Origin of the sequence: Bacillus sp. AY2-1 (genome assembly GCF_008368965.1) — a bacterium.
Classification (GTDB): Bacteria; Bacillota; Bacilli; order Bacillales; family Bacillaceae_G; genus Bacillus_A; species Bacillus_A thuringiensis_S.
In genome coordinates this window covers 1-41,216 of record NZ_QPEL01000008.1, presented here as the reverse complement: position 1 = coordinate 41,216, position 41,216 = coordinate 1, and the positions used below count along the sequence as shown (strand labels likewise).

The following is a 41,216-nucleotide window of genomic DNA, read 5'->3' as shown; positions in this document are numbered from 1 at the left end:
TCCTGTCTTCCCGATATTCCAAAAAACATGGGGCCTTAGCTCAGCTGGGAGAGCGCCTGCCTTGCACGCAGGAGGTCAGCGGTTCGATCCCGCTAGGCTCCACTTTATTTAATATATGTCTCGGAGGTATACCCAAGTTCGGCTGAAGGGATCGGTCTTGAAAACCGACAGGCGGTGAGAATCGCGCGGGGGTTCGAATCCCTCTACCTCCTCCATTTTCTTTTAAATGGTTTAGACCTACAAGGTACACTAAAGGTTTATATCTCGGAGGTATACCCAAGTTCGGCTGAAGGGATCGGTCTTGAAAACCGACAGGCGGCGAGAGTCGCGCGGGGGTTCGAATCCCTCTACCTCCTCCATTTTTTAAATTTAATATTGTCGCGGGGTGGAGCAGTACGGTAGCTCGTCGGGCTCATAACCCGAAGGTCGCAGGTTCAAATCCTGTCCCCGCAACCAAATGGTCCCGTGGTGTAGTGGTTAACATGCCTGCCTGTCACGCAGGAGATCGCCGGTTCGACCCCGGTCGGGACCGCCATTTATGTTGGCTCGGTAGCTCAGTCGGTAGAGCAGAGGACTGAAAATCCTCGTGTCGGCGGTTCGATTCCGTCCCGAGCCACCATTTTTTTTATGCCGGCTTAGCTCAATTGGTAGAGCAACTGACTTGTAATCAGTAGGTTGGGGGTTCAAGTCCTCTAGCCGGCATCATTTAGGGGCATAGTTTAAAGGTAGAACTGAGGTCTCCAAAACCTCCAGTGTGGGTTCGATTCCTACTGCCCCTGTAAGTATATGGGCCTATAGCTCAGCTGGTTAGAGCGCACGCCTGATAAGCGTGAGGTCGATGGTTCGAGTCCATTTAGGCCCATCATATATTATTCCGCAGTAGCTCAGTGGTAGAGCTATCGGCTGTTAACCGATCGGTCGTAGGTTCGAGTCCTACCTGCGGAGCCATGGCCCGTTGGTCAAGTGGTTAAGACACCGCCCTTTCACGGCGGTAACACGGGTTCGAATCCCGTACGGGTCATACAAAAAAGAGTCAGCATTATGCTGGCTCTTTTTTATTTTGTTAATCCTTTTTATAATGTTACTTTCCAGAAATAAATAAAGGAATTTTGGAAAAGCTATGGTATGTATAAAAAGGAGGAAATAAATAATGACACAAGTTAGAGACTTAATGAGTACCCATATTGTACATTGTACACCGCTAGACAATGTATATGAGGCAGCTGTAAAAATGAAGGAAGAATCGGTTGGATTAATTCCTGTTGTTGAAAATGAGCAAGTTGTTGGGCTTGTTACTGATCGAGATTTAGTTGTTCGAGGGATTGCTGAAAAACATCCTGGATCTAATAAAATTACAAATGTAATGACAACAAATATTATCTCAGTTTCTCCAAATGATTCTATTGAAAAAGCTACAGAGCTAATGGCACAGTATCAAATTAGACGGTTACCAGTAGTTGATAGTGGTCAGCTTATTGGCATGTTAGCACTAGGAGATTTAGCTATAAGGGAATCAGCAGATGATCAAGCTGGATTTGCCTTGAGCGAAATCTCAGAGCGTACAGAGTAAATTGAAACTTTAATTAACCGAGAGTTTAATGGTCACTCATAAAGAGCTAAATTATATATAAAGTTCAGATGCATTATTCTAGCATATATGGATTAAACTAATATGTTAGCGTGATGTATCTGAGACATTATATAATAAGGATACGGTTAATAATTTCGACATTTTTTTAAAATTTGTTATTCTTAATTTTTAATAAGAGAAAAGATGATATACTGATAGATATAAGTATTATGATAGATTTTGAATATAACAATATTAATTTTTAGTGGTGCGATAATAAATTAATATTTCCTACATAGATGAAAAGGGAAGGGGAATTATATGAAGGCTGTACAGGGCGATCCAAATTGGAATTTGGTTACAGATACATATATAGAACCAAATAATTTCGCTGAATTATTTTCTTTGCTTGTACCTTGTCACCCAAAAGGTGAGGGGAAAGAACGAACTATATTAGTATGGAAAGAGAAAGAATTTTATAAAGAAGAAAATTTAGCGGCATTTATCGTATATGGCATGAATAAAGCAAAGAAATTACCGCAGTTTCATAAAGATGAAATTCCAACTTTAGTGCGTATTCTTCGCTTATGCCAAGAGATTGGTTGGTATGAAGAGGCAAATGATTTTATGATAGCGCAAGGATTAGCTGAGTTTGTTCATACTTCATTGGAATATGAAACATGGGATCTTTTGACGCAATCAGTTGCTTTAAATTATTTAATTATTAAATATCGTATAGGTGAATTGACAGATAGGGATATTGAAATTTGGGATAGAGTTAAATTTAATGAGAAGTGTATAACCGATTGTAAACATTTATTATCTCATAAAGAAGTATTGGAATTTACATTCTTTTATATGTGCAAGAGAGCGAAATCATTATCAAAAGAGCAATTAAATAGTGATATGATGAGTTTAGCAATGTATTGTAATACTTTTGTATATGATTTGTATACACATGATTTATTACGGAAATATCGTAAGTGTACAGATTTCCTATCATATTATGGACCTAGTCAGGCAGTTTTAGCATGTCAAAGAGCTGTATTATCTCAAATTTCCGATCGCTTAGACCCATTAAAGACAACGCATGTAGATGATTATTTATATGTGATGAAAGAAATGATGGAGCATATGACGATAGGAGTAATGGATCGATATGGTCATTTTATTGGAAAGCTACTATCTTATGTGCCATTTTTCGAAATGATACAAGTTCCACAGCATGCATATTATTGTGAAGAATTACTGTATATTTGTAAGGGCATTGAATATAAAGAAGAAACACTACGCAATTATATATTTATACAATTACATGATTGTTTACCATCATTCTTTAGGCTATTTCTTAAAAATAAGCGTTATGCAACGATTCATGATATTCTTTTCTATTGGTGCGATGACGAACAACGAATGAGCTTAGAGAAAAAATATAATCTGAGCTTTATTTATGAAAAATATGCTTGTGGATAAACAATATTTTCGATATGAAAAATTAATATAAATTAAAAAGGATCTCCAGTTTATGTGAGATCCTTTTTTGTTAGTAAAACAAGGAGAAAATGATTAAGACAAGAAACAACATTCCATATAGGAGAAGTTGTGCAGTATAACTTCCTTGTATACCAAAAAAAGTATTGGCTTTCTTATACAAATTCAATATGTATTTTATTGGAGTATCTTTGAAAGATTGGTACACAGTGTCTCCTCTTTCTAAGCTTCGTGTTCTTGTTCTTGTTTTTGTTTATAAGGGACATTAATATATCTAGCTACAAATAATAAAACAGCCATAAAGAATACTGGAAATACAGTAGATAAATAAAAGCCATTACTAATTATATTTGTTATGAGAGCACTCAAAAGAAAAATAGCATTATAAATATGGGCAATTTTTTGTTTTAGTTGCACTTGAAATGATTCCATCATAATTTCTAATGCAACAAAAGCAATAATAATAGATAAAAATACAATGTTTGTATTGTAAATGATTAAACAACAGATTAAACCTAAAAAGGCTACGTATTCAATTATAAGAGGTATATTGCGTGGCATACAATTTACCTAACTAAATATGGCAGTGGATTTACTGCATTTGTTTTTTCAAAATTCCATTCTCCATTATGTAATTCAAAATGAAGATGTTGCCCGTATGAATGACCTGTGTTTCCCATATGACCTATTAATTGTCCAGTTTGTACTTGATCACCAGCTTGTACAGTGCGATCCTTCATATGAGCATAAACAGTTGTATATAATTTCCCATTGATTTGATGCGCAATGAAAACAACATTGCCATAGCTAGCTGAATAATAAGATTTCACAACTTTACCTGCAGCAGCAGCTTGGATAGAGACGTTTCCTGGAGCGGCAATATCTATACCATAATGCATTTGTTCCCAGCGTATATCAAAGGTTGAGCTAATTCTTCCTTGAGCAGGGAATTTGAAAGCAGCTGGAATTGATGAAGGTTGATCTGTTTTAGCTTGTGGTTGATTTTGTACTACATAGTGTTTTGCTACATACCCGTATCCTGTGCCAAAACGAATTTTATACCAAGTTCCTACAGTTTCTACTACTTGTACTTGTGTACCGTTTTGTAATGAACCGAGTAGAGCGCTACTTGTACTAGCGTTGCTACGTACATTTAGATTAGGTGTTGCAACAGTATATTTTGTATTATTTTGAACGGTGATTCCTTTTACTAAGGGTTGTGAACCATTAGAGATGAATGCTTTTTGTACGTAACCTGTTTGGCCATTATGCGATATTTTATACCATTCGCCTTGATCTTCTTGAACGGTAATAAACTTGCCATTTGGTAATACATCTAAAATGGAAGATTCTAAATTAGGTTCAGAGCGAACGTTTAATGCATTAGCATTAACGATGTATTGATCATTAGAATGAAGTTTGTTTTTTAGTAAAATAGCATCTTTTTGTACATAACCTACTTTATTATGAACAGATACTTTATACCACTCATTAGTTGTTTCAAGGATGTTCACTTTTGTATTAAAGCGAATTGTATCAATTGATGTGCTTTTTACGTTATCTTCTGTATGTAATGCTACTTGATCGACTTTGACATACCCAGTTTTAATATTAGATAATTGTTCAGCGTTTGCTTTTTGTACATTTGTTTCACCCATAGAAGGAAGTAAAGAAGCAATCGCTACAGTAGTTGCTGTTAAAGCAGTAGCTTTCATATTCATGGAATAGAGACCTCCTCTAGTTGTATAGTTGTAATTTTATTATAGTATAAAGATATAATATAGTGGGTGTATTCACATAAATGTAATATGAAATCAATATAAAAATAAATTTTTTGAGGATAATGATTCCTTCTTATGCAATTAATTGGGGTTTTATTTTCTAAAATAGAATGTATGTATTGTATAACTTTGATATTCTGTTAATAATTAAGAAAATTAAAAAAGTTGATGATGTCTTATTAGGGTGTTATACTGACAGTGATAATTTTATAGTTTGCTAGGAGAGCTGGTGTTGCCAGCTGAGAGTAGGCCGTAAGCCTTTGATCCTTTTTATTACCTGATCTAGATTATGCTAGCGTAGGGAAGCAATTCGGACACTAACAATGAGTCCCCGTTTCTTTGCGTATAGAAACGGGGCTTTTTTATTTAAAAATTTCATATTGAAACCACTAGGGGTGCTTGATTTGCTGAGAGAGGAATAATCCTTAACCCTTACAACACCTGATCTAGGTAATACTAGCGAAGGGAAGTGGAACATCGAATAAATGTATAACTTTATTTGCTGTAACCACTTCTTATATATAGAAGTGGTTTTTTATTTAGATACATATATTGAAAGGGGATAGAGAAATGAAATTTTGCGATAGATTATTAGAAACTGTGCAACCGGTTTGGGAGATGAGTCATAATCATCCGTTTGTAGTGGGTATGGGAGATGGCACGTTAGAAAAAGATAAATTCCAGTATTATATTATTCAAGACTATTTATATCTGCTAGATTATGCAAAGTTATATGCGATTGGTGTTGTAAAAGCAACGAATCCACAAGTAATGGGAAAGTTCGCTGAACAAATTGATGGAATATTAAATGGCGAAATGACAATCCATAAACAATATGCAAAAAGACTTGGAATTTCTATAGAGGAGATAGAGTCTGCGAAACCATCTGCTAAAAATTTAGCTTATACAAATTACATGATGTCTGTATCTCAAAATGGCACACTTGCGGAATTAATAGCAGCGCTTCTTCCATGTATGTGGAGCTATTGGGAAATTGGAAAGCGTTTAAATGATATTCCTGGAGCAAGAGATCATGAGTTTTTTGGTGAGTGGATTCAAGGATATAGTTCGGAAGAATACGGTAATCTGTGTATTTGGTTAATAGATTTATTAAATGAAATGGCAGTTGGAAAGTCTGAGACAGAACTAGAAAGATTAGAGGAGATTTTCTTATATTCCAGTCGATTTGAATATTTATTCTGGGATATGTCCTATCGTAAGGAGATGTGGGGATTTGAGGAGCAAGAACATACTACAGTTTCATAATGTTTCTTTTCATTATGATGAGAAACCAATCATCCATGAATTAAATGCTTCTATACATGAGAAAGAGTTTGTCAGTATTATCGGACCGAGTGGATGTGGGAAAAGTACTTTATTTCGCCTTATTACAGGTCTAGAAAAGGTAAGTACTGGACAGATAGAACTGACAGAAACAAAGCACCATCCTGTAGGATATATGCCGCAAAAAGATATGCTTTTGCCGTGGAGAACAATTATTGAGAATGCTGCCCTGCCGCTAGAGTGCCAAGGTGTACAGAAGAAAGAAGCACAAGTAAAGGCAAAGGAACTGTTACATAAATTTGGTTTGCAAGGGTATGAGAAAAAATATCCGAAAGATTTATCTGGTGGTATGAGACAACGTGTATCTTTTATTCGAACTTTATTAACAGGCGGGGAAATATTGCTGTTAGATGAACCATTTAGTGCATTGGATGCTTTAACGAAGACCTCTTTGCAAGAATGGTTGTTTGAACAATGGCAAGAGTGGGAAAAAACAATTTTATTCATTACTCATGATGTTGAAGAAGCGTTATTTCTTTCAAACCGAGTTTTAGTAGTGGAACAGCAGCCGATAACGACTTTGACTGAGCGGACTGTACCGCTTGATCATAACAGAACACGAAAAGATTTATATAAACCGGAAGTATTAGCGCTGAAAGATGAGCTTCTTAGTATGTTACAAAGGCAGGTACTTGTGTGATGAACCGATTGAAAGAATTAGTTCCTGCTATTACACTTTTTAGTACTTTACTAGCTGTGTGGGAAATAGGAGCAAGAATTGTAGATGAGATGTACATTTTACCGTCACCTTCTGCGATTGTAATGAAGATATGGAAACTAAAAGACATATTATTTACAGTTCATTTACCTGCAACGTTATACGTCGTTTTAATAGGTGTTGTTATCTCTATCGTATTAGGTGTAGGGCTAGCGATGTTAATGAATGTGAGTACATGGATGGAGAGAGCATTTTATCCATTATTAGTTGCTTCACAAACGATTCCGATTACTGCGCTTGCTCCGCTATTTGTTTTATGGTTTGGATACACAATTTGGAGTAAGGTTGTTGTCACAGTTTTAATTACGTTTTTCCCAATTGCGGTCAATACGTATGATGGACTACGCAGTACGAAAAAAGAATGGGAGGAGCTATTAGTTACGTATGGGGCAACGAAAAAAGATGTTTTTCTTAAATTAAAGTTGCCATCTGCTCTTCCTTATTTTTTCTCAGCTTTAAAAATTGCAGTTCCGCTTAGTGTTATCGGAGCAGCAATTGGAGAATGGCTCGGTGCACAAGCTGGGCTTGGATATTTCAGTAAGAGAATGATGACGCAGTTAGATGGAGCTGGCGTATTTGCACCTATTGTATTGTTATCATTATTAGCTATTTTCTTCGTCATACTTATCTCAGTATTAGAAAAGAAATTTATTAGTTGGAGGAAGTATTCATGAAATTTTTAAAAAGCATCTTTGTGTTGACATTATTAGTTGCAATGATTGCTGGATGTTCTAGTAACTCAGCGTCAGATAAGGGTAAAAAGGAAAAAGAAATAACGGTCATGCTTGATTGGTACCCAAATGCGGTACATAGCTTTATTTATGCAGCAATTGAAAAAGGCTATTTTAAAGAAGAAGGAGTAAAGGTGAATATAAAATTCCCTTCTAATCCGACTGATCCATTAACTTTAGCAGCTGCAGGAAAAGTAACGGTTGGTTTATATTATCAGCCAGATGTTGTCATGGCAAAAGCAAATGAACAAATTCCAGTAAAATCAATTGGAGCTGTCGTACGTTCACCATTAAATCATGTTGTATCGCTGAAATCAGCAGGCATTCAATCGCCAAAAGATTTAGAGGGGAAAACAGTTGGCTATTCTGGAACACCTTTAAGTGAGATGTATTTAAAAACGATGGTAAAAGAAGCTGGTGGTAATCCAGATACAGTGAAAGTAGTCGATGTTGGCTTTGATTTAGTACCAGCATTAATTACGAAAAAAGTGGATGCGGTAACAGGGGCATACATTAACCATGAAGTACCTGTTATGCGTCATGAAGGTCATGAACCAGCGTACTTTAATCCAGCAGATTATGGTGTACCGAATTATCATGAGCTTGTATTTGTAACAGGTGATAAAACGTTGAAAAAAGATAAAGAAGCGTTGCAAGCCTTCTTACGTGGTACGAAAAAAGGCTATGATTTCATGAAGAAAAATCCAGATGAAGCATTAAATATTTTATTAAATCATCAAGAAAAAGAAAACTTCCCGCTTGTGCCAGAAGTTGAAAAAGAAAGTATGAAAATTTTATTAGAGAAGATGGAAACGAAAGATGAGCCATTTTTATCAGATTCAAAAGAATCATGGGAAAAACAAAATAAATGGCTGAAAGACAAAGGAATGACGAAAGAAACCGTCCCAGCCGATGAACTATTCGAAAATATTTTAAAGTAGGCGAATGAATATGAAAAATGAGCTCCACGTAATCTCAAATGGCCATATGCCATTCGAAGAGTTAGTGAATGTAGCGATGCAAATTGAGAGTGAGATTGATTATTTGCATATTCGTGAGCGTGAGAAGAGTACGAAGGAATTATATGAAGGTGTGGAAAGTCTATTAATGGAGGGCTTTCCGGCTTCTAAAATTGTCATAAACGATCGAATTGATATCGCCATTTTATTAAATATTCCTCGTGTTCAACTAGGATATCGAAGTACAGATGTAAAGTCAGTGAAAGAAAAGTTTTCGTATTTGCATGTCGGTTATTCTGTGCATTCGCTAGATGAAGCAATAGTAGCTTTTAAAAATGGAGCGGATTCACTCGTTTATGGCCATGTATTTCCGACAGATTGTAAAAAAGGTGTGCCAGCGAGAGGGCTTGAAGAAATTTCAGACATTGCAAGGTGTTTATCTATACCGATTACAGCAATTGGAGGAATTACCCCAGAAAACACAGTGGATGTTCTTACTAACGGTGTAAGTGGTATAGCAGTTATGTCTGGAATTGTAAGTAGTAGTAACCCGTATAGCAAAGCGAAGTCTTATAAGGAATCAATAAGAAAGTGGGCGGAAAAACATGTGTGAGAAGTATGATGTAGCGATTATTGGTGGTGGTGTAATTGGTAGTTCAGTTGCACATTTTCTAGCAGAAAGAGGACATAAAGTAGCGATTGTAGAGAAGCAAAAAATTGCATCGGAAGCTTCGAAAGCAGCTGCTGGTTTACTCGGGGTTCAGGCAGAATGGGATGCGTATGATCCGCTATTTGAACTTGCTAGAGAAAGCCGAGCTATATTTCCACAACTTGCAGCAGTTTTACGTGAAAAGACGGGTATTGATATTGGATATGAAGAAAAAGGAATTTATCGTATTGCTCAAAATGCAGATGAGAAGGAAAGAATTCTTCACATTATGGATTGGCAGCAGAAAACAGGTGAAGATTCTTATTTTCTAACGGGAGACCATGTGCGGGAAAAAGAGCCATATCTATCCGAATCTATTATAGGAGCAGTATATTATCCGAAAGACGGTCATGTTATTGCACCAGAGCTTACGAAAGCATTCGCACATTCTGCAGCAATTTCCGGTGCTGATATATATGAACAGACAGAAGTGTTTGATATTCGTATTGAAAATAATAAAGTGACTGGAGTTATTACAAGTGAAGGTATTGTCACATGTGAGAAAGTCGTTATTGCAGGAGGTTCATGGAGCACGCAGTTACTCAGTTATTTTCACCGTGATTGGGGTACATATCCAGTTAAAGGAGAAGTGGTTGCGGTAAGAAGTAGAAAACAACTTTTAAAAGCACCTATTTTTCAAGAAAGATTTTACATTACTCCAAAGCGCGGTGGACGTTATGTAATTGGGGCAACAATGAAGCCACATACGTTCAATAAAACTGTGCAGCCAGAAAGTATAACTTCTATATTAGAGCGTGCTTATACAATATTGCCAGCTTTAAAAGAAGCAGAATGGGAAAGCACGTGGGCAGGATTACGACCACAATCGAATCATGAAGCTCCTTATATGGGAGAGCATGAAGAAATAAAAGGTTTATATGCTTGCACGGGCCATTATCGAAACGGTATTTTATTAAGTCCTATTTCTGGCCAATATATGGCTGATTTAATAGAAGGAAAGCAAGAGAATCATTTGCTAGATTCATTGCTTTCTAGAAGAGTTTAGAAAGGGGATGGAAGTTTGAATTTAAAAATTAATGGTAACCAAATTGAAGTGCCAGCGAGTGTAAAAACAGTAGCTGAGTTACTTACACATTTAGAGCTAGATAACAGAATTGTTGTAGTAGAGCGTAATAAAGATATTTTACAAAAAGATGATCATACAGATACATCTGTTTTTGATGGAGACCAAATTGAGATTGTAACTTTCGTAGGAGGCGGTTGATTATGTTGAACATTGGACCATTTTCATTTCATTCTAGACTTTTATTAGGAACAGGTAAATTCCCTGATTTTGACGTACAGCAAAAGGCAATTGACGTTTCTGAAGCTGAAATTTTAACGTTTGCAGTACGTCGTATGGATATCTTTGATGCAAAGCAACCTAATTTATTAGAGAAACTTGATGTGAAAAAATATACGTTATTACCAAATACAGCAGGGGCAAAAAATGCTGAAGAGGCTGTTCGCATTGCAAAATTAGCAAAAGCGTCTGGGCTTTGTGACATGATAAAGGTAGAAGTTATTGGTGATGATAGAACGTTATTACCGGATCCGGTAGAAACGTTAAAGGCATCTGAAAAGTTACTGGAAGAAGGATTTATCGTACTTCCGTACACATCTGATGATGTTGTATTAGCACGTAAATTACAAGAGCTTGGCGTGCATGCGATTATGCCAGGAGCATCTCCAATCGGATCAGGACTTGGTATTGTAAATCCATTAAATTTGGGCTTCATTATTGAACAAGCGACAGTACCAGTTATCGTTGATGCTGGTATTGGTAGCCCAGCTGATGCGGCATTTGCAATGGAATTAGGAGCAGATGGTGTGTTATTAAATACAGCTGTATCAGGAGCAAAAGATCCTATTAAAATGGCACAAGCAATGAAACTAAGTATTGAAGCAGGCCGTTTAGGATTTGAAGCAGGTCGTATTGCACGTAAGCGCTGTGCAACTGCAAGTAGTCCTTTAGAAGGAATGAGCGTAGTTGAATAATCGATATTCTCGCCAAGAACTATTTTCTCCAATTGGAGCAGAAGGGCAGCAAAAGATAAGAGAAAAGCATGTACTTATTATCGGTGCAGGTGCATTAGGTAGTGCAAATGCAGAGATGTTTGTAAGAGCGGGTGTGGGCAAGATAACAATTGTTGACCGTGATTATGTAGATTGGAGTAATTTACAAAGACAGCAATTGTATGCAGAGAGCGACGTAAAGAATAATCTCCCAAAAGCTATAGCGGCTAAAAAACGTTTAGAAGAGATTAATAGCGATGTAACAATAAAAGCTCTCGTTCAAGATGTAACAGCTGAAGAGCTAGAAGAACTTGTTACAAACGTTGATGTAATTATTGATGCGACTGATAATTTCGAAACACGCTTTATTGTGAATGATATAGCACAAAAATATTCTATTCCATGGATTTACGGTGCATGTGTAGGTAGTTACGGTCTTTCTTACACAATCCTTCCTAGTAAAACACCATGTTTATCATGTTTATTACAGTCGATTCCGCTTGGCGGGGCAACATGTGATACAGCGGGTATTATATCACCTGCTGTATCTCTTGTCGTTTCTCATCAAGTAACAGAAGCTCTTAAACTGTTAGTAGAAGATTACGAATCACTTCGAGATGGGCTTGTATCGTTTGATATGTGGAAGAATGAGTATTTATGTATGAATGTACAAAAGCTTCGCCAGCATAATTGTCCTTCATGTGGAGAGAATGCATTGTATCCATATTTAAATAAAGAGAACACATCAAAAACAGCAGTTTTATGCGGACGAAATACAGTTCAAATTAGACCACCTCATAAAGAAGAAATAAATTTTGAACAATATAAAGAGTTGCTGGAAGGTCGCGTGAATGATTTAAATGTAAATCCATATTTATTATCATTTTCTGTTGAAGACAAGAGGTTAGTCGCCTTTAAAGATGGCCGTGTGCTCGTACATGGAACGAAAGATATAAGCGAAGCAAAAACGATTTATCATCGCTATTTTGGATAGAAAAGGATGAGTGGGATGAAAGTGAATAAAGCTTTAACAATTGCAGGGTCTGATAGCGGCGGTGGTGCTGGAATTCAGGCAGATTTAAAAACATTCCAAGAGCTTGGTGTATACGGAATGACGGCTATTACGGCAATTACTGCTCAAAACACGCTTGGCGTTCAAGGGGTATATCCTGTTCCTTTAGAAGGTATTACAGAACAGCTGAATTCAATTGGTACGGATTTAACACCAGATGCAGTGAAACTAGGAATGTTATTTAGTAGTGAAATAATTCAAATTGTTGCAGAACAAATTAAAAAATTTGGCTGGAATAATATTGTGCTAGATCCTGTTATGATCGCAAAAGGCGGTGCATCATTATTACAGCAAGAAGCAGTTCATGCATTACAAGAATATTTATTACCAGTAGCAACCGTTATAACACCGAATGTTCCAGAAGCAGAAGTGTTAACTGGGATGGAGATTCATAATGTTGAAGATAGTAAGGAAGCTGCAAAAGTATTGCACAAATTAGGTGCTAAATATGTGCTTATGAAGGGCGGACATGCAGAATATCAAGGTAATGAAGTAATTGATTTCCTCTTTGATGGAGAAGAATTTATTGAGTTTAGAAGCGAGCGAATTCCTTCAAAGCAAACGCACGGAAGTGGGTGCACATTTGCTTCAGCGGTTACAGCAGGACTTGCGAAAGGATACTCAATTGAAGATGCTGTTCAAGAAGCAAAACGATTTATTAGTATAGCAATTGAAGAGCCATTGAATATTGGTAGTGGTCATGGACCGACGAATCATTTTGCGTATAAAGTGAATAGAACGCGTGTATAGATAAGTGAAAAGCCAGTTTTATAACTGGCTTTTTTTCTGTTTACTTTTTCAAAATACAGGAGTAATATATCAGCCAGAATATATTTTTTTGTAAACGCTGAGTCCAATTATATGGAGCGGAGGAACCAATTTGTGCGTCTGCACTAGGGGTGAATCTTTCAAATTTGAAAGTAGGGCTACTCTCAAAGTCCGAATCCGACAGCTAACTTCGTAAGCGTCTTGAGAGAGGACGGTGCCATGATGGATACATCACTTCATCGATCTGATTAGTATAGGGGAATATCAATCTATGTTTGATTTCTTTTATACTAAGGAGGATGAGGTACATGGAACTAACACTTATTTGTGTTGGAGAAGAAAGTAAGGTAGATAGTTTAAGAGATCTAGTATCATTTCAACATGAGTTAATTATTTTTACGGCAAATGAAGAGATAGCGGCTGAAGTTAGGAATTGTGGGTTTGATTGGACTTATAGTTGCAGTAAGGAGCAGGACTTTACTAGTATTTTTGAGTGTATTAAGAAGGTGATTTTACTAGGGGATGAGCTTCCAATCGTTAGTTTTTTCACAGAACACATTCGCTTTTCTTTTCAAGCACCTATTACTGTTGTTACAAGGAATAAACGATATCCAGCGAGGCTCTATGAAACAATTGGAGCTAAGTTTGTCGTGTTTACAAATTGTAATAATATTTCTTTTTTATTTTTTGAATAGAGCGGGGGAAGAAATGATGAAGGTACTATTACTTGGAGATATAGCAAATCGTTGGGCAGTATCGGTAGAGCGAGTTCAAGAATTGGTTCAGATCGATCCCCTTTTTCCAGGGCCGTATATTATATTACCATCAAAAGATGCTTTGTATTTAGAGGTGGATATTACCGAATATGAGCAGCTACATGCAGAATTGTCACAGGTTTATATTCGCGGGAGAAATTTACGTGCTTTTTTACGAGGAGAATAAATAGTGAAATAAAAAGAGCGAATGCTAAGTGCAACAAGCTATGCACTTTATGTCATTCGCTCTTTTTATTTCGTATTGAAAAGATCATTTCTGTGAAAATGAAAGAAAAGACGAGTAAATAGATGAAAGAATATTAATAATACTCAATGTAAGCGTTTAAATAGATGGATATTTTCTTATTTTCAGTAATTTACCCCTTTACAAGTGAAATATAGAGGAGTATATTTACTCTCATAAATCATTCATAAAATTTCCAAAAAAACCTAAAATCGCTGAGTTCCAGAAATGGAGCGGGGGAACCAATTTTGTGCATCGTCACTTGGGGTGAATCTTTCAGTTTTGAAAGTAGGGCTACTCTTTAGGCCCGAATCCGACAGCTAACCTCGTAAGCGTTTAGAGAGGAGGTTTACTTTTTGTTGTTCATTTTTTGAACACTGAGTAGAGCTCAGTGTTCTTTTTTAATATTTAAATGGTAAATTTTAACAAAACGAAGAGAGGGATAGTTATGTTAGATGTTGTAATGGTCGGGATTTTTATTTTATTAGTTGCATCGATGGCAAGTCTTGCAAGTTGGTCAGATAAAGTTGTGAAAGAAGGAAAGCAATCATGATGATTGTCTTATCGGTTATAGTCGCAGCAATTACAGTGTATTTAGTGTATGCATTATTAAATCCAGAGAAGTTTTAATTAGGGGGAATCATTCATTATGATTTGGGTTGCAGTCATTATTACAATGCTCTTGTTTATTTTAGTAGCAAAGCCAATGGGGATTTATTTAGAAAAAGCTTTTCAAGGTAGCAAAATGCTAGATAAAGTATTCGGCCCTTTTGAAAAACTTATTTTTAAAATTACGGGTGTAAAAGAATACAATCAAACGTGGAAACAGTACGCATTATCATTAGTTTTACTCAATGGATTTATGATTGTTGTCGTATATTTCATTTTCAGATTACAAGGTGTGTTGCCGCTAAATCCAGCACATATTGAAGGAATGGAGCCTACGCTCGCTTTTAATACAGCAATTAGTTTTATGGCTGATACAAACTTACAGCATTATAGCGGTGAAAATGGTTTATCTTATTTATCACAATTAATCGGAATTACATTTTTAATGTTTGCAGCACCGGCAACGACATTAGCACTCGTTATGGCATTTATAAGAGGGCTCGCTGGAAAAGAACTTGGTAACTTTTTCGTTGATTTTACGAGAGCACTAACGAGAGTGTTTCTTCCTATCGCATTTATTGCGGCGCTAGTCTTTGTCGCACTTGGTGTACCGCAAACGTTAGATGGAGCGGTTACAGCACAAACGATTGATGGGGCAAAACAAAGTATATTACGTGGGCCTGTTGCATCATTCGTTTCCATTAAGGAACTTGGAAATAACGGCGGTGGATTTTTCGGAGCAAACTCTACGCATCCTTTTGAAAACCCAGGACAAATGAGTAATATTTTGCAAATGATGCTTATGATGTTATTGCCAACAGCACTTCCATTTACGTACGGACGAATGGTAGGAAATAAAAAACAAGGTCGTATTCTCTTCGTATCACTATTCATGGTGTTTCTACTAGGATTTATAACAATTACGACATCTGAACTAAACGGGAATCCGGCATTAAATGGAATGGGTATCGAACATGTACAAGGAAGTACAGAAGGGAAAGAAGTACGATTTGGAACAGTATTTTCTTCACTATACGCAACGGTAACGACAGCTGCTGAAACAGGCGCCGTTAATACGATGCATGATACGTTAACACCAATTGGCGGTTTAGTTCCACTTGTAAATATGATGTTAAACACAGTATATGGCGGCGTTGGAGCAGGTTTTGTAAATATTATTATGTATGCAATTATTGCAGTGTTTATATCTGGGTTAATGGTTGGACGGACACCAGAGTTTTTAGGTAAAAAGATTGAAGGTAAGGAAATGAAATTAATTGCGGTCACGATACTATTTCATCCATTGCTCATTTTAGGCTTTTCGGCATTAGCTCTTTCAACAAATTTAGGGACGGATGCTATTTCTCATTCCGGTTTCCACGGTTTAACGCAAGTTGTATATGAATATACATCGTCAGCTGCGAATAACGGATCTGGATTTGAAGGATTAGGAGATAATACACCGTTTTGGAATATTACGACTGGTTTAGTTATGTTTTTAGGACGTTACTTCAGTTTAATTACGATGCTAGCTGTGGCAGCTTCGTTGAAAGAAAAAACGGTAGTGCCAGAAACAGTCGGAACGTTCCGTACAGATAATAGTTTATTTGGTGGTATCTTTATCGGAACAATTGTAATTGTTGGTGCATTAACATTCTTCCCGATGTTAGTACTCGGACCAATTGCAGAATTTCTTACATTGAAGTAATGGAGGGTAAATGATGAGACCGGTAGTAGTAAAAGAAAAACAATTAAATGAGTCACAAATACATGCTGTAGAAGATGAAGTTAGACAAGCGAAAACGATGGATCGTGATATCGTAACACATGCGATGAAGCAATCCATTGCGAAATTGAATCCGAAAGTCATGATAAAGAATCCGATTATGTTCGTTGTGGAAATTGGATTTATCATTACGTTCATTTTATCTTTTCTTCCAAGTAGTTCTAGTAGTATACCAGGTTGGTTTAATATAACAGTTTCTCTCATTCTATTATTTACAGTTTTATTTGCGAATTTTGCAGAAGCATTAGCAGAAGGTCGTGGTAAAGCGCAAGCCGATTCTTTAAAGCAGTCGAAGAAAGATGTGTTTGCAAATGTTGTAAAAGAAAATGGAGACATTGTCCAAGTTTCAGCAACTGATCTGAGAAAAGGTGACGTTGTTATCGTAAAACAAGGAGAAATGATTCCGAATGATGGCGAAGTAATCAAAGGGTTAGCATCTGTAGATGAATCTGCAATTACAGGGGAATCAGCTCCTGTAATAAAAGAAGCGGGCGGCGATTTTTGTTCCGTAACAGGCGGGACGATGGTCGTAAGTGATGAGATTACAATTGTCATTACGAGTAATCCTGGTGAATCATTTATTGATAAAATGATTTCGTTAGTAGAAGGAGCTGCTCGTCAAAAAACGCCGAATGAGATTGCTTTAAATACAGTATTAACGAGTTTAACGCTTATTTTCTTAATCGTTGTTGTGACGTTGCCGATTTTTACAAACTATTTAGGATTTCAAATTGATACAGCTGTACTTGTAGCGTTGTTAGTTTGTTTAATTCCAACGACAATTGGTGGTTTATTATCAGCAATTGGTATTGCCGGGATGGACCGCGTGACAAAGTTCAATGTGTTAGCGATGTCGGGTAAAGCAGTAGAAGCTGCGGGTGATATTAATACAATCATTTTAGATAAAACAGGTACGATTACTTTCGGGAACCGAATGGCACATACATTGCTTCCTGTAGGAAATGAGACGATTGAGCAAGTAGGGAAATGGGCCGCGATTAGTTCAGTTTTAGATGAAACACCAGAAGGTCGATCAGTTATAGAATATGTAAAAACGAAAGCTATATCATATAATCGAGAAATTGCAGAGCAAGGTGATTTTGTTCCGTTCAAAGCAGAAACGAGAATGAGTGGTGTGGATTTACAGGACGGAACGAAAGTGAGAAAAGGTGCTGTAGGTAGCGTAATTGAATGGGTTAGGTCACAAGGTGGAACGATTCCGAAAGATGTAAATCAAAAAGCAGATTCCATTTCCAAAGAGGGCGGGACACCACTTGTAGTTGCAGTGGATAATCGTATTTACGGTTTAATTTATTTAAAGGATACAGTAAAGCCAGGTATGCGTGAGCGTTTTGAACAATTGCGCCAAATGGGGATTAAAACGGTTATGTGTACAGGTGATAACCCGTTAACAGCAGCAACGATTGCAAAAGAAGCAGGGGTAGATGAGTTTGTTGCTGAGTGTAAGCCAGAAGATAAAATTGCGGTTATTAAAGCAGAGCAAGATAAAGGGAAACTTGTAGCGATGACAGGTGATGGTACAAATGATGCGCCGGCATTAGCGCAGGCTGACGTTGGATTAGCGATGAATAGTGGTACGACAGCTGCGAAAGAAGCAGCGAATATGATTGATTTAGATTCGAACCCGACAAAAATTATTGAGGTTGTAGGGATTGGTAAGCAATTGTTAATGACGCGTGGTGCGTTAACGACGTTTAGTATTGCGAACGATATTGCAAAATATTTTGCAATCATTCCAGCGATGTTTACACTTGCGATTCCGCAAATGGAGGCATTAAACATTATGAAACTAACATCACCACTGTCAGCGATTTTATCAGCATTACTATTTAATGCAGTTATTATTCCATTACTCATTCCATTGGCGATGAAAGGTATCGCATATAAACCAATGAGTTCGAATGCACTACTTGGCCGAAACCTACTTATTTATGGACTTGGCGGAGTGATTGTACCATTCATTGGAATTAAAGTAATTGATATAATTGTCGGCTTGTTCATATAAGGAAGAGGGGAAAAAGATGGCGAAGAAACAAAGTATACTATCACCAATTATCCGTATTACTTTTACATTTTTAGTGTTGTGCGGGCTTGTATATCCGCTTATTGTTACTGGTATTGCACAAGCAGTAATGAAGGATAATGCGGATGGAAGTCTAATATATAATGATAAAAATGAAGTGATTGGTTCTAAATTAATTGGTCAAAACTTCACGGATCCACGTTATTTTCAAGGGCGTGTTTCTAGTATTGAATATAAGGCTGAAGCATCTGGTTCAAATAACTATGCACCATCTAATCCAGATTTAGAGAAACGAGTAGAGAAAAGTATTGAAGAGTGGAAGAAACAAAATCGGGCTGTTCCGGTAACAGAAGTGCCGATTGATCTAGTGACGAATTCAGGTTCAGGGCTAGATCCTGATATTAGTCCGCAGGCAGCTTCTGTGCAGGTGGATCGTATCTCTAAATTAACGAATATTCCGAAAGAAACGCTAAATCAGTTGATTAAAGATCAAACAGAAGGTGCTGCACTTGGCTTATTTGGAGAGAACCGCGTAAACGTTTTAAAGTTAAATTTAGAATTGCAGAAACTACTGAAATAGAAACAACGCTACCTCAATCTAACGGATTGAGGTAGCGTTGTTTCGAAAGAAAGGTTGTGAGTGTTTTGTATGCGGATGACTATAAACCAACTTTTCAAAGGCGAACACCAGAAGAGTATTTAGAATATATTCGTCAGCAAAACCGCGGGAAGTTAAAGTTATATGTAGGAGCGGCTCCAGGAGTAGGAAAAAGTTATAAAATGCTCTTTGATGCAAGAGAAATGAAAAAGGATGGTACGGATATTGTAATTGGTTTAATTGAAACGCACGGTAGAAAAGAGACGGAAGAAGCAATTGCTGATTTAGAAAAAGTTCCTTTAAAAGAAATAGAGTATAAAGGGAAAGTATTTTATGAACTCGATGTGGAAGGAATTATAAAACGTGCACCGCAAGTCGTTGTTGTGGATGAACTTGCGCATAGCAATATTCCTGGATCTAAAAATAAGAAACGTTATATGGATGTACAGGAATTGCTAGATGCCGGTATATCCGTCTTATCAGCTTTTAATATTCAACATTTAGAAAGTGTTCATGACATTGTTGCTCAAATTACGAATGTTAAAGTGCGAGAACGTATTCCAGATTTTATTTTACAAAAAGCAAATGAAATTCAGCTCGTTGATGCAACGCCGGAAGTATTAAGGAAGAGGTTAATAGATGGAAAGATATATAAGGAAGAAAAAATAGAGCAAAGCTTACAAAATTTCTTTACGCTTAATAATTTAGGGGCACTAAGAGAATTATCACTTCGGGAAGTGGCAGATGATATGGACGAGAAAATTAGCCAAACAGTAATAGAACCGATTGGTGTAAAAGAAAAAATTCTTGTTTGTGTACAATACAGTTCGACAGCGGAGAAATTAATACGACGGGGATGGCGCATGGCTGATCGGTTAAATGCTGAATTGTACGTATTAAACGTTGAGAGGGAAAATATAGATTCTATTTCAGCTGGGAAAAAGCAGACGATTGAAGAGTGGAAGTCGTTAACGAATCAATTTGATGCGAGTTTTGTTTTAGAAGAGGCAAAAGGAAGAAAGCCAGCGGATGTTATTATTGAAGTTGCGAAAAGACTACAAGTAACGCAAATTTTACTCGGACAATCAGCAAGAACAAGGTGGGAAGAAATTCGAAAAGGTTCAATTGTAAATGAAATTATGAGAGAAACGAAGTATATTGATATTCATATCGTTGCAGATCAAAGAGTTTAGAATAGAGACCATCTATAGGTCTCTATTTTGCTTTTTGTACAACCTGAAAACGTAGCATTTTCAGTGCGCATAAAATGATAAATAGAAATGTAATTGCACCTAGGAAGAAAATCCAAAAGTAATTTTGATTAAATACAAGAAATCCACCTACAAGTGGCCCTGTGCCCATACCGAGATAGCGTATGAAGTTATACATACCGATGGCTGTTGCGCGTTCTTGTACGAATTCTTCCGTTAATAAAGTAGTGTGAGTTGGCATAGAAAGTCCCATACTAAAACCGTATAAAGATGTAACGATAATGGTGAATGGGATATTGATGCTATATGTGAAAGAGAATAAAGTGACACATATAATATTGAAGAAACTAGTGATGAATAAAGCTTGCTTTGTTGTGAGGCGTTTTTGCAAAAGCTTGTAGCAATAACTTCCTAACATAATAGAAAGGGACATTGGTACAAATATAAGGCCAATTTTACTTGCAGTTAAGTGAAATGAATTTGTTAAAATGCTCGGTAAAAAAACGAGGAAGCAAAAGTAAATACAAAATTGAATGAAGCCAATAAGAGTAATAGAAAATCCAGTTTTATTTTTTAAGATAAACCAGCAATTTTTTTTTGCTTGCGGTTGCTTACTTACAGTTGGTTTTGTTTCTGGAAGTAGTGAAATGTTTATGATCAATAAGATGATACCAATTGTAGATAAAAACAGAAATACGGATAAGTGGCCATTTATACTGCCGAGATAACCACCTATGAGAGGGCCAATCGCAGGAGCGAGAGCAAGTAACATTTGATACAGGCTCATCGCTTCTCCGCGTTCTTTTCTTTTGAATAAATCACCGATAATCGTTGCTGCAACTACAGGTATAGCTGCTATTCCTATAGCTTGAACAGCTCTAAAAAAGAGAAATAAATAAATGTTTGCCGAAAAAGCACATCCGATTGAACCAATTGTACTAATGACTAAACTAGGGATAAGGACAGATTTTCTCCCTTTTGTATCAATTAAAGGTCCATATACGAGCTGCATAATTGCAAGAACGAATGTGAAAAGTGAAACTGTTACATTTACAAGATAAAGAGAAGTGTGAAAAGAATTTTGAATCATCGGTAAGATAGGTGTGTAAATATTTTGAGCGAAGGAACCGAGTAAGGCACTAATACAGACAACATATAAAATGAAAGTTAGTTTAGATTTTTTCATCTTGTTAACCTCCTTGTATTTTAGTTTCCTCGGAAACTAAATTTATTTTAACATGATTTTCTCACTTGTAAAGATGAAAAAATAATTTTAAAATGGTATATAGTTAAATTGTTTCTTTGGAAACTTAGGAGGCGAACGGATTGAAGCATACAACGAAGCAAATGGAAATACTGTCGGACATTCGTACACTTTTGCATAAAAAAGAAGAACATTTAAAACGACAAAACGAGAAGTTTTTTTATGAGACAGGTGTAAGTAGTATGTCTTTATCTGAGTTACATGTAATCGAATGTATCGGAAAAAATGGTTTGATGAATGTAACGGCAATCACGATAGAAATGGGCATGACGAAGGGAGCGATCTCTAAAATTTGTACAAAGTTGTTTCAAAAGCAATTCGTTGAGAAGATGCAAATGTTAGATAATCAAAAAGAAATCTTCTTCCGCTTAACGGAAAGTGGGAATGAAATATATATAGCTCATGAAAAATTGCATAAGCAAGCTGAAGAAAAGTGGCTGTTACTTTTAGATGGTTATACGAAAGCAGAGCAAGACTTTATTCAAAGGTTTATAAAGGATGTCTCAGATCATTTGGAAATATAATTGGAAGAAAAAACTCCTTTTTCTCAAGTCTTTTGAATATAATTTCTGAAAGAACTCATATATAATAGAAAAAGATACTTAACATGGTGAATAATTAAAGAGTCAATATATATAGAGGAGAGAGTAACATGCTTGAAAATACGGGGTTAGTATTAGAAGGCGGCGGTATGCGTGGTGTATATACGGGCGGGATATTAGAATATTTTATGGAACAAGATTTATATTTTCCATATGTAATCGGTGTATCAGCTGGTGCTTGTCATGCAGCGTCGTATCTTTCCAGACAAAGAAATAGAAATAAAACAGTAAATATTGATTATGCATCACACCCGCAATATTTATCGTATAAAAACTTATGGAGAAAACGCCAATTATTTGATATGGAGTTCATTTTTCATGAGATTCCAGAAAAGCATGTACCGTTTGATTTTGAAACATACTTTAATAGTCCAGAGCGTTTCCTTGTAGGCACAACAGATTGTGAAACAGGACAGTCTGTTTATTTTGAAAAAGAGGGGACAAATGATGATGCACTAAATTTATTACAAGCATCTAGTTCATTACCTTTCATTGCACCTGTAGTAAATTACCGTGGTAAGCGGTTATTAGATGGAGGAATTTCTGATCCGATTCCAGTTCGTAAAGCGCAAGAAGATGGATTTAAAAAATCAGTCGTTATTTTAACGAGAAATCACGGTTACGCGAAGAAAAAATCAAAGTTTGGATGGATTGCAGCGAAAGCGTATAAAAAATATCCGAACCTTGTTAACACGATGCTGAATCGTTATGAAGTGTATAATGAAACGCTTCACTACATTGAAAAAGAAGAGCAAGCGGGTAATTTATTTGTTATTCGCCCAGAAGTGCCGCTTCAAGTAGATCGTATGGAAAAAGATACAGCAAAACTACAAAATTTATACGAGCAAGGCTATGAAGATGCAAAGAGACAGTTTGCAGATTTACAGTCGTTTTTACAAAAATAATGATTAGGCTGCGGAGAAGAATTTCTCTGCAGTCTTTTTATATTGCTACTTATACGTTACTTTTTAAAAATGTATGAATGTTTAAGTGTTTAAAGAGTTTGTAAAACATCGAGGTTTCTTATTGAGGAGAATTTATTTGAAGGATATTATGATGATGTAGCGCTACTAAACTATTAAATTTATGAGGTGCTTGTTAATGAAAGGAAAAGTTTTTTCAATTACGACTTTAGTATTATTAGCAACATCAATCTCAACAAGTGCATTCTATCCAACTCTAAGCGGTCACAAAAGCGGTAACCTACTATCTTACAGAGCTCAAACTACTACGAATCAAAATGCATCTCGTTGTTCAGTAGCAATTTCTTTTATTAAATCAAATGGAAATAATTCATATATTGAAAGCGCTTCAGACAAATTAGGATCCCATGAATCTGGAAGAGCATTAAACGCAACTGTGAGTAATGGTGCATATAACGCCTTTGGTGCAAAAGGACTATACTCGGAGCACTATGCGAATGAGAATAATGACTATCAAGAAGATACACACAAAGGTACTTTTGATAGTAATGGTAACTTACGATTACAGTGGTAAAAAATATTAAACAGTTGTTTTTATAAATATTTGGATAAGGAGAAGGGGATGTTCATCATCTCCTTCTTATTTAAAAGGAGCACAGACATGTACCTAGCTTTTAAAAATATAAAAAGTAATAAACTGTTTTTCTTAATTCTTCTTATGTCATTTTTTATTTCTTTTCTTTCTATATCAGTAGCCGCGCTTTTAACAGAGTCTAAACGAAATTTTATAGCTGCCTTTCAAATTGGTTTTCCAGAAAAGAATCAAACGTTAACTGTTCCGATAGCGAATGAAACCGAATTGGAAACGATAATTCCCCTCATACAAGATACTTTTGTGAAAAGTGATATTTACGTAGAAAATTTAAAAGCATTGAATAGTTCAGGGGCAACAAAGATCATAGCTGTGAACTTAAAAGATGATTATTATTGGAAGCCATATATTTCTGAAGGACAATATTTTCATCGTGAAAATGTAAACGATATGGTTGTTGGCGATCAAACGAATGTAGAGGAGTTATATGAATTTGATGATACATATAAAAAAATAGGAACTATATCAAGAAAGGACAGTGACGTCGGTGTAGCAGGCATATACGTTCCACTTCAAAACTTACCTACTATATCTAAAAAAGGTATTATCGCGAGTAAACAATTACAATTAACAGTTGTTAATCCTACATCATCTATTCATAACGAAATAAAAAAGTTTATGGGTAGGAGTAAAGAAGTGCTTTCGGGAGATGTTCAAATACTGAATGAACGAAATCTTCAGGAACTAGATGTGACACATGTAGATCCAGCAAATAAGTATTACTATAAATTCATTCTTGTTGCAATTGTTTCTGGCATTTCTGCGGTTTTATTTTGGATTTATAAAAAAGAAAAAGAGATTTCATTAAAAAAAGCAGTAGGTGCTTCTAATATATCTATTTATTGCGAACTATATATTCAAATTTTGTTTATTTCTCTAGTAGCGATGTTCTTAGTTTTTATTACGTTAGAAATGTTTTCGGGAACAATTCATACTTATTTTCAGACATACTTAGTAAAACCGTTAACACTATATGTATTGATATGCAATGTTGTTTTTATAATTCTTCTTACAATTTGTGTTACTGTAATTCCAATCAAGCACATTATAAATATATATCCCGGAAAACATTTAAGAACGTAGGAGGTCTTCATGTTTTTTATATTTGATTCTATACGGTCTGTGAAAAAACGGTTGTTACCAAGTTTGATTATAGTAATTTCTTTAATTATTGCATTTTCTTCAGCAATAGAATTTGTTAGTAATCTTTCCGGATATCGAAAAATGATGACGATAGCAAATAATTTATCGACTCATAAAAATTTCTATGAACTTTATGCGACGCAAGATATAACATTGTTTAGCGAAGAAAAAGCGAAAAATGATTATCAACATTTCATGCAAGGGTTATCTAATACGATACCAATAACAAATAAAACAAATTATTTGTTCCGTAACTATTCACTTAGTTTAAAAGAAGAAAATGGAACGATAAAGACTCTTATTGTTGATAAAGATATTAATAAGTACTTTCATATACGAATTTCACAAGGAAGATATTTTGAGGAATTGGAATTTCATAAATCAGTATTTGATATTAGACCTGTTATATTAGGGGCTAATTATATAGGTAAGGTATCTATTGGTGATGTTATACCATCTGGAAAAATGAAGCTAAAAGTAATTGGCTTTTTAGAAAAAAATTCACCATTCACATATCCTCGAAGCGGTGAAATATCGGATAATCGTATTACATTATTAGATGACATGGCGATTTTACCAATTGGAACAGAAGAACTAGAGTTCTATAGTGCAGAACTTTTATACAATGGGTTAATTATAGAAACAAATGAGAAGATAAATATAAATGAATTTCAAAAGAAAGTATTAAAGGTAACAGAAGGTAAGGGTTATTCGTATTATGTTACAAATCCGAATAAATTGTTAGAAAATGAAAAACAAGGTATTGATAATATGTCATACCCCTTATTATTAAGCGGTACAGTCTTATTTTTTTCATTTCTATCTATCGTATTAACATCAATGGCAGCACTTTATATGGAGTGTAAAAATATTTCTATTAAATCAGCGTTAGGTGCAAGCACTTTTCAAATATGTCTTCCATTTATTATTGAGTATATGTTGCTATTCGTTTTATCGATATGTTTAGGAATAATGTATTTTCAATGGGAGAATAGCGGAGTAATTGAAATTCAGAAAGGGCTAGAAAATAGTATAGTATCTTTCTTTGGAACGTTAAAAGTCTCTATAGAATCATTGGTTGTTATAGGTGCTTTATCAATTATAATGATCTTCATTATATATGCAATCATTTATTTCACTGTATTAAAAATAAAAAAATATATATGAAAGAGGTGTTATAGATGATTAGGCTTGAAAATGTAGCGAAGTGCTTTGGACATAGTAATTTTAGTGCTTTAAAAGATATTAATCTTACAATAGAACAAGGCGAAATGATAGCTATTATGGGCCCCTCTGGTTCAGGGAAATCTACTCTTCTTAACATTATTGGCTTAATTGATAGCCCCTCTACTGGAAAGTATTTTTTAGATGGAGTGGATACAAGTACATTAAAGGCAAACTATCATAAGTATAGAAATACGGAAGTGGGATTTGTGTTTCAGAACTTTTCGCTATTAGATGATTATACAGTTGTTGAAAATGTAATGCTTCCGCTTGTATATAGAAGAATTTCTCATAAGAAACGTATGCAAATTTCAAAAGAAATGCTGAAAATGGTAGGGATTGAGAGGCATATTAACAAATATCCTTACGAGTTATCAGGTGGAGAACAGCAAAGAACAGCAATAGCAAGGGCTTTAGCACAAGATACTAAAATTATCCTCGCTGATGAACCAACGGGTGCTCTTGATCAAGAAAACGGAAAGAAAATTATGAGCATCTTAAAAGAGATTCATAAACAAGGGAAAACGGTGCTAGTTGTAACACACGATCAAAAGGTAGCTGCATGCTGCCAGAGGACAATACGTTTGCTTGATGGATGTATGGTATAATATGGATAAAAGTATGTGAAGAGGTGATACATATGGAAAATGTATATAAAGGTCTTAGACATACTGGATTTACTATGTTGCTTATTTTTGGTGGTGTATTTTTACTGCGCTGGTTCATTCATGATGAAATGCTACTAGATCAGCTTATTGGGTTGAGTGTAGGGATGGTAATGGTTATTTCGTCAGTGTTCATTCAAAAGTACAGTAAAGAATTACAAGTAAATGAGAAGTGTTAAAAGTAACAAAAGAAAAGTAGAGCATCTAATTTCGATGCTCTACTTTTCTTTTATAAATAAAAAATCCCTCTTTATGAGGGATTTTAATGTGGTAAGAAAATTAATTGATAAGCAAACAAAATTCCAAATACATACACAAGTGGGTGAACAGCACGGAATTTACCTTTTGCCACTTTCATAAGTGGGTATGAAATAAATCCAAGAGCGATACCTGTTGCGATACTTGATGTAAGTGGCATGCTTAAGATTACTAAGAATGCTGGGAATGCTTCATCAAATGCGTCCCAATCGATGTGGCGAACTGATCCCATCATAAGACTACCAACGATAATTAATGATGGTGCAGTAATAGCTGATACACCAGAAACGGCACTTACTAATGGTCCGAAGAATGCTGCTAGTGCGAATAAAACAGCTACTGTAACAGTTGTTAAACCAGTACGACCACCAGCTGCAACACCAGCAGATGATTCAATGTAAGCTGTTGATGGTGTTGTTCCGAACATAGAACCGATTGTTGCTGAGAATGAGTCAGATAGAAGAGCTCGTCCTGCTTTTGGAAGCTTTCCGTCTTTCATAAATCCACCTTGTTGTGCAACGCCAAGTAATGTACCTGTTGTATCAAATAATGTAACAAGGAAGAATGAGAATACAACGCCGTATAATCCGTAGTTAATTACGTCAGATACAGCAGTAATTGGATTTGAAACGATAATTCCTTCTGGTAATCCAGGCATTGATGTAACACCGTTTGAGAATGTTAATTGTCCTGTGAAGAAAGCGATAATACCAGTTAATAGCATACCGATAAATAGTGCGCCATTTACATTTAAAGACATAAGGATAATAGTAATTCCAAGTCCAGCTAATGCTAGTAGAACTGGAGCAGAGTGAAGATCACCAAGTCCAACTAAGTTTGCATCATTTTTTGTAACGATACCTGTTAAACGTAAACCGATAAAGGCGATAAATAGCCCGATACCAGCAGTAATTGCATGTTTTAAGTTTTCAGGAATTGCTTCCATTAATTTTGTACGGAAAGATGTAAATGATAGCAAAATTAAAATCATACCTGCTACGAATACAGCAGAGAATGCAATTGCGAAAGTCATGCCTTCATGCGCTTTTACAACAGAGTAAGAGAAGTAAGCATTTAATCCCATACCTGGTGCAATTGCGATTGGTAAGTTTGTAAAGATCGCCATAAATAATGTTCCGACAACAGCAGCGATAATTGTTGCTGTAAATGCTTGTTCAAATGGAACACCTGCATCCCCAAGGATGACAGGGTTTACGACAATGATATATGCCATTGTTAAGAAGGTAATAATACCTGCCATAATTTCAGTTTTAATAGAAGTTTTATGTTTTGAAAGGTTAAACATATAAACATCCTTTCTGTTTACGAATAATTTTCACAACAGTTATATATAATATTCGTTTTTTAACTATTTTGCAATAGTTTTGTATAAAAAGTTTACAACAATTCATATTTTGTGTCTTAAATTCGAATATTAATCGTAACTTGATGTGTGAATTTCAGTTTTTATTATGCACATTATAAGGAAAAGGAGTTGAAAGAAGCTATGCCACAGCAAAAAAACTTTGTAACAATGCCAGCGCAACATCAAAATAAACAGCCTGGTATTGAATCATTAATGAATCCACTTCCGCAGTTTGAAGATTCAAATTATAAAGGTAGCGAAAAGTTAAAAGGAAAGAATGTATTAATTACAGGGGGAGATAGTGGGATTGGACGAGCTGTTTCCATCGCTTTTGCGAAAGAGGGAGCAAATATTGCGATTGCTTATTTAGATGAGGAAGAAGATGCAAATGAGACGAAACAACGTGTTGAAAAAGAAGGAGTAAAGTGTGTATTGTTGCCGGGTGATTTAAGTGATGAACAGCATTGTAAAGATGTTGTTCAAGAGACCGTCCAGCAGCTAGGTAGTTTACAGGTTTTAGTAAATAATGTCGCGCAGCAATATCCGCAGCAAGGACTAGAGTATATTACAGCAGAACAGCTAGAAAAGACTTTTCGTATTAATATTTTTTCTTATTTTCACGTTACGAAAGCAGTACTTTCTCATTTAAAACAAGGAGATGTCATTATAAATACGGCATCTATCGTTGCATATGAAGGAAATGAAACGTTAATTGATTATTCCGCAACAAAAGGAGCTATTGTTGCTTTTACAAGATCACTTTCTCAATCATTAGTACAAAAAGGAATTCGTGTAAATGGTGTTGCGCCGGGACCGATTTGGACACCGCTTATTCCATCGAGCTTTGATGAGAAGAAAGTCTCTCAGTTTGGGAGCAATGTCCCGATGCAAAGGCCTGGTCAACCATATGAGTTAGCGCCGGCATATGTATATTTAGCGTCTGGTGATTCTTCTTATGTTACGGGACAAATGATACATGTAAATGGGGGCGTTATTGTAAATGGATAGTTTTTCATTTATAAGAGCAAAGTAAAGCTAATTACAATTATTATGGTGAGCGCTAGGGGGGATATAGGTGAAAAGGGTATGTTTCGTTTTACTATTATTTTTCTTCCTACCGGTTAGTGCTTTTGCTGATACAGATCATTTAATATTAGTGAATCTTACCACAAACCAGTTGTCTTTTTTTGAGAATGGAAATTACACAAAAACATTTCCAGTAACGACTGGAAGAGATCGTACACCTACGCCTGAAGGTAATTTTTGTATTATAACTAAATTTAAAAATAAAGAATACCATCGAAAAAAAATAGCTGGGGGTGCACCGAATAACCCTCTTGGTACGAGATGGCTTGGGCTAGATAAGAATGAATATGCGATTCACGGGACAAATCGGGAATGGACGATTGGAAGTAGGGAATCAAATGGCTGTATTCGCATGCATGACAGGGATATACAATGGTTATATGACCGAGTACAATTACAAACAAAAGTAATCATTTCTCGTTTTCATACGAGCCCCGAATATGAAGCGAATAAGCTTGGTTATCGCGTTGTGAGCTGGAATGGACGAAAAATAGAAGAAGAACAAATTGGAGTACTTACGTTAGTAGACCGCGCAGATATATATTGGCAAGAACCAAATGGACAGTTAACGAAAGTGAAAACGGTATTGCCGAACGAAAGATATCCAGTGTACTCAAAGCGAAAAGATGGAATATATTATATAGGAAACAATTCGTATATTATAGATGAAACAGGAGAGAAAATTCGTTACGAGCAAATTCCTTCTTCGATCTTAAGTAATATATATAAACGGAAATACAATGTTCCGTAATGGCTACCGTATTACAGACGGTAGCTTATTTATACTTGGAGTTTAACTGCAACTATTGTATTTTGCTGAATATAATACAGTACAGATAGGGGGCGGTTATATTATGAAAAGTGAATTTGCGTTTAAAGTTTTCTTAGTAACGACCTGTTTATTTATCGTGTATTTATATGCGTTTCTCGTCTTTTCTTTTTATGTTCCATATGTTGATTTAATATTATTCTTCGGATTTATTTGGGCGTTTGTGAAAGCGAGGGAAGGAGAGAAGAGTATATATCGGCGCATTACCCTATGCGGGACGGCCGTTCTCGTTATTTTATATTTTTTTATTATGCATGATTTTTGGAGAGGGATGTAAAAAAGCATACGATGAATCGTATGCTTTTTATGTTTAATATTTAGGCTTAAATGTATGACAACAAGTCTCTACACTCGTTGCTACAGAACTTTCTAGCGTCTCGTTTGTTAAAACAGCAGCTGTATATGAATCATTTTCAGTTTGACCAGTTTCATCTGCATCAGGCTGAACGACGATCGCACTTGCTTGACAAAAGTTACCTTGTCCCCAAAAAGAACAGTTGGAAACAGAACATCTTACTTCTGGCATAAAACCCCCTCCTTATACATTAGTGTGGGATTTTACGCCCATTTCATGTGTAGAAGGAGTTTCCTTTTCTCGTTAATTTTTCGTTTGCTCAAGCCATTCTTTTAATTTGTCTTTTGGCTGTTCACCGCTAATACGGCTTACTTCTTTGCCATCTTTAAAATGAATGATTGTTGGTGTACCTTGAATTTTATATTCATCCCAAGGAGCATCTAATTTTTCAATATCCATAACTTTCATATCAACGTTCAAGTCTTTAGCCATCGGCACTACGACAGGAGATAATTTTTGGCAATGAACGCAAGATGTTTGATAAAAGTATACTGTTTCTTCTTTTTTCTCTTTTAAGTTCTTTTGAAGATCTGAAAGAGAGATTTTATTTGTGTAGTAGTCAGAACCGTTTGTCTTACTTTCAGTAGGATTATCAATTTTTTGGCTAGTAGCATTTTTTTCTTCCATTTGTGTTACTGCAAAAATTGCCACGAACAAGGCGATAATAATACCACCAAATATAAGCATTTTTTTCATTCTTTCATCTCCTTATTTGTTTTTAATGACAATAAAGCTACAAACAGCGATTGTAATAAAGCCGATAAGTGCTAAAAACGGGATTGTCACAAAGCCGAACCAGTTTATGTATTCTCCCGTACATGGTACACGTCCACAAGCTGCCCCAGCTGCTGAAAATGCTGCGACTTTTTGAATTGCATAGTGATATAAAGAAATACAAGCGCCAATAGTTGCGATTGGTAAAGAATAACTTGCGATGCGATAGTCTTTCTTTGCTACAGCAATACCAAGCCATAAAACGAATGGATACATAAAAATGCGTTGATACCAACAAAGGACACAAGGCTCAAATTTCATGATTTCGGAAAAGTACAGACTTCCTAGTGTAGCGACAAAAGAAGCTCCCCATGCGGTAAGTAAAGCATATTCTTGCTTTTTTTCTCGTCCCATATTTTATACCTCTCTTATAATAGTTACATACTAAATTATAGTATGAAGTGGTATAGAAAAGAAAGAAAAAATATGTTTATCAATAAAAGTTTTATAAGAGGAAACTTTTATTGGTATTAATATTTTAAAAAAGCGCCATTCTCCTAAAGAGAATAGCGCTATATTTTACATTTGAATTTGCTCTACTTCTTCTACATGCGACTTTTGGGATGCATGGTCAATATATTGAAATAGGAGCTGCAGTTGTTTATCAACTTCTGGTAGTTCTTTGCTGTATTGATAAGCGTGTAAAAAATGCTCAATACGCTTAGAAAATAATTGATCGTTCGTTTGAACCATGAGAACGAGTAATTTATCCCAATTACAGCAATACGTGTAATAGAGAGCTTTATCATAGTCGTTATATGTTTGCACTGTGTACCCTCCTTACCGAGAGTTATATATAGTGTGTGATAAGTAAGGAGAAATACACTTGAAAGAATTTGTTAAGAAAAAAAGAGAATGAAAAGAAAAAACGAGGAATTCCCTCGTTTTTTAAGCTTTTGGCATTGGCGTAGGTGTTGGTTTGCCATAGCCTTCTTTGTATTTATTATCGATATAGTTACGAATTTCAAGCGTTGATTTTCCTTTTTGTTTCATGGAAGCAGATTCAACTGCGATTTCTAGGCAATTGACGCAAGTCGTTGCGTGGGAATCCCAAACAACTTCACCATTCTTTTTAATTTCACGAATAAAGCAGTTTTTATTATTTTTATGTCCTACACTTTCACCGCAACCACAATAGCATGGAATCCAATCTAATAGCTCTGCATTTTGCCCAGCGACGCTGTAAATATCTTTCATTTGTGGATCAAGCTTATCTAGGAAGGTCGGAAGTGTGTCGACTCCTTTTGTTTTCTCTTGAATGTCAGCTTGTTGAGTGTGGGATGCATGGTCATGTTCTTCTTTTTTTGATTCAGAAGATTTTTTGTCATTTGTACCAGTACTTCCGCATCCAGCAAGAATTAAGCTTAGTACTGCAAGTAAAGAAAATACATACTTTTTCATTCGCTTGTCCCCTTTACAAATGTATTAATCAAATTGTATCAGAGATTATGGAGTGTCGGGTGAAGATTTTTTCGACTGATTTTTGAAACGCCATCTTAGCGAATGAAATAGAAATAAAATTGGGATATAAGCGTATACAATATATAAACCCGCTTGAGATAGTACGGTATTTAATGTATTGATACTTTCACGGTTTGTGAAAAGCAGAGAAGCTGAAAATATGATGAAAATAAAAAACGGTAATGTAAATTTAAATGAAATATGAAAGGAACGCTTCATCGTTTGACATGATGACCAAATGGTTAAGCAAAGGTTTGGTAAAATAATTAAAAACCAAACGAAAATAATAATATATTCAAAACGCTGAATAAAAGGAACTTTAATTATTTTTAACATTGTTAAAGTAGGCCAAATAGTACGGTTTAATTGACCCTCACTATAATACATAAAGGATACGATAGCTAAAACTACATAAATTAAGGTGCTAAAAGCAATTCCAGCATGGGCCCATCGTTTTAAAGATTTTCCTTTTTCAATAAAGGGATAAAAGATAAGAATTGTTTCAAACCCCAGAAATTCCAATGCAGAGTGTTTTGCAGATATAAGCATGTCAAAAGGTGAATGTGTAAAAATAGGTAAAATATTACGGAAATGAGCATATTTCATTGGATAGATTAAAAAGAATACAACGAAAATAGGAAGAACAATACCCCAAAAACATATCCCTGTCACAGAACGGAAGCCACCTTTTATAATGTAGTAAGTGACTAACAAAAACATAAGCGTAAGTTTCCATAACTTAATGGTAGGGAAAATCCAAACTTGTATCACTTCCATATATGTACGAAGAACAGTAAGGCAAAATAATAAGCAATAAAGAGTGAAAATTACAGAAAATATAGAGCCAAACCACTTTCCAAAGGTTGTTGTATGGATACTAATTAAATCTCCGTCTTTTTCAAGCATTTTTAACATACAAAACAGCACAATATGAGTTGCAATTCCCGCAATAATAAGAGAAATCCAGGCATCATAACCAGCGTTTTTTAAAATTACACGTTGATATCCGAGAATTCCTATACCAATCTGGAGAGAATGCAATAAAATAAATGCAAAATATGGAGAGACTGTCTTTGTTTTATTTATTGTATTCATTGCTTATTTCACCTCACTATTCTCCGATTCCAGATTGTACAATATTAAGATCTAAATTTATATCCACCGCTACATTTTTATACATATTTCGAATTTGTTTTATATTCCATTTTCTTGTATGGCTTCTAATTTCATCTCGTATTCCTAAAGGATCAATTTCCTTTTCTTGAAATTGTTTTATTAAATTTTCACAGTCTTTTTCGACATTTCGTTCAATTTGTTTTTTTATATAGTTGATATTTGTTTTTTTTCTTAAATCAATCCAATTAGGAGAGTTTTTAATTAATCCATTTAATTTTAAATGGATTTTTACTTTTGGTATGTCGCCAGATTGATCTATATCATACTTATTTTCCCCAGCTAAGTTTTGTATAACAACCATGCCTTTATGTTTATCCTTTGTTATCGCAGCTTCGTAACGTCCATTTTTCGTAGGGTTAATAAGTAATTTTGCTAAAACAGAATGTCTTTTATCCGTATACATGACGACTTTATCGCCTTTTAAAAAGGCAAGTCCTTTGACAGCGACAGAATGATTATCGTCCATTTTAATATAAGGAACATAGGCATCACATACAGAAGAGTAATAATTATATAAAAAAATGTTTAATGTGGTTTGTGGAATGTTCTCATTTCTTATATTTTGTTCGAGTAAATCAGCAATATATAAAGACCCATTTTTTTTTCCATAATTTAAAAGCTCTTCAGCCGATCCATCTACAATTGCTAGTTGTACATCACGCCCGATATTTGGGTCACGTTGTAAGTTAGTAATAATCTCTCCCATTCCGCGTTCTCCTAGAGCTTTTCCAAATAGGACGACACGCATTTGACCTACAACAACATTGTGAGGAGATTTCGCATTCAATCGTGAAGCAATTGTTTCAAGTGAACGGGCAGATGTTGTTTGCGTCTCTGGCTTAGACTTTACACCATGTGTGTACTCTGGGAATAGAATAGTTCCTTGGAATCTTTTGTTTTTTGTGATGTCAAATCCAGCAATATGAATAATACGCTGTGCATCTACTATATACGTTTGTGTACAGCCAGTTTGTAAAACGAAGAAGATAATGATAAGGTGCAATAAAACTTTTTTCATTCATTCTCACCATCACGTTTTTGCTTCGATTTGTTTGGATTATAGCGCCATTTTGATTTTGGTCTAAGAAAAGAAGGTCTTTGTGCCGTTTGACTAAATGGTAATCGAAGAAAACCTTCTGCTGTACCTAAACCACGAAATGGATATAAAGGTAATAAATAAGGTGATCCAAGTGATTTTAATTTAATTAAATGAGCTAAAATAAATACAAATCCGACAATAAGGCCTAATCCTCCGAATGCACCGGCTAAAAGAATAAGCGGAAAGCGTAACAACCGGATAGTAGAAGACATCTTTACGGTTGGTGTTGTGAATGATGCAAGAGCGGATAAAGCAACTGCAATTAGTAAAATAGTACTTGTCAAAGCCGCTTCAACAGATGCTTGGCCAATTACAATCCCCCCAACAATTCCAATCGTTTGTCCGACTTTTGTCGGTAAACGCGCTCCCGCTTCACGAAGCAATTCGATTGTAATTTCTAAAAAGAGTGCTTCTAGAATAGGAGGGAAAGGTACGTTAGCTCTCGAGAAAATAATAGGACCTAGTAAATCGGCAGGAATCATTTGATAATGATATGTTAAAGCCGCTGTATAAATAGCGGAGGAAAACAGAGAAAATATAGCTCCGAAAAAACGAATAATACGAAAGAACGATCCAATCATCCACGGTAAATAATAATCTTCTGGTGAAATGAAAAAATCCAGTAACGTTGTTGGTCCTGATAAAGCATATGGAGAGCCATCTGTTAAAATTAAAACTTCCCCGTTAATTAACGCAAATACAGCTCGATCTAATCGCTCTGTAGGTAATAGAACAGGAAAAGGTGAATTGCTATTATCACTAATAAATTGCTCAATCATAGTTGAATCAAATGGGACATCAAAGTCAATGTCTTCTAGCCGTTGTATTGCGGTGTTGATGAATTGTTCATTTGTAACTCCTTCTATATAAGCAACTGCTACTTTCGTTTTTGATATAGATCCGACGGTAACTTCTTTAAAGATGAGTTGCTCAGTTACAATATTTCGACGTAATAAGTGTATATTTGTATCAAGGTTTTCAATGAAACCGATTTTAGGCCCGATTACGCTATACTCATTTTCTGTATCGTTATATAATCGTTTTCCTAAAACAGTACTTTCGGCACGAATTAAAGCATATTGATCAGGATTCGAATTGTTTTTTAATCGTATTAAAATGTATCCACCTAATAATTTTTCACGAATATCATCAATAGAAGGGGAGGTAATAATGTCTTCAATAGAGATGATATTACATAAATCAGAGATGTTTTGGATTTGTTCCGATTCCTTTTTTAGAGGAGTTAAAATGAATTGTTTAATAATAAGTGCTTCCACGACAGATTTATAATAAAATAAGCACAACGTTTCATCTTTAAGTATGTTATAAGAGACAAAATCGCTTGATTCTTTCATGGTTTGTATAAATTCTGGGATAGAACAAAGTGTTTTTGTATTAGTCTTTTTTGATTTCTTAGATGATAAACCGAACATTTTCTCACCCCTAACTTACATCATTTACTTGTGTTAGTTTTTGGGAAAGACGGGAATTTATACTTAAAAATTGAAAGTTCATAAAGAAAAGGAAGAGTGGTGAATGGCTCTTCCTTTTTAGCATTTTAATTTGTTTTTTGTTCTTTAATAGACTTCACTAATTTCATCATTTCCGCCCGTATATCTTCTCTTTTTACATTTAATTTTTCGGCAATTTGTTTCATGTCCATTCCATCTTTTTTCATTTTTAATACATCATCAAGAGGGGTATTGCTTTTTTGAGAGATGATTGTTAACACAGTAAGGTGACGCAATTTGATGTTATATTCTTTCATTTTTTGTTTTAGCTGATCCGGTGTGGATTTTTGCATAGTTGCTAACTGTTGTAGCAGTGCTTGCTTTGTTTCTTTATTCATATGATGTTTTTTCAGCTTACTTGGATCTACACCGAAATGCTCGGCTGTTTTCTCCCAAGATTTATTTTGCTTATAGTAAGCTAAAACGTCTTTTATTTCTTTTTTACTGATTCTTGCAATGTGAGCAGCTCTCCAAATTTCATGTTTGTTGTAGCCGAGTTTTTCTAGCGACTGCATTTCTTCTTCTGAAATAGGCTTATGATGGTGCAATGTTACTTCTTTTGGCGTGGCAGCGAAAGTAGGGAAGACGGTTGCCCCGAATAATAATGTTGCCATGGTCATACTTACTGCGATTTTTTTGTACATATAAACTCCTCCTAGATGGATAATGTAGAAAACTGTACACATATCATTTCCATAAAATGTGAAATACTTGTGAACAAGTTAAGTTTTTTTATTCACAGTATTAAATGACATTTTTAGAAGTTTTCCAACATAAAACATTGATTAATAGTAAAAAACTAAGGTATAATCGAAATTGAAAATCAATATCAATAACAAATGTATACATATAGATGAAAATAAGGGAGAGAAAAATATGACTACATATACTTCCATCGCAAATGTGATTAAAGAAAGACGCTCTGTACGTACATTCACAGATAAAGCTGTAGATAAAGAGTTATTAATTGAACTATTAAACGACGCAACGTGGGCACCGAATCATAAACACCGTGAACCATGGAATTGTAAATTATACATTGGAGAAGGTCGCAAAAAATTAGTAGACGCAGTATTAAACTCTTTCACAGAAGAAGAAAGAGCGAAACGCGGCAAAATTTTATCAGATCGTTTCTTAAGCACGCCCGCACAAATCGTTGTTTATATTAATGAAGATCCACGTCAAATTCAACGTGACGAAGATTACGCTGCAACATGTGCATTTATGCAAAACTTCCAACTGCTTGCTTGGGAACGTGGATTAGGTTGTGTTTGGAAATCAGGCGGATTAAACTATAATCCATTATTTATAGAAGGACTTGGTTTAACAAGAGGTCAACGTATCGTTGGAATTCTTCACCTTGGCTATTTCGATAAAGCACCAGAAGGAAAAGCTCGTACTCCGATTACGGAGAAGATGGAGATTATTGAAGGTTAATAGATAAGACATTCTCGTTTTTGCGGGGGTGTCTTTTTATTATGCAATCAATCCTCATGAAAGCTTGTTCTCCATCATACACTTTCTTAAGGGAAAGTGTAAGGAGGGAAAATAATGAGAGCAAGTGACGATAAAGCACTGCAATATGCGATTGCGGAAATTACGGAAATTGCGACTGGATTTGGGCTTGATTTTTATCCGATGCGTTATGAAATATGTCCAGCGGAAATTATTTATACATTTGGTGCATATGGGATGCCGACGCGGTTTTCACATTGGAGTTTTGGAAAACAGTTTTTTAGAATGAAATTACAATACGATTTAGGTCTTAGTAAAATATACGAACTCGTTATTAACTCTGATCCATGTTACGCCTTTTTATTAGATACGAACTCGTTAATTCAAAACAAATTAATTGTAGCGCACGTTTTAGCACACTGTGACTTCTTCAAAAATAATATTCGTTTTTCAAATACGAAGCGAGATATGGTAGAAAGTATGGCGGCAACAGCGGACCGTGTGAAAGCGTATGAGCATAAGTACGGAAAAGCAGAGGTAGAAACATTTTTAGATGCCGTACTTGCCATTCAAGAGCATATTGACCCATCGATTATGCGTCCAAAACTTGCGTGGAGTATTGAAGATTTAGAAGAGGATGTAGAAAAGAAAAAGATATCACAGTACGATGACTTATGGAATTTAGATGATCGAAACAAAAAGAGAGAACGACCTAATATGCATAAAAAGAAGAAAATTCCGCCGCAACCAGAGAAAGATTTACTCCTCTTCATTGAAGAATATAGCCGTGAGCTAGAAGATTGGCAGCGAGATATATTAACGATGATGCGTGAGGAAATGCTATATTTCTGGCCGCAGCTTGAAACAAAAATTATGAATGAAGGCTGGGCATCATACTGGCATCAACGCATACTCCGTGAAATGGACTTAACATCTTCTGAAGCGATTGAATTCGCAAAGCTTAATGCAGGTGTAGTTCAACCATCAAAAACAAGTATTAACCCATACTACCTAGGTATTAAAATGTTTGAAGATATAGAGGAGCGCTACAATAACCCGACAGAAGAAATGAAACGACGCGGTGTAAAACCAGGATCTGGCCGTGACAAAATCTTTGAAGTACGCGAAATCGAATGGGATGTATCATTCTTAAGGAACTACTTAAACAAAGATCTCGTAATGAGAGAAGATATGTACTTATTCCAACGCCAAGGAAAAGAATATAAGGTAATAGATAAAGAGTGGGAACATGTACGTGATCAGCTCGTAAATATGCGTACAAATGGTGGCTTCCCGTACTTAGTAGTAGAAGATGGTGACTACTTAAAGAACGGAGAGTTGTACATTAAACATAGTTACGAAGGAATTGAGCTCGATTTAAAATACTTAGAAAAAGTACTGCCATACATTCATCAGTTATGGGGAAGAACGGTGCATATGGAGTCGATTGTGGAAAGTAAGGGCGTTGTGTTTTCTTATGATGGGAAGATGGTGCATCGGAAGTATGTGTGATGAAAAGAATGGACATAGAATGCTATGTCCGTTCTTTTTTATTTGGGGCAAAGTTAAATATGCTATTCTTGAAGAAAGGGAGTTATATAGAGAAATGGAGCGATTCAAATGAGCAAAATAGGGGTATGCAAGGTAGATATTACGCCGCCTGTCGGTATTGATTTTGTTGGATACCATAGAGAGACAGGAATAAATAATATTGAAGAGCATATTTATGGGACAGTTTTTGTATTTGAAAAAGATGAAATGAAAACTGTGTTTATAAGCATTGATAATATTGGGATGTTAGTAGAAGATACGAATATTATTCGTGAGCGCGTAGCTAGCAGGCTTCATGTGCCATTTGAGCGAATAACAGTTGTTTATACACATACACATTCTGGTCCGGAAACTGTTGGTGAGCAAGCTTTAGTAAAGTCGTATAAAACGAGTTTAGTAAATAATGTAGTGCACGGTGCTGTTACTGCAAATAATAACTTGGGGCTATGTGAAGTTGGCTGGAGTGTTACGACAGGTGATATTGGGATAAACCGAAGAGAGAGAACATCTGATGGAAGAGCAAAGATGGGAACAAATATAGAGGGTGTTGTAGATAAACGAATTGGCATGTTAGCAATAAGAAATGCTGAAACGAAGGAGCTATCTGGGATTATTGTATTTTGTACTGCGCATCCGAATGTTTTAAAAGGTGATAGCGATGTATTATCAGCGGATTATCCTGGAATGACGAGGGAGATTCTTGAGAAAATCGTAAATTGCCCTGTTATTATTGTGCAAGGAGCTGCTGGTAATGTAAATGCGAAGTATCGCGGTTCAAGGGAAGCAGTAAAGCAAATGGCTTACACACTTAGTGGACATGTATTAACAATATTGCCAATAGTTACATATAGTCCAATTGTAAATTTAAGAACAGTTTCGAGTATGATGCAAATGAAGTTGAAAGATATTCCTGAAATGAATGAGATACGAAGCATGGCTCAATTGGCGGAGAAGCAGTGGGGTGTGAACACGGACGAGTGGCTTACTATCGTTTTAGAGAAATATAAGCAAGGTATTCGGCAGTTACGTATTGATTTAGAAGTTCAACTGTTTCAAGTTAATGATGGAATGTTCTTTGGTATACCGATGGAACCTTTTTCAGAAACCGCGTTAGAAGTGAAAGAGAGTCTTCAAAATGAAATAGCCTTTCTTGGTGGATATACGAATGGATATATTGGTTATTTACCGACAAGGGAAGAGTTTACATATGGTGGATATGAAGTAGAATTAAATCCTGTTGTATATGGGCCTGTTACGAATTTATTGATGCCACCGGAGAAAAATACTGCGGAGCTGATTGTGAAGAAGGTTACGGGCTTATGTAATAAAGTGAAGCTTTAATAAGACAGATTTTTGAAAGCAGAGTAAAGAATATAAATAATTGTTTGAGTTTATTAAGTCAATGTAATTAACAAT

Annotated in this window: 45 protein-coding genes, 11 tRNA genes, 1 pseudogene and 4 riboswitches; of the genes and pseudogenes, 44 read left to right on the top strand and 13 right to left on the bottom strand. The window is 35.5% G+C overall.

Annotation, left to right across the window (positions count from 1 at the left end):
- Positions 1–29 precede the first annotated feature (29 nt).
- From DN403_RS00980 to DN403_RS00920, 13 genes are all read left to right on the top strand, one after another.
- Positions 30–102 (top strand) — tRNA-Ala (locus DN403_RS00980).
- Between the two features lie 20 nt (positions 103–122).
- Positions 123–215, top strand: a tRNA-Ser gene (locus tag DN403_RS00975).
- A gap of 51 nt (positions 216–266) precedes the next feature.
- Positions 267–359, top strand: a tRNA-Ser gene (locus DN403_RS00970).
- 20 nt (positions 360–379) lie between these two features.
- Positions 380–456, top strand: a tRNA-Met gene (locus DN403_RS00965).
- 3 nt (positions 457–459) lie between these two features.
- Positions 460–535: transfer RNA gene (locus DN403_RS00960), tRNA-Asp, on the top strand.
- 8 nt (positions 536–543) lie between these two features.
- Positions 544–619: transfer RNA gene (locus tag DN403_RS00955), tRNA-Phe, on the top strand.
- 10 nt (positions 620–629) lie between these two features.
- A tRNA-Thr gene (locus DN403_RS00950) sits at positions 630–702 on the top strand.
- Between the two features lie 6 nt (positions 703–708).
- Positions 709–779 (top strand) — tRNA-Trp (locus tag DN403_RS00945).
- 9 nt (positions 780–788) lie between these two features.
- Positions 789–862 (top strand) — tRNA-Ile (locus DN403_RS00940).
- 11 nt (positions 863–873) lie between these two features.
- Positions 874–948: transfer RNA gene (locus tag DN403_RS00935), tRNA-Asn, on the top strand.
- A 1-nt stretch (position 949) separates the two neighbouring features.
- Positions 950–1,021 (top strand) — tRNA-Glu (locus tag DN403_RS00930).
- A gap of 129 nt (positions 1,022–1,150) precedes the next feature.
- Positions 1,151–1,570 (top strand): CBS domain-containing protein, encoded by a 420-nt coding sequence (locus DN403_RS00925; protein WP_000195543.1) that lies wholly within the window; start codon positions 1,151–1,153, stop codon positions 1,568–1,570.
- A gap of 321 nt (positions 1,571–1,891) precedes the next feature.
- Positions 1,892–3,043, top strand: coding sequence for a DUF3965 domain-containing protein (locus tag DN403_RS00920; protein ID WP_000648912.1), 1,152 nt, complete (start codon positions 1,892–1,894; stop codon positions 3,041–3,043).
- Between the two features lie 240 nt (positions 3,044–3,283).
- Here the strand turns inward: DN403_RS00920 and DN403_RS00915 are convergent, their stop codons facing one another.
- Both DN403_RS00915 and DN403_RS00910 read right to left on the bottom strand, forming a co-directional pair.
- Positions 3,284–3,622: a hypothetical protein gene (locus tag DN403_RS00915; protein ID WP_001137822.1), complete on the bottom strand. Its 339-nt coding sequence runs from the start codon at positions 3,620–3,622 to the stop codon at positions 3,284–3,286.
- Positions 3,623–3,627: 5 nt separating this feature from the next.
- Positions 3,628–4,782 carry an SH3 domain-containing protein gene (locus tag DN403_RS00910; RefSeq protein WP_001056031.1) on the bottom strand — a complete coding sequence of 385 codons (1,155 nt, stop codon included), beginning with the start codon at positions 4,780–4,782 and terminating at the stop codon, positions 3,628–3,630.
- Between the two features lie 269 nt (positions 4,783–5,051).
- A riboswitch (TPP riboswitch) is annotated at positions 5,052–5,163 on the top strand.
- A 60-nt stretch (positions 5,164–5,223) separates the two neighbouring features.
- A riboswitch (TPP riboswitch) is annotated at positions 5,224–5,327 on the top strand.
- Positions 5,328–5,412: 85 nt separating this feature from the next.
- On the opposite strand from DN403_RS00910, the gene tenA reads away from it, so the two are divergent.
- From tenA to kdpDN, 18 genes are all read left to right on the top strand, one after another.
- Entirely contained in the window at positions 5,413–6,108 is a 696-nt protein-coding gene (gene tenA / locus DN403_RS00905) for a thiaminase II (RefSeq protein WP_000666828.1), read from the top strand.
- Positions 6,077–6,826 (top strand): ABC transporter ATP-binding protein, encoded by a 750-nt coding sequence (locus DN403_RS00900; protein WP_001256793.1) that lies wholly within the window; start codon positions 6,077–6,079, stop codon positions 6,824–6,826. The genes tenA and DN403_RS00900 overlap by 32 nt, the downstream gene beginning before the upstream one ends.
- The gene (locus tag DN403_RS00895; protein WP_001080852.1) at positions 6,826–7,578 is read left to right on the top strand and encodes an ABC transporter permease; all 753 of its coding nucleotides are present in this window, start codon (positions 6,826–6,828) and stop codon (positions 7,576–7,578) included. The genes DN403_RS00900 and DN403_RS00895 overlap by 1 nt, the downstream gene beginning before the upstream one ends.
- Entirely contained in the window at positions 7,575–8,576 is a 1,002-nt protein-coding gene (locus tag DN403_RS00890) for an ABC transporter substrate-binding protein (RefSeq protein WP_000670447.1), read from the top strand. The genes DN403_RS00895 and DN403_RS00890 overlap by 4 nt, the downstream gene beginning before the upstream one ends.
- Before the next feature lie 10 nt (positions 8,577–8,586).
- Complete coding sequence (tenI, locus tag DN403_RS00885; RefSeq protein WP_000787170.1) at positions 8,587–9,207, top strand: thiazole tautomerase TenI; 621 nt, start codon at positions 8,587–8,589, stop codon at positions 9,205–9,207.
- A complete protein-coding gene (gene thiO, locus DN403_RS00880; RefSeq protein ID WP_016078108.1) occupies positions 9,200–10,309 on the top strand; it encodes a glycine oxidase ThiO in 1,110 nt (369 codons plus the stop codon). Before tenI ends, thiO begins: the two co-directional genes overlap by 8 nt.
- Before the next feature lie 15 nt (positions 10,310–10,324).
- Positions 10,325–10,528: a sulfur carrier protein ThiS gene (gene thiS, locus DN403_RS00875; protein ID WP_001049502.1), complete on the top strand. Its 204-nt coding sequence runs from the start codon at positions 10,325–10,327 to the stop codon at positions 10,526–10,528.
- Between the two features lie 2 nt (positions 10,529–10,530).
- Positions 10,531–11,301, top strand: coding sequence for a thiazole synthase (gene thiG, locus DN403_RS00870; protein WP_000931979.1), 771 nt, complete (start codon positions 10,531–10,533; stop codon positions 11,299–11,301).
- Entirely contained in the window at positions 11,294–12,313 is a 1,020-nt protein-coding gene (gene thiF / locus DN403_RS00865; protein WP_001065410.1) for a thiazole biosynthesis adenylyltransferase ThiF, read from the top strand. Before thiG ends, thiF begins: the two co-directional genes overlap by 8 nt.
- A gap of 15 nt (positions 12,314–12,328) precedes the next feature.
- On the top strand, positions 12,329–13,141 hold the full coding sequence (thiD, locus tag DN403_RS00860) for a bifunctional hydroxymethylpyrimidine kinase/phosphomethylpyrimidine kinase (protein WP_000867373.1): 813 nt from the start codon (positions 12,329–12,331) through the stop codon (positions 13,139–13,141).
- Positions 13,142–13,226: 85 nt separating this feature from the next.
- Positions 13,227–13,374, top strand: a riboswitch (cyclic di-AMP (ydaO/yuaA leader).
- 93 nt (positions 13,375–13,467) lie between these two features.
- The gene (locus DN403_RS00855; RefSeq protein WP_016078105.1) at positions 13,468–13,854 is read left to right on the top strand and encodes a hypothetical protein; all 387 of its coding nucleotides are present in this window, start codon (positions 13,468–13,470) and stop codon (positions 13,852–13,854) included.
- 13 nt (positions 13,855–13,867) lie between these two features.
- A complete protein-coding gene (locus tag DN403_RS00850; protein ID WP_003309103.1) occupies positions 13,868–14,101 on the top strand; it encodes a hypothetical protein in 234 nt (77 codons plus the stop codon).
- 260 nt (positions 14,102–14,361) lie between these two features.
- Positions 14,362–14,507: riboswitch (cyclic di-AMP (ydaO/yuaA leader) on the top strand.
- A gap of 99 nt (positions 14,508–14,606) precedes the next feature.
- Entirely contained in the window at positions 14,607–14,711 is a 105-nt protein-coding gene (locus DN403_RS00845; protein ID WP_000887894.1) for a SipW-dependent-type signal peptide-containing protein, read from the top strand.
- Entirely contained in the window at positions 14,708–14,788 is an 81-nt protein-coding gene (kdpF, locus tag DN403_RS00840) for a K(+)-transporting ATPase subunit F (RefSeq protein WP_000973728.1), read from the top strand. The genes DN403_RS00845 and kdpF overlap by 4 nt, the downstream gene beginning before the upstream one ends.
- Before the next feature lie 19 nt (positions 14,789–14,807).
- On the top strand, positions 14,808–16,475 hold the full coding sequence (gene kdpA, locus DN403_RS00835) for a potassium-transporting ATPase subunit KdpA (RefSeq protein WP_000638320.1): 1,668 nt from the start codon (positions 14,808–14,810) through the stop codon (positions 16,473–16,475).
- Positions 16,476–16,488: 13 nt separating this feature from the next.
- Positions 16,489–18,579: a potassium-transporting ATPase subunit KdpB gene (kdpB, locus tag DN403_RS00830; protein ID WP_025988994.1), complete on the top strand. Its 2,091-nt coding sequence runs from the start codon at positions 16,489–16,491 to the stop codon at positions 18,577–18,579.
- A 16-nt stretch (positions 18,580–18,595) separates the two neighbouring features.
- Entirely contained in the window at positions 18,596–19,177 is a 582-nt protein-coding gene (gene kdpC / locus DN403_RS00825; RefSeq protein ID WP_001085562.1) for a K(+)-transporting ATPase subunit C, read from the top strand.
- Positions 19,178–19,233: 56 nt separating this feature from the next.
- Positions 19,234–20,388, top strand: coding sequence for a KdpD-like non-kinase potassium sensor (kdpDN, locus tag DN403_RS00820; RefSeq protein WP_074790778.1), 1,155 nt, complete (start codon positions 19,234–19,236; stop codon positions 20,386–20,388).
- A gap of 22 nt (positions 20,389–20,410) precedes the next feature.
- Here the strand turns inward: kdpDN and DN403_RS00815 are convergent, their stop codons facing one another.
- Positions 20,411–21,592: an MFS transporter gene (locus DN403_RS00815; protein WP_149185271.1), complete on the bottom strand. Its 1,182-nt coding sequence runs from the start codon at positions 21,590–21,592 to the stop codon at positions 20,411–20,413.
- A gap of 140 nt (positions 21,593–21,732) precedes the next feature.
- Here DN403_RS00815 and DN403_RS00810 point away from each other — a divergent pair, with 140 nt between their 5' ends.
- The 7 genes and pseudogenes from DN403_RS00810 to DN403_RS00780 all read left to right on the top strand — a co-directional run bounded on the left by DN403_RS00810 (position 21,733) and on the right by DN403_RS00780 (position 27,058).
- Entirely contained in the window at positions 21,733–22,194 is a 462-nt protein-coding gene (locus DN403_RS00810) for a MarR family transcriptional regulator (RefSeq protein ID WP_000683325.1), read from the top strand.
- 128 nt (positions 22,195–22,322) lie between these two features.
- On the top strand, positions 22,323–23,177 hold the full coding sequence (locus tag DN403_RS00805; protein WP_000892706.1) for a patatin-like phospholipase family protein: 855 nt from the start codon (positions 22,323–22,325) through the stop codon (positions 23,175–23,177).
- 196 nt (positions 23,178–23,373) lie between these two features.
- Complete coding sequence (locus tag DN403_RS00800; RefSeq protein ID WP_000676983.1) at positions 23,374–23,769, top strand: hypothetical protein; 396 nt, start codon at positions 23,374–23,376, stop codon at positions 23,767–23,769.
- A gap of 87 nt (positions 23,770–23,856) precedes the next feature.
- Positions 23,857–24,930, top strand: a complete 1,074-nt coding sequence (locus tag DN403_RS00795) for an ABC transporter permease (protein WP_000280233.1) — start codon at positions 23,857–23,859, stop codon at positions 24,928–24,930.
- 9 nt (positions 24,931–24,939) lie between these two features.
- Positions 24,940–26,171: pseudogene (locus tag DN403_RS00790) on the top strand (ABC transporter permease family protein).
- Positions 26,172–26,822, top strand: coding sequence for an ABC transporter ATP-binding protein (locus tag DN403_RS00785; protein WP_000620150.1), 651 nt, complete (start codon positions 26,172–26,174; stop codon positions 26,820–26,822).
- Positions 26,823–26,854: 32 nt separating this feature from the next.
- Entirely contained in the window at positions 26,855–27,058 is a 204-nt protein-coding gene (locus DN403_RS00780) for a hypothetical protein (protein WP_000432821.1), read from the top strand.
- A gap of 83 nt (positions 27,059–27,141) precedes the next feature.
- Here the strand turns inward: DN403_RS00780 and DN403_RS00775 are convergent, their stop codons facing one another.
- Positions 27,142–28,443 (bottom strand): NCS2 family permease, encoded by a 1,302-nt coding sequence (locus DN403_RS00775; RefSeq protein WP_000482710.1) that lies wholly within the window; start codon positions 28,441–28,443, stop codon positions 27,142–27,144.
- A gap of 201 nt (positions 28,444–28,644) precedes the next feature.
- Between DN403_RS00775 and DN403_RS00770 the strand changes: the two genes are divergently transcribed.
- The 3 genes from DN403_RS00770 to DN403_RS00760 all read left to right on the top strand — a co-directional run bounded on the left by DN403_RS00770 (position 28,645) and on the right by DN403_RS00760 (position 30,695).
- Complete coding sequence (locus DN403_RS00770) at positions 28,645–29,511, top strand: SDR family oxidoreductase (RefSeq protein WP_001136291.1); 867 nt, start codon at positions 28,645–28,647, stop codon at positions 29,509–29,511.
- Positions 29,512–29,578: 67 nt separating this feature from the next.
- A complete protein-coding gene (locus DN403_RS00765) occupies positions 29,579–30,340 on the top strand; it encodes a L,D-transpeptidase (protein WP_000831959.1) in 762 nt (253 codons plus the stop codon).
- Between the two features lie 103 nt (positions 30,341–30,443).
- Entirely contained in the window at positions 30,444–30,695 is a 252-nt protein-coding gene (locus DN403_RS00760; RefSeq protein WP_000834195.1) for a hypothetical protein, read from the top strand.
- Positions 30,696–30,728: 33 nt separating this feature from the next.
- Here DN403_RS00760 and DN403_RS00755 read toward each other — a convergent pair whose 3' ends face one another.
- The 9 genes from DN403_RS00755 to DN403_RS00715 all read right to left on the bottom strand — a co-directional run bounded on the left by DN403_RS00755 (position 30,729) and on the right by DN403_RS00715 (position 37,438).
- Complete coding sequence (locus DN403_RS00755; RefSeq protein ID WP_001115488.1) at positions 30,729–30,944, bottom strand: DUF1540 domain-containing protein; 216 nt, start codon at positions 30,942–30,944, stop codon at positions 30,729–30,731.
- A 72-nt stretch (positions 30,945–31,016) separates the two neighbouring features.
- Entirely contained in the window at positions 31,017–31,469 is a 453-nt protein-coding gene (locus DN403_RS00750; RefSeq protein ID WP_000738452.1) for a thioredoxin family protein, read from the bottom strand.
- A gap of 12 nt (positions 31,470–31,481) precedes the next feature.
- A complete protein-coding gene (locus tag DN403_RS00745; RefSeq protein WP_000532272.1) occupies positions 31,482–31,901 on the bottom strand; it encodes a disulfide formation protein C in 420 nt (139 codons plus the stop codon).
- Between the two features lie 165 nt (positions 31,902–32,066).
- Positions 32,067–32,315, bottom strand: a complete 249-nt coding sequence (locus DN403_RS00740) for a YhdB family protein (protein WP_001195459.1) — start codon at positions 32,313–32,315, stop codon at positions 32,067–32,069.
- A 120-nt stretch (positions 32,316–32,435) separates the two neighbouring features.
- On the bottom strand, positions 32,436–32,948 hold the full coding sequence (locus tag DN403_RS00735; protein WP_000761022.1) for a PCYCGC domain-containing protein: 513 nt from the start codon (positions 32,946–32,948) through the stop codon (positions 32,436–32,438).
- Positions 32,949–32,993: 45 nt separating this feature from the next.
- Complete coding sequence (locus tag DN403_RS00730; protein ID WP_001092365.1) at positions 32,994–34,103, bottom strand: GerAB/ArcD/ProY family transporter; 1,110 nt, start codon at positions 34,101–34,103, stop codon at positions 32,994–32,996.
- Positions 34,104–34,119: 16 nt separating this feature from the next.
- Entirely contained in the window at positions 34,120–35,202 is a 1,083-nt protein-coding gene (locus DN403_RS00725) for a Ger(x)C family spore germination protein (protein WP_149185270.1), read from the bottom strand.
- Positions 35,199–36,716, bottom strand: a complete 1,518-nt coding sequence (locus DN403_RS00720; protein WP_098829422.1) for a spore germination protein — start codon at positions 36,714–36,716, stop codon at positions 35,199–35,201. The genes DN403_RS00725 and DN403_RS00720 overlap by 4 nt, the downstream gene beginning before the upstream one ends.
- Before the next feature lie 125 nt (positions 36,717–36,841).
- Positions 36,842–37,438, bottom strand: coding sequence for a hypothetical protein (locus DN403_RS00715; RefSeq protein ID WP_000276997.1), 597 nt, complete (start codon positions 37,436–37,438; stop codon positions 36,842–36,844).
- A 232-nt stretch (positions 37,439–37,670) separates the two neighbouring features.
- Between DN403_RS00715 and DN403_RS00710 the strand changes: the two genes are divergently transcribed.
- From DN403_RS00710 to DN403_RS00700, 3 genes are all read left to right on the top strand, one after another.
- Positions 37,671–38,231 (top strand): nitroreductase family protein, encoded by a 561-nt coding sequence (locus DN403_RS00710; RefSeq protein WP_000214808.1) that lies wholly within the window; start codon positions 37,671–37,673, stop codon positions 38,229–38,231.
- A gap of 114 nt (positions 38,232–38,345) precedes the next feature.
- Positions 38,346–39,761, top strand: a complete 1,416-nt coding sequence (spoVR, locus tag DN403_RS00705) for a stage V sporulation protein SpoVR (RefSeq protein WP_001202690.1) — start codon at positions 38,346–38,348, stop codon at positions 39,759–39,761.
- A gap of 108 nt (positions 39,762–39,869) precedes the next feature.
- Complete coding sequence (locus DN403_RS00700) at positions 39,870–41,141, top strand: neutral/alkaline non-lysosomal ceramidase N-terminal domain-containing protein (RefSeq protein WP_000034541.1); 1,272 nt, start codon at positions 39,870–39,872, stop codon at positions 41,139–41,141.
- Positions 41,142–41,216: the final 75 nt, after the last annotated feature.

What these genes read in the sequence shown, in the direction of transcription:
- DN403_RS00845 (WP_000887894.1), top strand. Translation starts at nt 14,607, where the DNA reads ATGTTAGATGTTGTAATGGTCGGGATTTTTATTTTATTAGTTGCATCG.
- DN403_RS00785 (WP_000620150.1), top strand. Translation starts at nt 26,172, where the DNA reads ATGATTAGGCTTGAAAATGTAGCGAAGTGCTTTGGACATAGTAATTTT.
- DN403_RS00760 (WP_000834195.1), top strand. Translation starts at nt 30,444, where the DNA reads ATGAAAAGTGAATTTGCGTTTAAAGTTTTCTTAGTAACGACCTGTTTA.
- thiO (WP_016078108.1), top strand. Translation starts at nt 9,200, where the DNA reads ATGTGTGAGAAGTATGATGTAGCGATTATTGGTGGTGGTGTAATTGGT.
- DN403_RS00895 (WP_001080852.1), top strand. Translation starts at nt 6,826, where the DNA reads ATGAACCGATTGAAAGAATTAGTTCCTGCTATTACACTTTTTAGTACT.
- DN403_RS00775 (WP_000482710.1), bottom strand. Translation starts at nt 28,443, where the DNA reads ATGTTTAACCTTTCAAAACATAAAACTTCTATTAAAACTGAAATTATG.
- DN403_RS00890 (WP_000670447.1), top strand. Translation starts at nt 7,575, where the DNA reads ATGAAATTTTTAAAAAGCATCTTTGTGTTGACATTATTAGTTGCAATG.
- tenI (WP_000787170.1), top strand. Translation starts at nt 8,587, where the DNA reads ATGAAAAATGAGCTCCACGTAATCTCAAATGGCCATATGCCATTCGAA.
- DN403_RS00725 (WP_149185270.1), bottom strand. Translation starts at nt 35,202, where the DNA reads ATGAAAAAAGTTTTATTGCACCTTATCATTATCTTCTTCGTTTTACAA.
- DN403_RS00805 (WP_000892706.1), top strand. Translation starts at nt 22,323, where the DNA reads ATGCTTGAAAATACGGGGTTAGTATTAGAAGGCGGCGGTATGCGTGGT.
- kdpA (WP_000638320.1), top strand. Translation starts at nt 14,808, where the DNA reads ATGATTTGGGTTGCAGTCATTATTACAATGCTCTTGTTTATTTTAGTA.
- DN403_RS00750 (WP_000738452.1), bottom strand. Translation starts at nt 31,469, where the DNA reads ATGAAAAAAATGCTTATATTTGGTGGTATTATTATCGCCTTGTTCGTG.
- tenA (WP_000666828.1), top strand. Translation starts at nt 5,413, where the DNA reads ATGAAATTTTGCGATAGATTATTAGAAACTGTGCAACCGGTTTGGGAG.
- DN403_RS00780 (WP_000432821.1), top strand. Translation starts at nt 26,855, where the DNA reads ATGGAAAATGTATATAAAGGTCTTAGACATACTGGATTTACTATGTTG.
- kdpC (WP_001085562.1), top strand. Translation starts at nt 18,596, where the DNA reads ATGGCGAAGAAACAAAGTATACTATCACCAATTATCCGTATTACTTTT.
- thiD (WP_000867373.1), top strand. Translation starts at nt 12,329, where the DNA reads ATGAAAGTGAATAAAGCTTTAACAATTGCAGGGTCTGATAGCGGCGGT.
- DN403_RS00720 (WP_098829422.1), bottom strand. Translation starts at nt 36,716, where the DNA reads ATGTTCGGTTTATCATCTAAGAAATCAAAAAAGACTAATACAAAAACA.
- DN403_RS00745 (WP_000532272.1), bottom strand. Translation starts at nt 31,901, where the DNA reads ATGGGACGAGAAAAAAAGCAAGAATATGCTTTACTTACCGCATGGGGA.
- DN403_RS00915 (WP_001137822.1), bottom strand. Translation starts at nt 3,622, where the DNA reads ATGCCACGCAATATACCTCTTATAATTGAATACGTAGCCTTTTTAGGT.
- DN403_RS00710 (WP_000214808.1), top strand. Translation starts at nt 37,671, where the DNA reads ATGACTACATATACTTCCATCGCAAATGTGATTAAAGAAAGACGCTCT.
- kdpB (WP_025988994.1), top strand. Translation starts at nt 16,489, where the DNA reads ATGAGACCGGTAGTAGTAAAAGAAAAACAATTAAATGAGTCACAAATA.
- DN403_RS00920 (WP_000648912.1), top strand. Translation starts at nt 1,892, where the DNA reads ATGAAGGCTGTACAGGGCGATCCAAATTGGAATTTGGTTACAGATACA.
- spoVR (WP_001202690.1), top strand. Translation starts at nt 38,346, where the DNA reads ATGAGAGCAAGTGACGATAAAGCACTGCAATATGCGATTGCGGAAATT.
- DN403_RS00910 (WP_001056031.1), bottom strand. Translation starts at nt 4,782, where the DNA reads ATGAATATGAAAGCTACTGCTTTAACAGCAACTACTGTAGCGATTGCT.
- DN403_RS00755 (WP_001115488.1), bottom strand. Translation starts at nt 30,944, where the DNA reads ATGCCAGAAGTAAGATGTTCTGTTTCCAACTGTTCTTTTTGGGGACAA.
- DN403_RS00730 (WP_001092365.1), bottom strand. Translation starts at nt 34,103, where the DNA reads ATGAATACAATAAATAAAACAAAGACAGTCTCTCCATATTTTGCATTT.
- DN403_RS00770 (WP_001136291.1), top strand. Translation starts at nt 28,645, where the DNA reads ATGCCACAGCAAAAAAACTTTGTAACAATGCCAGCGCAACATCAAAAT.
- thiG (WP_000931979.1), top strand. Translation starts at nt 10,531, where the DNA reads ATGTTGAACATTGGACCATTTTCATTTCATTCTAGACTTTTATTAGGA.
- DN403_RS00735 (WP_000761022.1), bottom strand. Translation starts at nt 32,948, where the DNA reads ATGAAAAAGTATGTATTTTCTTTACTTGCAGTACTAAGCTTAATTCTT.
- kdpF (WP_000973728.1), top strand. Translation starts at nt 14,708, where the DNA reads ATGATGATTGTCTTATCGGTTATAGTCGCAGCAATTACAGTGTATTTA.
- DN403_RS00855 (WP_016078105.1), top strand. Translation starts at nt 13,468, where the DNA reads ATGGAACTAACACTTATTTGTGTTGGAGAAGAAAGTAAGGTAGATAGT.
- DN403_RS00795 (WP_000280233.1), top strand. Translation starts at nt 23,857, where the DNA reads ATGTACCTAGCTTTTAAAAATATAAAAAGTAATAAACTGTTTTTCTTA.
- DN403_RS00815 (WP_149185271.1), bottom strand. Translation starts at nt 21,592, where the DNA reads ATGAAAAAATCTAAACTAACTTTCATTTTATATGTTGTCTGTATTAGT.
- DN403_RS00800 (WP_000676983.1), top strand. Translation starts at nt 23,374, where the DNA reads ATGAAAGGAAAAGTTTTTTCAATTACGACTTTAGTATTATTAGCAACA.
- DN403_RS00925 (WP_000195543.1), top strand. Translation starts at nt 1,151, where the DNA reads ATGACACAAGTTAGAGACTTAATGAGTACCCATATTGTACATTGTACA.
- DN403_RS00850 (WP_003309103.1), top strand. Translation starts at nt 13,868, where the DNA reads ATGATGAAGGTACTATTACTTGGAGATATAGCAAATCGTTGGGCAGTA.
- DN403_RS00715 (WP_000276997.1), bottom strand. Translation starts at nt 37,438, where the DNA reads ATGTACAAAAAAATCGCAGTAAGTATGACCATGGCAACATTATTATTC.
- DN403_RS00700 (WP_000034541.1), top strand. Translation starts at nt 39,870, where the DNA reads ATGAGCAAAATAGGGGTATGCAAGGTAGATATTACGCCGCCTGTCGGT.